Below are 51,090 nucleotides of genomic sequence, written 5' to 3' on the forward strand. Positions count from 1 at the left end.
TTAGTAAAAACAAAGATAACCAAAAGGGCTGACACCTCGTGAGAAGTGTCAGCCCTAAATTATTTTGTTTAATAAAGTTTTACCGGACAGCAATACTTGAAAATAAATGATAGGCCATTTTATTTTACATTCGGAGGCATGTTTCATCGTGCGCGTTTGGATGAAACGCTGGTCGTGAGATGGGTGGGCTTCCGACTTGTTTGTATTGTAGACATTTAGAAGACGGGATAGTCTGATTTTATTTTACGTGCCGCGATACATTCCATCTCAACCAGCCAGTTTGGCCTGCAGATATGCGCGCAAACTAAAATATGTGGAACATTGTTCCCAATCTTATGTGAAATCCATTGTCGCACGGTGTTAAAATCTGACGCGTGACGTATGGTGCAGATCACCATTTGCAGGTCTTTCATCTCGCAGTTGGCCTCGTTGAGCAGGGCTTCGATATTTTGCCATACCCGCTCGCACTGTCCGAGAATGTCGCCTTGGCTCACAATGTTGCCGTCACGGTCTATGCTGGCTGTTCCCGAGATGAACACGTGTCGGCGGTCGCCATAGTCAATGTAAACGCCACGCTCAAAGCTTACGCCGTACTTGACGGTTCGACAGAGATGGTCGGGGGCATAGAGGTGGCGCATTTGGCCTTCGCGTAATCCGTAAATCGCGTAGCTGTCCATCTGGCAGAGGCGCTGGTTGTCTGCCTGCCTGCCACCAATGCCAGTGCTGGAGATGAAGTGTGTGTTGGCGTTCATGCCCTGTGTGTAGAACACCTCGTTGCGTGCTTTCACCACATCATTGTAGTCTTGGTCTATGTCGTTAACGTAAAACCAAGTGCGCACACAGTTGTCGCGCAGCGTGCAACCCTCATTCATGAGTTGCATCACATAGTCGTTGAGCAGCAATTTTGTTTGCGCGGAGCAAGTTTCGGCTTGCGCCGTGTTGTTGGCGCTCCACAGATGGCGGTAGCTGCCGTGCTGCACCTCGTATAGGCCGGAGACGTTGGCCTTGGTGTTGACATTGGTCATGAGGTAGCACCATAGTGCCACCTTGGTGCCATTGGCGGGTGGCTGCTCTATGACAGACAGCTCATAGTCGGTGTATGCCAACTCGTAATTCATCAGCAAGGTTGTCTGGTTGGCCGCGTCGCTGATGAAATAGCGTTTGAACACAGGGTTGGCCTTGGTTTGTTGGCGAACGGTCTCGAAGGCGACGCATAGTTGTCTGAGCTGCTCGGCGTAGCTTAGGTGGGCCGCTTCGTCGTCTATGCATAGTGCGAGTTGGTACTCGTCAACGTCGGTCCCGGTGCTGAATTTGGCCAGTCGGACGTTCACGCTACCGAGAGTTTGATGGGATATGGTGTGTGGCATGTAGTGTTTGGTTTACAGTTTCTTCAATGCCAAGCACTCCGTTTCCACGAGCCAGCCTGGTCTGCACACAGGCGCGAGAACAATGATATAGGGCGTGTCGGGAAACTTCTGCGCGAACATGTCAGACACTATCTTGTAGTCGGCCGTGTCGCGCAGGTAAACGGTCATTTCCGCCACGTCGTCAAAGGTGCATCCTCCTTCTGCCAACAGGGCTTGGATGTTTTCCCACATGCGACGCACCTGTTGGCGAATGTCGCCCACGTGCATAATGTCGCCCTTGTTGTCAATGCTGGCCGTTCCAGAGATGAACACCTTGCGCCGTCCCGCGAAGTCTATGTAGGAACCTCGCTCAAAGCGCACGCCATAGTCGGAGGTGCGGTTCAGGTGGTCGAGCGCGTATAGATGGCGCACGTCGTTGGGCTTGATGCCCTTGATGGCGTAGGCGTTCATCATGCACAGCGCCCGATGGTCGGCGCATCGGCCGCCAATGCCTGTCGATGCGATGAAGTGTGTGTCGTCCGTAAGGTGTTCGGTATCGAACACGGCGTTGCGACCTTTTACCACACCGTCGTAGTGGTTGTCGATGTCGTTGACGTACAACCATGTGCGTAGACAGTTGTCGGCTAATGTGCAGCCTAAGCTTCGTAGACGCTGGGCGTAGGTGGTCATGATGTCAAACGTTTGGTCGAAAGCGTTTTTGCCCGCGGCCATGAGTTGCGCTGACCACAGCTCGGTGTAGCCGTTGTGCGTCACGGCAAACATGTTGTCGTCTATTTTGTGGTTCTCTGTCCCAGCCATCAAGTAGACCCAAAGCCCCAGTTTTGCGCCTTGGAGTGGCGGTTGCTGCACGTAAGACACGGCGCAATCTTGCTCACCGATTATCTTTTGTAGCGTCTCCAGCTGATTGGCCGCGTCGCTGAGATAATAGCGTTTGAACACGGGGTGAGCTTCGCTCAGTTTGCCCAAATGCCCGTGGAAATTGCTCGTGCGTATCTCTTCGCAGCTGTTGGCCATTGCCCGGGCTTGTTCCTCGAATGATTGTTCGGGATTGGTACAGGTGAGCATGGCAAGATATTCGCGCACGCCTTGGCCTCCGTCAAAGGCGAAAAGGCTAACGGATACGTCGTTGATGATTATCTTTAGTTTCTTGGTTTCCATGATGACAGTTGTTTTATGCGTATGCGTGCATGCCTCCGAGAAAATAATTAACGCCAAAAAATGTCATGAGCACACAGAGAAACGCACAGGTGATATAGATATTGAATTGCTTGTCGCGACGGGCTAATGGCAGCGACTGGCGGTGTAATGGAACGGCGTAGGCCATGAGGGTGATGAGCGCCCATGTCTCTTTGGGGTCCCAACTCCAGTATTTCCCCCAACTAACATTGGCCCAGACGGCCCCGAGAAAAATGCCGACGGCCAATAAAAAAACAGAGGGGAACAGCATGACACGGTTGAGGGTGGTGACCTGATCGATGAGTGCGCGTCGACGCCTTGGTGTCTTGTCGCGCATGAGCCACAATGCGAAAGCGCCTTGCATGGCCATGAGTGCCAACAGCGCGTAGGCTGTCATGATGACGCTGACGTGTATGCTGAGTAGGGGAGAGTGGAGCACTGGCATGAGAGGTGTGATTTGGGGGTTCATGGACCCCAAGTGGCTCACGAGAAGGGTGAAGCCCGAGAGTAGGAACCCGAAAGGCAAAAGGTAAGGGAACCGACGGTGTATAGTCAGGGTGATAGCCATGAGCAGGAGGGCCATGAGCAGCATTGTTTCGTACCCATTGCTTAACGGCACGCGCCCACCCACGTACCAACGTAGGGCATAGGTGAGCAGGGCAAACGCGAACGACGCGCCGAAGACCGCTACGCTGGCAACGTGCGCCATGTGCCTCGCGCGCCGCCAACGCCCGATGGAGGTGTTTGCCATCAAGAGAATGAAAGTGAGAATGCCCATGACAAGATTGACGATGAAGAGTATTTTGGTTGCCGGAATCTTGTTATAAATAATCTCTGCTTCCACGCGGGTGTCGCTAAGGCGTGGCGACGTGGGCGCAAGGGGTGTGAAAAGAGTATTGCTTGTGAGCATGAGTATCAATCCGGCTTTCTCGTCAAGCTCTTTGATAGCTTTGCCCATGGCGTCTTTTTTTTGTTCTTCATGCACCATTGGCATGAGCTTGTATTTGCCGTTGGCATCAAAAAGTTCTTCCATCGCGGCGTATTCGCCCGTTATGCCAAGCCGCTGGCGAAGGGGCGCGTGCTTGATTTGGATAAAGCGCTGGCTTTTCCATGCGTCCGGTCGCGCTATCCACCCATAGAGCACCTGCTCGGCCGACAAACCTTTGTAACTGTGACGGCCATATATTTTTTGTAGAAAATCGGTGGCCACGGTGTTGAGGGGTACCACCCTGCTGTTGTAAACCACCTGATAACGTGCCACTATCTTGGCTTTTTCAGCGTTGATGGTGGGCACATCCTCGGCATGGGCGGTGAGCATGGGCGCAGCCAAGACAAAAAGCACGGAGCCGCGGCGCAGTGCGGGCGAGGAAAGAAGACGGCGAAACGACTCCTTGCGAGAGATGAGGGTAAGCGTCATGCTCAATGCCAACAATAGGTAGCCGATATAGGTTATGGCCGTGCCCCAAGGGTCGTGATTGACGCTCAGGGTGGTACCTTTGTGGTCTGGGTCGAACCCATCTTGATAAAAACGATAGCCGTGGTGTCTCAAAATGTTGTTCATCGAGATTTCGGCATTGACTACTTTACTGTCGTTGGGACTTTGGCATGTTACTGTGCTGACAAAATCGGAGGGCGTGTCGGTGCCTGGATAGCATGTTATTTGAAAAGATTTGAGCGTCAACGAGAATGGCAAGGGCAGCATTTGGCCGCTCGCTTGCTCTAAAAACGTGTTCTCGGCGACACCCTCGCGCAGATGTATCTTGCCCTCTTTGCCAGTGAAATATGTGATGGCTGAGCCTATTAGGATGACGACAAATGCTCCGTGAAGCATGAAAATGGGGAGGCGGCGGTTTAGTTTTCGGTTGATGATGTATATTATGGCCAGTGTGGTTAGTATGCCCCACAAGGCGCAAAACCATAGCGTGTGATATATATGCTGTGCCACGAACGCAGTGCCGTGTTGCTGTTCCATATAGGTGGCAAAGGCCATAAGAACAATGAGCGCAACAAACAAAATCGCTATGGCATACTTGATAAACTTCATTTGAATTGTGTTGGGTACTATGCCAACATGGTTGTTGGATAGAAATAAAGAAACGGCAAGCCGGATTGGTGGTTTAAGCCAATCCGGATCTTTGCTCTTACTGAGTGTCGCCGGTGGCGATCCAGTCGTTGATGAGCTGTAGGATATACTTTTCGGTACGTTCCTTGTTGCCCATGTCGGTGTGGTCTTGCTTCCACGAGCGTGAGATGTCAGAGTTTAACACTTGGTACAACAAGCTGTTTTGCTTGTCGCCGGGGATCACTCTTTTCATCCGTGGCACCTTTACTGACTCATGGTTTACTAACGAGGCGTAGCTGTGCCCATCGGTAAGGTCGAGGCCGCCGGCGGGTCTTGAGGCATTGTGGCACGACGAACACACACCATTGAAAATGCCCACCTGAATGGCATTGAACATGCTGGCGTCCACCTTGTCAACGTTTAGACGTATGGTGTCGCGCCCCGTGGCGTTGGAAATGTCCTTTGACACAAACTTCATGACACGTTGTCGCAGGCGATTGAGCACGCAAATCTGTATCACGTCAATGTCCGAGCTTATTCCCGACAGCACCAATGACATGTTGCCATTGGCATCGGTGGTGACCACTTTGGATATTTCGGCATAGGGAGCCGCGCTTGAGTTGGACTTGCTTGAGAAACCAGCCACCGCGACATCATAATCCAATGGCCAGCTTTTCAGGCCGGCTATGTTGCCCTCTATCTTGACCACGCGACCTTGTTCGCTGTCGGGGTCTGTCTCCTCAATGTTACCAGAGTCGCAACTTGCAAGGAGCGCCATGACCAATAGTGGTAAAAATTTATGGATTATATTGTTCATCTCTATCAACACTTAAAAAGCATATTGCATCAAAATCATGGCGGAATGAGTGGCCAATCCGAGATTGTCAAGGTCTCTGTCGGCTTGGGTGTCGTGCCCCCAACGGCCTGTGTATTGATACATTGCGGAGAGTTTGATATTGGTTTTAGGTACAAAATAGTTACAAACCACCCCCGGAGAGTTCAGACTGCCATCCTTGCGGGTGCCATTGCGGTCCATCCAATCGTAGCGAACGCCCAATTGCCACGATCTGTTGAGAAAATAGGCCAATTGCGCGTAGCCTCCCATGTAATTGAAACGGTCGGTTATTTTCATTCGTTTGGTAAAGCCCACGTGCATGTAGTAGCCCTCAGCTGCCACAGACCACGGTCCGCTCAGCAGCGCGAACTCCACTCCGGCACGCAAATCATTGGTCGATTCGTTCTCCGCTTCATTATTATAGTTAACGGAAAGCCCCACTAAATATTTTGTGCCTAAGCCTAAAAGGTTAGGATTGCCTTGGCTCATCGGCATGGCTCCGTTGCCTTGGAAAGTGACGCGCGCGGCGTAGAGCAGTGACGGAAAATGGTTGTCGTCGCTAAAGCCCTTGGTAGCCGTATTGACGTTGCCACCCGTTCCATTGAATAAGCCGAGCTCATAGCCCCACTTGTCTGCTATCAAACCGTGCATCTTGACACCCAAGTCCCAGCCTGTGTTGATGGTGGGGTTGACGGCGTTGAGGCTGTAAGGCAATATCGTGGTGCAGATGAGCGACGACGGCATGGCAGGGAACAAAGTCTCGCCAAGGGTGGTAAGGAATGCCCCGGCGAATGGTGTTTTCTGTTTTCCCACGCGGAAGCGCAGAGCTTTGGAGGCTGCGTAATCTATCCATGCTTGTTGCAACAGCGCGCCTCCCTTGGCTGCCGCATTGACGCAAACGTTATAATCAATTTTGCCAAAGGCCTTGCCGGTGAAGCCGATAATGCCGAATGGTATGGCAAAACCAGAGTTGGCTACGTTGTCTTGGTTATAAGCCTTGTCAAGTCCCTCGTCTGGATAGTAGTTGAATCTAAGTGTTGTCTGGAGCATTAAGTAAGGTTTGAGAATAAATTTCCCATCCTTGGAGGCCAAAGAAAACCCTCTGTTGTCAGCGATAGGGAGCACGCCGTTTTCTCGGTCATAGGTCACTTCACGTTGTTTTTGGACGTTTTCGTCGGTATTTTCGGTCGTGACATTCATCTCAATGGCCGTTTTTTTGTTGTCGTTCAGAACGGCATCCTTGTCTGTTTGCTCTGCAAAAGCCACAGAACTAAGTCCTGCTGCGATGATAGCAGCGTAAGCGCGATATAGCTTCATGTTATATTTAATATTTTATTTTGTTTCTACGGTAAAGTTGATTATAGACTCCAGAGAAATCTAATGAGTTTGGCGCGGTCTTGCTTTGAGAAATGTGCGAATTTCTGTTTGCTGGCCTGTGCCTCACCTCCGTGCCACATGATGGCCTCGGTAAAGTTGCGAGCGCGGCCGTCATGTAGAAAATAGGTGTGGCCGTTGACGAGCAATTGCAGTCCGATACCCCACAAAGGGGTGGTTCGCCACTCGTTGCCTCTTGCCAATCCGCTCACCATGTGGTCGTTGAGGCCTACGCCCATAATTTCCGACCCCATGTCGTGGAGCAGGAAGTCGGAGTAGGGATGCACCGCCTGATGCCCTCCTAACCATGGCAATGACATGCCCCCAAGCAGGGTTACACCACGTTTGTTGGTGTGTAATGTGGTGACATGGCACAAGTGGCAACCTGCCTTGTAGAACAGTTTTTCACCTTCTTTTACATCCGGGTTGTTCACGTCGCGTCGTGCGGGCACTGCCAACGAATGTAGATAAAGGTCTACGGCCTCCATGTCCTTGGTACTTACATCGAGCTTATGATAAGCCATCCCCATCATAGCGCCCTCTCTAATTTGTTTCTGTCCACGGCATATTTCCTCTGGGAAGCGACTGTTGGTCATGCCCATGTCTGATGAATAGCCCAACTCTACCGTGAGGTCGGCGTGGTGCGACTTGTTGCCGCCAACGCCAATTTGACTTACCCCTCGCTCGGAAATGATGTTATATCTGCCGCTAATGCCCCATTCCGGGTAATTGCTTTTAGCTGCCAGCTGCCTGATCTCTTCGCGGTCGAGTGCCATGATGACTCCTTGGCCAACATGACGTAGCGGCACGCGCACCGAGATGAAGAGGTCTTCGGGCTTTATGCTGTCCGCATACCATTTTGTAATGCGATATTTGGGATAACAGAGTGTGTACTTCTCGCCATCCGGAAACTGGTAGGTGGCGGAATCAATGTCAAAGTGAAGCTCTCCCTCTGGTGTCACGCCGTAGATGGTGTTGTCGTGGATGACACGGCCATAATTGGGGAAGAACGCTCCGTTTTTCTTCGTGATGTAGCACAACATGGATGTGAAGCCATATTCGCCAGTGGCTTTGTCACTGCCATTTTTAAAGGCCATCCAATAGGAGGGCTGTGTGCGGCCAGCGTTACGATGGCAGCTTCCGCAGCAATAACCCACGAAAACAGGTCCTCGGCCGCCACCCTCGCCATTGTAATTGCTGCTTGCTACATTGTCATAAAGGCGATCGCCCTCGTTGAAAAGCGTCTCGTAGCGCCCCCTTACCCAGTCTGATGCCTCGTCGTAAGAGTAGGCGGAGCGAGAAAATTCGGTTGATATTCCAGCCGACAAGGCATAGCCATCAGGCACCTCTACGTCTTGCACGTGTAGTTGTTCGCCTTCGTCTTCGCAGGCTGTCAGTGACAATGCGGCAAGAAGAATTAATGAATATTTGTAAAAACACATCATATTGCCATCTTTTTTTCACGTTTTTTTTAACGCTTAAATACGGAGTGCCAAGCGTGGTGCTTGACAACTCCGTCCATGATCAAAGAGTATTTATAAAAAGATTATTTTATTTTGCGAGACTTTCCATTCTTGAAAATTAAAAATTCAATGGTGTGATAACCACGTAACGACTGGGCACTGCTGATATCTTCGGCTCTCTTCTTTTCTTCCGGAGACAGCTGGCTGTTGCCGTTATCGCCTTCTTCTTCCTCGACAAAATCGCCGCTCCAGTTCAGTTTGTTCCAGTCTTCAGATTTCAAAATGTTTTCGATACCATCGATATCCAGTGGCCAAGTGTCCATGTTTGGGTCAAGACCTTTGTCGGCTACCGGTCCAAAGAGGTAAGCCTCGGACGACTCCCATGGCTGGCGCGCTGTTATCCAAGCCTTGCAACAAGCCTCGAAACCTTCGTTCGAGGGGTTGGCTTGGAACGCCAAAATTTTGTGATACAGCTCCTTGTTGTATTTTTTCAGGTCCGCATAGGTTGGCACTATCACCTCGTCCACTACGTGAGAGACGATGGGGTCAAGCCCTTTATGGTCGTTTTTATACTTGTCAAGGAATGATTGCATGTCTTTGGCGAGCACCACGTTCAGGTCTGCGACAGCGTCTGCGGCAGCTTTTGTCTCACTGCTGTTGATGTGGTTGCGGAATGGTTGCGGAATATTGTCGATAGCTTTTATGGCTTTGTCAATGGCTTGGGCCACTTTTTTGTTGAGCGCAGGGTCCTTCTTTTCCACATAGGCATAAAGTGAATTTGCGTGAGCTTTGCTCAACTTGCTGAAACCCTTGTCGTAAACCCCATAGTAACCGTTGCGAATGGATAGGATGTTGTTCATGTAGTCTAAGCGAGAGTGCCAGCTATACCATGACTCAACGGCATAAAGACCCGCTTTCATATTTGCTTTGGTGGGCCATTTTTCGGTATATTTGCGATATGGAGAGCCTATTTTTTCGGAGCTCACCTCGTCGGCTATGTGGTCCATATAGGTTACCAACAAGGCCAAACAGTCATACGCAGAGTTTAGCTTCAGGGCCTCACTCTTGTGCTCTTTGAATATCTCGGCGTATGGTTTGCCACCATTATAGCTTTTGGTCCAATCGTCGTAGAGTGCGTTGGCATCGGCTACCAGCAGCTTGCCAACTACCGCCATGTAGTTACCCCAAGCCTTTTGGTTTTGTTCGTTGTACTCAATGACATCTTCGGCATTGATTTCCTCGATGATTTTCTTTTCTTGCTCTTTGGTAAAAGTGCCATTTTCTGGCGAGTCAGTGTTACAACTACTGAATGCCAAACCTATAGCGAGAGTGCCAAGAATTAATGCATTTTTTTTCATGTCTCATTACGTTTACGTTAATAATATATTTTTTTCGTTATATCTTTTGCAGAGTTGTTTTATGAGGTAAGTTTTAGATTTTTATTTCTTGGCAAAATAAAGGGCGTATGCCACGCCTATGCGAAACTCGTTTTCCGAGTTGTATTTACCCTTACCAAACACAGCGTGCGTACCTATTTGACGTGTGGCATAGTCGGCTTTGATCGCTAAACAAGGCAGTGGTTTCCAGTTAAGGCCACATGCCCACATGCTAACTTGTGTACGTGGGTCGGCCACGGTGCCTATAACCGTGCCCTCCTGTGGGTTGTAATAGTCGTAATGTGCGTATGGATAGATGTTGGGCAATTTGCTACCGGGAAAGAATGACGCTATGTTCACGCCCACCTCAGCACTGTATGTGAGCGCATGCGAACCCATGCCACGCTTGCGTGTGCCATAAGGAGAGCCTGCCGATACCGCAGTGCCATTTATTTCGCCCGTCTGAGACACATGGCCGTGTACCACGTTGGCACGTGCCGTAACATACTTGTTGATGTATTGGGCGTCAAACGAGTAGATGAACACGTTGATAGCGTTCATGTTATTATAGTTCAAAAACTTCTCGGTGTTCTTGCCACTATTAGGATTGAAAAAGGCACTGAACCCTACGCGCAGTCCTGGCACGCCGTTCCAGTCAAGCCGAGCCGTGTAGGCAGGAGCGGTGAAGTTGTCAAACTCGAAAGCCCCTTGCTTGCCCTTTCTCACCCAATTGTACTTGCCGAACCCGTCAGGATTGAGGCCGGCTGTCATCAATAATTGGTAATTAAAAGAGGCTGCTCCCCTGCCGAAACCACCAAAGAACTCCAATCCAGTTTCGTGCCATGTTGATGGCAATAGCGTACACTCTCCTTCGGGGCGTGTCGGCGTGAAAAAAAACAGTGGCTCATGATGGGCATTGGTAAGCCCCAACGGTATGATGAGGTGACCCACGCGCACATTAAAGGCTGGGTGGATCAGTCGGGTAAGGTGAAATTGCTCTAAAGCCACCTCACCACCTTTTTCTATTTCGTTTTCATATTCGCCGTTCTCAGCGCCCGAGCCTGACTCTATCTCATAGGCCATGCCCACGCCACCCGACTCGAACTCTATCTCCGCACCAAGAATCCACTTGTCAGACAGTTTATAATCGCCCGACAGAACAAAGCGCGGTATGGATATTTCGCTATGGTTCAACCGTGCGTTGCCATTGCTCGCGCCCGTGAAACGGTTCAGTCCGTAATCCTTAAACCGTGTCAAAATCTCTCCATATCCGCCTATACGATATTTGTGATAAGCCGTGTCTTGAGCCGTGGGTGGGGTGGCTGCTGTGGTCATGGCACTCATTCCGCATAGCATGATAGCAAGAGCCACTGTTTTTTTTCATTTTTATCTTCATACTACTATTGCTGATATTTGTGCTAATTGCTTTTATTAAATTTATTTAATGTTATTCGGGATGCAAAGTTATGTTTTAAACTTTTTTTACACAATACCTAAAAAATATGAGTTTAAAGATCTGTGGAATACCTGATAATGGTGATGTGGCAAGCCTGTTGGTTAGTCTTCCTCGTGGCTCGCAGCCTTGCTAAAGCTATAAAAAATGCGGACGAAATAGGGGCGGAGCGTTGTCTGTCGTCTGCCATATTATGCTTTTTGATACGTTAAAAGATTGCAATGAAATCCTTGTATCATAGGCTCGTAACCATTGCGTGCGCCGTTGCGTTTACCCGGATGATGCCACATGGCTATTTTATGCTTTTAAAGATACTGCCTATCCAGACAACTAACAATACCTACAAGTTGGTAAATATGTGGCATCATTATTTGTGGGTATTCTTTGCTATTTGTGTCAAAATGAATACCTAATCGCTTGCGAGTTTCATTTTTTTTTTCTTATTTTGCAGTATATATTTATTATAGTGAAAGTAAGTGGGGGATGAAAAATCAAAAAATGTATGAGCCTGATGACAAGTTGATATCCATCATCAGGGACAATTATAATACGTTGCAAAGCCTTGGCTCATTTGGCATCAACTTAGGTTTTGGCGACAAAACGGTCAAAGAGGTGTGCGAGGACCAGCATGTAGATACTTACACCTTTCTTGCCGTCATCAATTTCACTATCAATGGTTATCGCGATTATGACGATGTAGACCGACTATCCATCCCCACGCTAATACATTATCTCAAGGCCAGTCACGCTTATTATCTTGACTTTGAGTTGCCTTACATTCGCAGGGCACTCTGCGAAGCGCTTGACGAGAATGATAACTTGGCCCGTCTCATCTTGAAACTCTTTGACGAGTATGCGCGAAGCATAAGCAACCACATGCAGTATGAGGAAAAAACGCTTTTCCCGTATGTGGAGGAGTTGGAGCGTGGAAGCGCATCGTCCACCTACGATATTGAGACATTTTCCAAACATCACACACAGATAGACCAAAAACTGAGCGAGCTTAAGAACATCATCATCAAATACTTGCCATCTGACGGCTTGCGTAACAACCAGCTCACCGCAGCCCTTTATGAGATATACAACTGCGAGCAGTGGCTCAAAGAGCATGCCAACGTAGAGGATGAAATCTTTATACCCGTTATCAAGCGGATGGAAAAAAAGTTGAAGCAGAATGATGTGAGTGTGAAGATAAGCAATATGATCAAGAGCAACGCTAACACGCAGGAGACGCTTTCAGACCGGGAGAAAGATGTTGTAGTGGCTCTTGTGCAGGGCATGACCAACAAGGAGATAGCTGATCACCTCTACATTTCTATCAATACCGTGATCACCCATCGTCGCAATATTGCTCGCAAACTACAGATACACTCCCCGGCCGGTCTAACCATCTACGCCATTGTGAACAACTTGGTGGATATAAGCAGTGTTAAACTATGACAGATCGTCCACGAATGGCAATAATTGATCCCAACGTGCTCTCGGTGTTGGGACTAAAACAAATACTCCAACAGGTAATCCCTATCATGGAAGTGCATGCTTTTGCCACACTTGACGAGATGCGATCCAACGCCCCTGACAGTTACTTTCATTATTTTGTGGCACAAAGTGTGGTCATATTGAACCGGCAATTTTTTCTTGAACGCAGGCACAAAACCATCGTGCTGACCATGGGGCACGATGCCTCCACTCACCCTGTGGGTTTTCATAGTCTCAATGTCAATGTCTCGGAGGAGCAATTGGTACGCTCATTGCTCCAATTGGAACAGCGTGCCCACGCCCACGGCAAGAATTTCCCGTCTAATGTCAAGGCTGCGCACAGCCATGCGCTCACCGCTCGGGAGAGGGAAGTGTTAGTGTTGATAGTGGAAGGAAATATCAACAAGGAGATAGCTGATCGTCTTAATATAGGGCTGACCACAGTGATCAGCCATCGTAAAAATATCATGGAGAAACTCGGTGCCAAGAGTGTATCGGCTCTCACCATTTATGCCGTGATGAACGGCTATGTGGATATCAACAAGATATGACGCTTGGACACTAATGCGACAGTGGTCTATAGGCCATTCGAATGATGTTTGGATGGTAGGTGTTTCCTAATTTCTTCTTTACTGACTATCACCCTTGTTTGTGTCTTTGGCTATTTTATCGCCAACGTTCTGAGAGGCAAACAGGTTAATATAAATGGTCTGATTGCCTATCGTTTCATTATCATTGAAAAACGACTGCTGAAAATCGCCATTTGCTCACGCTTATAGTCAGCTTATATCATGGTTTTTTCTCCTACTTGTCTCATGATGTATGGTATTTTGAGGCGTTGATTTATCATGTTTCGCCACTGTGCGTCTGTCATCCTTTTCAAATTGTACTATTTGAGCTTTGTGGGCGTGCGCTTAGATGAGAGGATAGCATTAGCGGTGGCTCGCTGGTCTGTATTTATTGGGCGTAGGATAAAATCGGGCGTGTTGAACGAGTAGACTGTCTTGTCATAATATTCTTGCGGATTTTGTTGTGGTAGCAAGAATGGTTTGTCCATGGTGCCATTGGCATTGACATGCGCTATATATAATGTGGTGTAATAGCCGTTGAGTCGCCTTGAGGTGAACACGATCCATCGCGAGTTTGCGCTCCAGTTGTGATAGCTGTCTGTGTCGTCGCTATTTATTTCGGTAAGTGCCCTCGCCTTGCCCGTGCTTAGATTTAACAACCATTGGTCGGCTTCCTTGTGCCAGATGGGGAAGCAGCCGTAATGGCTCATAGTGAAGAGCAAATATTTGCCATCGTAGGATGGGCGTGGATGGTTTGCGCTCAGCCCCATCTTGCGAGCGTTTAGGATGGTGTCCACTTGTCCTATAGTGTGCCCTGTGGTAGGGTTGAAAGCAATTTTGCAAAGGTTGTATTGTATTTTTTTGTAGTTAGCAGGAATGTCCCACGCTTTTGACGATACAAAATAGAGCGTTCGACCATCAGGTGAGAAAACGGGATAGTTTTCGTAGTGGTCTTTGGTCATCACGGCAGCGTTGCGTATAATCTCATTGGTGGCTGGATTAAAGATGATAATATCAGATGCTTGGTCGAACACTTCCACACGTTTTGATGCTACGGCATGAAAGCTCTGATGCGTCTTGTTGGTGGAGTAGGCCACGAATTTTGCCGATGGATGCCAGTAGGGATAGATCATGCTTCCACCAAGTTCCTTGTTTTTGGGTTCGAGCATTTGCCTTTGTCCGTTTTGGCAGATGACCGTCGCGCCATGGTCACCGCGTACGTGAAAGGTGTAGTTGGTAGGGTCGGTACGATTGGATGTGTGGCAGTTGACGCATGCGCCGGGCACCGCTGTGTTCTCAATGATGGCAGTCTGCTCGAATGTTCGCAAGTCGCGCTGGTACAGTCCCATCTTTCCATATACCTCGTACCCGGGTGGTATGAGTCGATAAGTAAGTCCCCACGCCCCCAAATGGTCTGTAGATACATTCACGGCAAAGTCTTTGTACTGTGTCCAATGCCCATTGGCTTTGACAGAAACGGTGAATATGATTTGCCCCCCTTTGTTCTTTTCGGTGAGATTATGCCATTCGTTCAAGTCAAACTTAGTATATTGTGCGTTGCTGTGTATCCGTCCGCCTTTAGAGCCTTTGGCCACAACGTCAAGCACATCGCACGGTTCAGAGAGATTGAATTGGAGCGGCGCAATCTCTGCGGGGATAGTCACACCGGCATAATCGGGAAATATAGGTGGCAGCTTTTCGCTTTTGACGGCATTGACAGGACTGTCGGCACAGCTGGTTACAATAAGGCATTGTGTCATCAAGATGATGAGAAGACCGAGTGTAATATGTGTTTTTTTCATGTTAGTAAATCTCTTTCATGCTTGATTTGGAACGACTTTCTTTGCTGTCCTCCATCATGATATAGTGCCATGCGTTGTGGCTCAGTGGTGGAGAGGTGAGGGCAGGGTCTTGCCTGTTGGTCATATAGGTGCGGATAAACGTTACTGTTTGCTCTACGTTTTGTGTGTCGACAGAATAGGGTATGCCCTCTAACGAGCCATGCTGCTGCAACCACACGCCGATTAGTACCTGCTGAATGGTGTTAGGTATGCGTGCGAAGTTCATGAATTGGCCTAAGGGATAGTACTGCATGAAGCGCTGCACATCTCGCTTTAGCAGTTCGTAGGCTATGAGATATTCGTAGGCCATGACATTGTTGTACTGTTTATTGTCGACCAACAAGATACCCAGCATTTGGTCCATCTCTTTGTCACTGAAGAGGTAATCGTTGTTTTTGATACGCTGGTTTCTCAATCGACCGTATTCGGCATCAGCCTCTACGGCCTTGTCATTGTTGATGAAGCGCATCTGGCTGTTGGCCCATTTTTTATAAAACAACGTTTTTTGGAGCATGCGCAGATATTTAGCCGCCACCTTATAGTTGCCGTTGATAATGTTGCACTGTGCTATACGGGCTGTCAATCGCCCACTCTTGCGTGCGTTTGGAATGGCCTCTTGTGCCTCGAAGCAGTAGCGTTCTGCTTCGTTAATCATTCCAATGCGATAGAAAATCTCACTTGTCTGTATGGGTGATGTCATGTCGCGGCTGAACGGTGGAAAAAGACCATCAACGCTATTCTGGTAGAACTCAAAGAGCCGGTCGGTTAGTTGGTTGGTCATGGACAAAGCCAAGTTGACACAGCTCACACTCAACGGTGTGGTGGCTGGATGCTTCTCAGCCTTGCGAATGATGGCATTCCACTGGTTGGTACGCACTAAATAGTCATACTCTATCTGGTCATACTTCAGTCTGTCAAAACTGTTGACTACGCCTATACCACCTATTATAGCAATGAGGATGGAAAGAAGCATGGCTGGAGAACGCCAAAATGGATTGCTGTGGGTGCAGTGACATAGGTTTTTGCCCATGTTGGGTAGCCATGTACAGCATGATGGAACAAGTGCGAAGGCTCCCATTACCACCAACTGCATGTAGGGAACACCCTGGGGATAGCGAAAATAGTTGATGCTAAGAAACAACTGTTCATACGGATATTCGGTCATAAGCCAACTGCAACAATATACGGTCAGAACTGTGTAGACAAATGCAGCCAGTGCAATGAGCAGCCTGTGTGTCTTACGCCATTCGTAAAACAGCACAAAGACAACGCCTGCCCATATATTGGCTCCAAACAACCAATAAAATGTTGGAATGCCTATTGCCAAATAAACAATTCTGATGGTTAGCGAATGAGGATGTTGAGCTATCGTTGTATAACCTAACATGAACAGCAAAATGGCCACCATTGCAATGACAAACGAGAGCAAGACACTCTCATTTCCCATATACATCCAAAGCAGAAAGGCAGGGATAAACGTGAGCGCATACCAGCAATCATGCCCCTTCATGTGTTTAAACACCATAAAGGTGAGCCGCTGGAGCGTGAAAAACAATGCTCCCATGATGATGGCTCCTATCACATACAAACGATTGAACTGCGTTAAAAACTCGGCAATGTAGTCGGCCAATCCGCCCGGCACAGCCATGCGCTGGGTGAAATAGTCGTTATCAAAGAGGAAAAGCTGGAATTGCTCTTGGTAAACTAAAGCGCTGACGTAAGGCCCTGCCCAAAAAATAGTTACCACAATAGCAAAAAATAGTGATAACAACAGTTGGTAATGTTTGGAAATAAAAGCTTTCATCATTTGTTAATGGGATTATTGCAAGCCTGTCTGCCGAGCTACGAACTTGCCGATAGTCTTGTCTTTGTGATGGTGGATAATGGCGGATGAAAGCTGCTGATAGTCGTTAAAGGCTTGCTCGTAACGTTTTCTTAAATTGGAAATGGCGATCTGAGGCTTGACCGTTTTTTTAGCTTCCATATAGGCAGAATATGCCTCTTTTTGGCGAGTCACCGCCTCTTTCCATCGCTGCATAAGCTCGTTTTGGGGCGTTCCGTGCACGCTGCTGTTGGGACCAATGGTTACATAAGTTTTGCCCGGTTCGGTAATGACAAGCATTTCTTGGGCTTTCATTCTGTCAAGAATGGGTAAACGCACGATACATACGCGTTCGGTGTCGCCCTTAAAAGCAAAATGCCCATTGAGGATGTATGTAGAATCGACATTATTCCAATTGGCATTTGTGAGTGGAACGAGATAGATTTTCTGTCCATCTTTGAGCTTGGGCGAGGTCGCACCATCTATGACAAAGGTGTGATGACCGTTAGAGCATGATAGCACTAATAAGGATAGCAACGAAAAAAGTATTTGTCTCATGCATGTGATGATTTTACTTCTTGGGCAAGAAAGGCGATGTGTGTAAAAATTAAAAAACCGTCGTCTCGCCTTTGAGGTCGAGACGGCGATTGTTGTATATGCGGGTGGAGGAGTTCGCACACTCGAACATTATATCATTCTACACGCTTAAAGTTCCAAAACCATGCTGTTCCCCAGTCTCCGGCATTAGGTTCGCCAGCACATAGACGCAGTTCTTGGTCGGTGGCTTTCAGTATCTGGAACACATATTGGCGTTGATTATTGTAATTAGGCTGTATGCCCATCAATGGCATGGTGCCCTTGAAGGTGAGCGTGCCTATATCCCATCCGCCCTTGAGGTGCTCGCTGGTGGCCGCCACGGAGCCTGTTTCGCCACGGCTTGTTTTCACATTGTTAGCTCCAAGACCCAGTGTGAACCATCCTTTTAGGCCATCTTTGGGCAGATTAGCCTTCTTGGCTTGCTCTTCTATGTCTGTGGCCTTGACTACCCACCATGCTGGACCTGTGCTCTCCATATAACCACCATTGCCCCATAATCCATCGGGAGCTTCGCTGTTCCAAGTGTATTTATGCGACGTGAAGTTGCCTTTGCCATCGCCAAACAGCGTGGTGAGAATAGGGTCAAGGTCAGTAAATGTTGTAACCTTGATAGATTTGGGTGCCGACTTGGCCACTTTCATGTCAAAACCAGTGGTTTGTACATAGTATTTCACTTCTCGAGCAGGTGGTAACACCTGCACGTTGACCCTTGTACCATTGCCTATTAGTTCACCGTTTTCGGCATCATAAACATAGATGTAACGGGTAGGCGTGGTATAAACCACAAGATTGTTATTGCCCTCGGCTTGGGCTTCGATTCGCAATTCTTGTGAGAGTTGCTCAGAAGAAACTGTTGCACTTGGGCTTTCATCGTCTTGGGCTGGCTCGCAAGATGCAAAAAAGAGAGCGAGGCTCAACAGTGGAATGGCATATATTATTTTTTTCATGTGTTTGCTTGGTTTAAGGATGAATAAAATTTAGACGTTCTCTCGCCATGATTCGCATGGCTAAGAGCCACTCACGAGCTATTTCCAGCCTTGGTATTCTGAGTCGTGGCCGGTCCAGCCTTCGTTTTGCATGACGCTGCCTACCTTAACTTGGCTGTCGGGCATCTTTTGGAAACCAGCGGTGGCTTTGAAGCGTGCGGCGTAGCCCCCATTGTGAGCGGTGTTCTTGTCGGGTTCGCCACAATAGTATATTTGCTGGTTGTTTTGCCGTTGCAGGGCTGCTTCGGCTATATGCCAACGGCGGATGTCATTCCAGCGAGTGCCCTCCAAGGCAAGCTCCCAACGGCGTTCTCTCTGCAAGGCTTCCAATGAATAGGATGCGATGGGGTTTAGGCCAGCACGTGCGCGCACCTTATTGATGCCTGCAACATCTTCTTTGAGCTCGCTCTGCATTAGTAACACGTCAGCAAATCTGATCAGCACCAAATCGTGTATATTGTTCAACTGCATGTTGTTGTTGCCTTGAGCCCATCCAGATGGTCCGTACATCAGGTTTTCAAAGCAGCATAAGTATGGTATGTCTTTTTGTGAGAAAGCTTCAACCGAGCCATCATTTTTGGCTGTGACAGGTGACATTTTTTTGTTGTAATAATCGGTTTCTTGCACGAAATCGGCCCAACCGCCTTTGGTATAGTTTGGAAGTTGGTTCACATCTTGAATGGAGGCCTCACGTCGTAAGTCGTTAGGCTCCGCACTTGTCCAGTCTTGCACAAGATTGGGTGCGACCGGGCCAGCGCCCCATCCTTGTCCGAATGGGAATGTCTTGTCGTATGATTGGCCGCCACGCATGCCGAAATGGAGTGCCATTCCATTGGCATATCCAATGGTAGTGGACCAGTCTGCACGCTTGTTAAACTTGATGGCGAACATCGTTTCTGGGTTGATACCGTTGTCATTCTCTACCCATTTCAGGTTTCTCCCTTTGGTATAATAGTAGTCTTCTACCGTAAACCTATTGGTATAAGCCCATAGGTTTCTGAAATCTGGCACCAGAGTGTAGCCTGAATTGTTAACACAGTCGTCTATACAAGCGATGACCTGCTCTTTGGTGAGTGTCTGCCCGTTGGGTAATTGTACCGACGTAAGCGGGTGGTAAGTAGTGCTTGTCAAGTCGGATATGCTCGTTCCGTTACAATAGAAGCCTGTGTAGAAAAGCCAAGCGCGTCCTAACATGGCCTCTGCTGTGTATTTGTCCACATGTCCATTGGTAAGACGCTTGGCTGGCATCGTTGTCGCGGCCGTGTACAAGTCTTGTAATATTTGTCCCCAAAGCACTTTGACATCTCCTTGTGTCTTGGTTTCTCCAGACGGCTCGGTCATCAATGGCACATTGCCATACATGGATGCCAGCTCATAATGATAGAATGCGCGAAGGAAAAGAGCCTCGCCCATGAATTGTGCCTTGTCGGTATCGTTGAGTTTTGTGTTGGGAATTGCGGCAATGAGTGTGTTGGCACGGTTAATGCCTTCATATCGATAAGACCAAAACTCCTTTGTCATGTCTGCGTTATAGTTGGCTATTAGGTCCAAGGCTTGCATGAGTTTGTCGTTCACTCCGCCTCCGCCCAGCTGGTCATCACTGGCAAGGTTGGCATAATAAAGGAAAGATTCTTGTGGATATGCCATTACAGCGTTGAGGTTTTGATATACGCCTGCCAATGCGGCCGTGGCGTCTTTTGTTGTGGCTGGGAAGTTTTCGGTAGACTGTTCGGTGTAGTTGCGCACATCATTGATATCGCAAGATGAGAATGTTCCTGCCGTTAACAATGCCACTCCGATTATATATGATATTCTTTTCATCGTGTTGTTTTTATTAAAATTGAATATTGACGCCAAACAAATAAGTGCGTGGTTGTGGGTAATTGCCCACGTCAACGCCTGTTACCCATGCTTCGCTATTGTTAAGCGCCATGCCATTTTCTGGATCCATGCCTTTGAATTTGGTAATCGTCAATAGATTTTGGGCGGTGAAATATAAACGTAGACGTTGGAAAGGACTGTTTTTCCATAGCTTGTTGAAATCGTATCCGATCGTCAAATTTTGAAACCGGAAGTAGCTTGCGTCTTCTATATATATGTCGGAGACTTGTTGCCAGTTGGGGCCTACGTTCATACGGGCAAGCAACGGATATCTGTTCGAGGTGCCTTCACCCACCCAATAGCTGTACACTTCAGAGGTATAGTTTTCTTGTTCGCCGTCAGTGAACTTTCGATAAGAGCGTGCTACCTGTTGCCCCAAGGAGGCATAGCCTGTTAACGATGCGTCAAAGCCCTTGTAGCCAAGGCTGACGCTCATACCCATGGTAACATTTGGGTTGGGGTCGCCAAGCTCTGTCTTGTCGTCGGCGTTGATGATGCCGTCGCCATTGGTGTCTAAAAATTTGAGGTCGCCGGGTTTGAGACCTTTGCCTTGTAATGAGTTGGCAACGTCTCCATTACAGTTGTTGGCAATGTATCGTTCGAGATCAGCTTGGTTTTGGATCACGCCGCCTGTCTTATACCCATAGAAATAGCCGATGGGATGACCCTCTTCGAAGCGCGCCATATAGCCAGTGTTTTGTGAAAGGTTGTCGTAGCCACCCTCGTTGTATTTGCGAGAACTGTTCACTTGTGTCACTTGGTTGTCGTTCAAGGCAATATTGTAGTTAATGCCATACGTGAAATCGTGCCCAATTCTGTCTTGCCAATTCAAGGATAGCTCTATACCCGTGTTGCGAACGGTGCCGGCATTTTTCCATTGGGTATCAAAACCTGTTGTGGCCGCAACGGGAACATATAGCAATAAGTCTTTGGTTTTCTTGTAATACCAGTCGAAGTTCATGTTTAAACGCTGTTTAAAAAAGCGCGCGTCGAAGCCAATATCTGTCTGTTCGGATGTTTCCCATGTCAGGTCGTTATTGGCAAGACGTGATGGGCTGGCTCCTTGGGTGTAGCTGTCCTTATTGTTGTCAAACGAATAATTGGAGTAATTGTCATACGCAAAAGTGGCCTGATATGCAAAAGGCCCAGAGTTCTTGTTACCGTTCTGTCCCCAACTTGCTCTGATCTTAAAGTAATCTATTACGTTTTGGGCTTGTTGCGCCCAGTTTTCATTAGAAATGACCCATCCAGCGGAGAAAGAGGGGAAGTAACCCCATCGGTGACCGGGTGCAAATACAGACGAGCCATCAGCCCGAAGAATGGCTGTGAGCATGTAAGTTTCCTTTAAATTATAGTTGATACGACCGAAATAAGACAGTCCTCTTGTATCTCCGTAAGGTGTGCCAGATACGGTAGCCTTACCGTCGCGATCGTTAGTCAGCGAAAGGTAGGCATGGGCGAAATCGCCAAAAATACTGTTAGTGGACCTGCCTTCCATTGATTCACCAAAACTTGGCTTTGATTCGCCGTATTCTGTACCTGCCAAAATATCGAAATGATGGTCTTTTAGTAGGTCAAACTTATAGTTGATGGTATGTGTGGTGCTCCATCCCCAGCCAAGTCCAAGTTGTTGAAGCACTTGGTCTGTAGTGCGTTTTTTGCCTGCTGTATTCTCGTTGGCGTTGAAATTGGGCAGGAATGTTCGCCACGACCACGAGCTATGATTGTAGTTGAATTGTCCTCTATAAATCAAATTCTTGATGGGTTGTATCTCGTAATATCCCACGGCGCTGAGTGAGAAGCCCCTACTTTTATTGTTGGCACTTTGCGAGTTTACCATGTCGTAGATAGGATTGATAGTATATGAATTATAGCTATACCATCCTTCTGTCCCCGAAGCTTTGAGGTCTTCGTTGTCATAGTAGTTTCCTTCGCTGTCATAGAGTGGTACCAGAGGGTTGGCGCGCAGCATGTCAGAGATAACGTTGCCATATTGATTACCTATCTGTATACCTTGGTTTTGGCGGTGATTGAAATATATATTTTCTCCAATTTTTAGCACATCCATACCTTTGGCGTTGCGCAAGGCGACGTGTTCTGAGTTTAGACGAATGGTGAAACGTCGATAATCAGACTTGGCAAACTTACCGCCGAAAATACCATCTTGATATTGATAACCAATACCCGTGCTGAAAGTGGAACGTTCTGAGCCTCCTGTTATGTTTAAACTATGGTTCGTTATGATAGCGTTTTTGTTGCGTAGCAATTCCAACCAGTTTGTGCCAGGGTTGCTCCCATCCTTATAAGCGGCCAATAAGTCTGCGTCAATGAACTTTGACCAGTCGTAAAGTTCAACTCCACTGTTGTGGCGTACTAAGTTCTGTACTTCCATATACTCCTTTGCTGTCAGCAGATCAGGCATGCGATACACGTTCTGCCAACCCACATTGGCGTCGTAACTCACCTGAATTTTTCCAGCTTTGCCTTGCTTTGTCGTTATGAGTATAACGACGTTGGCAGCGGCTGATCCGTAGATGGCGGCCGAAGCGGCATCTTTCAATACGTCAATACGCTCGATGTCGGCTGGATTTAGGTTGTTGATATCACCTCCTGACACACCGTCGATAACGTATAATGGCTTGGTGTCTCCGTTGGTGCCTGCGCCACGAATGGCCACTTTAAATCCATCGCCGGGCTGACCAGACGCTGCTTGTATCGTGACACCGGGGCTTTGACTCTGCAATGCGCCCAAAACTTGTGTCGTATTGAGTTTGGCAACATCGTCGCCTTTCACCTCGACAGTGGCTCCTGTTACAAGTTTCTTTTTTTGAACACCGTATCCTACCACCACCACTTCGTCCAAATTTCGATAGTCTTGAACTAACGAGATGTTAAACTCGCTGTTATTTCCCACCGTGATTTCTTGTGTTTTGTAACCTATGTAAGAAATTACGAGCGTGGCACCGGGTTTCACGCTGAGAGAGAATTTGCCGTCGATATCGGTCACGGTGCCATTATTGGTGCCTTTTTCCATAATGGTGGCGCCGATCACAGGCCCTTGATTGTCGCTGATGACACCCTTGATGTTTTTTTGTTGCTGTACGGCCTCATGGGCAATTTGGCTGGATGCGGCGTTTACGGCTGGTGAAAAGCCTATGCCTAACACGATGTATGCGCCGGCATGCAACAATGTTTTTCGGAAGATTGAGTTCATGTTATATTTTATTTTCTTGGTTCTTAGTCATATTATGAGAAAAGAGTGATAGGTTATACTAAACTCATTGAGAATATTATGTGCTATTTATATGATAAATGTATGGGCGTAACGACGAATAGACGGTATAACCTTGTTGTACGTTTGTTTAGGTAATACTTTGTTTCATACGGTCATTTTTTATTAGGTTTTAAATTTCACGTTGATATTTTCGGTTTGATACCCTATTATCATTGTGTTATTGTTTTAGTAGCTACACAAAATTAAGCGTATAGATTGCCATCGTTTTTATTATCATTTCAGTTAGTCGCCATCTTCGTGTCGCTCTTTTGTCATTCTGTTGCATAACGTCAGTTGTGCAGCTTGCCGCGCTCTTTTTATTAACAGACAGGCTGATTAGGAAACAGAATTGGATATGGTAGCGATTATTTTTGAATAACTACATGTTGCAAAGTTATTGCAAAATCAGTGAAATGATTGGTGTTTTTTTGCCTTATGCTTGTACTTTTTTTGAAATGTTAGCTTTTTGATGGATCGAATGGCATGTTTCATTTCAAGTTGTCTGAATATTAGCCTCACGGTTAATCATTTTTTTTTCGTCTTACAAAAATGGTGCGAGGAGATGGGCAAACCATCCCGTGAGCTTTTGCAAGGGAGTGCGCCATTTGTCCCAATTTTCCTCAGTGAGCTTGAAAGATCTTTGTTTCTCACGGTCGAAGAGCTTGTCAAGTTCGCTCGTGGTGCATTGATCCACGATCACGGCGTTCTCTTCGTAATCCCATGATAGGCTGCGAGCGTTGAGGTTTGCCGACCCGACGGTGCAAAATTTGCCGTCTACCATGATGACCTTGGTGTGGTGAAATCCGGGTTTGAACATCCAGATATTGCAACCTTTTTTCATTAGTTTGTGAGCGTTGTAATATCCACAATCTGGTGTGAGCGGCACGTCGCTGCGCACGGAGAGCATGATATCCACTTTGACGCCACGTTTGGCGGCGTGCCTCAACTCGCGTTTGAGTGCTCGGTTGAGCGTGAAGTATGGGTTTATGATGCGTATGCTGTCACGCGCGAACCTAATGGCGTTGGTATAAAACTCCCGTATGATCTTGTTTGATGTGTGTGGCTCTCTATTGATGATACCCACCATTTTGTGTCCCGAGGTGTCGCAGGTGTCTTCTTTCAGCCCCTTAAAATAGCTGTCGTCGCCCAATCCCCTGAAATATTTGGCTCCGTGCACGTTTTGTTTGGCTATTTTGTTCCATGTGTTGAGAAAGATACCTTGCAGCGTGTTCACTTCTGTGCCCTGTATTCTGCAGTGCATGTCGTGCCACTCGCCTACTCGGGGAGTGCCCTTGATGTAGTAGTCGGCCACGTTCATGCCGCCCGTATAGGCCACCTTGCCGTCTATGATTACGATCTTGCGATGGTCTCTCGAGAACACGTGATTAATCCACGGAAATCTTATTGGGTCGAACTCGTATATCTCTATGCCCCTGTCGCGTATAGCTTTGAGGTGTCGTCGTTTCAGTGGACTGTTGTTGCTGGCGTTGCCAAAAGAGTCGAACAGCGCGCGAACTTCCACGCCTTGGATAGCCTTGGCGGCCAGCAGGTTGAACAGTTGGGAAGCGATGGAGTCGTTTCTGAAATTGAAATATTCAAGGTGCACGCTCGATTTGGCCTGCTTGATGGCCTTGAATAGGTCGTCAAACTTCTCCTGCCCATTATTGAGTAACGTCACGCTGTTGTCTCGCGAAAATGTCACGCCGCACTCCTGAAGGTATCTCACTATGAGCGAGTCGCTGGACTGGGCCGCTGCCCGAGAGTTGGAAAGGATTAAAAACGCTACTAATATATAATAGAATGATCTCATTCTGGTTGGTTTAACAATGTTGTGGCATAGCTGTCCACGATACCCAGTAGTTGCATGTCGTCGTTGCATACCAATACAGAGTGTATCTTGTATTGGTGCATAATGTGCTGTATCTCTGCTATCTTGGTGTTTGGCTTCACTATTTTAGGGTGCCTTGTCATGCTGTCGGCCACGGTGTGGTTGAAAAATTCGGCTTGCCATCGCTCCATAGCTCGGCGTATGTCGCCATCGGTGATGATGCCAGTGACCCGTTTTTGGTTGTCAATGGTAACGCCAAGTCCCAATTTGCCTTTCGACACTTGGATGATGGCGTCGCCCAAGTGCATGTCCTCGGGCACGATGGGCATGTCTTCTGTCAGCATCACGTCTTCTGCAGTGGTGAGCAATCTTTTGCCCAACTCGCCGCCGGGATGGAACTGCGCGAAGTCGCGTGGTTTGAAGTCGCGCACTCTCATCAGCGCCACGGCCAGTGCGTCGCCCATAGCCAGTGTGGCGGTGGTGCTCGTGGTGGGCGCCAAGTTGAGAGGGCATGCCTCATGGTCTACCCATACTCTTAGATGCACGGTGGAGTATTTGGCCAGCAGCGAGTTAGGATTTCGGCTTATACCGATAATTGGAACCTTCATGTGCAGCAAGATAGGCACAAATCTCAATAGCTCATCAGTTTGCCCAGAGTAGCTCAAAGCCAGCACCACGTCGTCTGATGTCATTACGCCAAGGTCTCCATGATAAGCGTCGAGCGGATTAATAAAAAAGGCCGGTGTACCCGTGGAGGCCAGTGTGGCGGCTATTTTGGCACCGATGTTGCCACTTTTTCCCACGCCTGTCACGATGACCTTGCCGTGGCAATGGTATATCATGTCCACGGCTCGCGTGAAGTTTTCGTCTATCTGCTTGGTGAGGTCGTTGATGGCTTGCGCCTCGTCTATCAAGCATTGTCGGGCGTATCCTACCGATTGGGAGATACGCTCCTCGGGTGTGTCAGTTTTCATAATAGCGTCTCTATTAAGGTTTCAAGTTTGTCAAGTTCCAGCATGTTGGCTGCGTCAGACAGTCCAGCATCGGGCGTGGGATGCACCTCAAAAAACCATCCGGTGGCTCCGAAGGCCTGTGCGGCCTTTGCCATGGCTGGCACGAACTTGCGGTCTCCGGTGGTTTTGCCCTTTCCTGCCGCTGGTCGCTGTACGCTGTGAGTGCAGTCCATGATGACAGTGGGCACAATTTCTTTCATGTCGGCTATATTTCTGAAGTCTACCACAAGGTTGTTATAGCCGAAACAGTTGCCTCGCTCGGTGAGCCACACCTCCTTGGCACCGCTCTCTTGTGCTTTTTGCGTAGGGTAAACCATGTCCCTGCCCGACAAGAATTGCGCTTTTTTGATGTTCACCACTCGTCCCGTGCGAGCCGCGGCCACTAACAAGTCGGTTTGACGGCACAAGAAAGCGGGTATCTGTATCACGTCGCAAACCTCACCGACAGGTTTTGCTTGCCATGCCTCGTGTATGTCGGTGATGAGGCTCAGCCCATATTTACTTTTCACGTCGGCCAGCATTTGCAATCCCTTGTCTATGCCGGGCCCCCTGAACGAGTGTATGGAGGTGCGGTTAGCCTTGTCGAACGAGGCCTTGAAGATAATGTCCGTGCCCAGTCGGCGGTTTATGTTTACGAGCGTTTCGGCCACTGTGTCCAAGAGGCTCGGCGTCTCGATCACACATGGCCCTGCAATGAATATGGGTGCCGTATGTTTATTTTTCATGCTTATTTCTGTTTTTCTTTGTTGATAATCTTCATTGCTTCTTCCTCGGTAGTGATAGGCGCTGGTTGCTTGGTGGCGTCGCTTATCATGTGTATGTCGCGTTGTGGGAATGGTATCTCTATGCCCTTCTTGTTCAGTGCGTCGTAAATGGCCTCCATGATGTCGCCGTGGGCGAACGCTTGGTTGCGCGAATCGACCCATGAGAATACCTTGTAGTCCACCGAGTTGTCGCCAAAGTTGGCCACCACCGTGTCTATGTACTTGATGTATCCGGGCTTGTTGACGCGTCTTACCGCTTCGGCAATGGTTTTTTTCACTTCCTTGACGCTGCTTCCATAGGCCACGCCCACAACCGCAGTGTCAAGCTCGTTGCCATGATTTTTAGTCAGGTTCTTATAGTTTTTGGCAAAGAGTTGAGAGTTTTGGAATGCGATGACCGAGCCGTCCAAAGCCTCGAGCATGGTCGAAACGTAGGTAATGCTTTTCACGGTGCCCCGCGTTCCGTCGATGGAGATATAGTCGCCCACCTTGATACGTCCGGCCATGAGCGATATGCCATAGTAGATATTTTCAAGGATGTCTTTCAATGCAAAACCTACACCAGTGGACAAACCGGCCGAAATGGCTACAATCCACGTGTTGTTGATATTGAAGATGTTCATTGTTACGAGTGCCCATGCGCCCCATACGAGCACCTGTATCACGTTACGCCACATGGCCATACGACTTGTCACAGAGTCTCGATTAGTCAATCGGCTTTCGCGCATGGCTTGTTCTTGTTCGTTGAGCCAGAAGTTGTATTGCAACAGTGACATGACGGCACGATTGATGTAGGCGAAAACAAAGAACAAGATTACCACCACCGTGACTGCGTACAGGCTCAACGTGAAATTTTTAGACTCGATAAGCCGCATGTTGAATATTTCTCGGGTCATGCTACTCAGGTTGAACACGTCGGCAGCCCAATATATCGACACCAGCACCGATATGGCCGCAGCCGCCGGCAACATCACCTTATAGACCAACATGAATAGCCATTTGCGAGTGATGGGCGTTTCTTCCTTAAAATATTGCCGTTGGGGAGCGTTGCCATAGTTTTTGAGCACCGACGAGACGCATGTCAGTGTCAATATGCATGTCATCTGCATGGTCCACCATATGAGCATCTCCACAGACAGGAGCGTATAGCCTATGAAGGCGGCCACAAGGCTCACGATAAACACTGCGAGCGAGATGTACGAGTATATAATGTCGCTTTTGGGCAACTTGTGGTGGTATTTCTTGGTCACATACCATTGCCATATCATGCAAATCAATAGTATGGGTGGGAAAATGAGGTTTACGAGGTCGTTAGGTATCAATATAATTCGAAACGATATTACTATCAGGCAGATGCCCATGATGGGCGTATAGATGCGAAAACCGTTCTTTAGCTTGCTGGCGTTGAGCCTGATGAGCAGCGATAAGAGTATCACGCCTGAGAGCCACGCGTATTCCACCAAGAGCCTGCATGCCATGATGATAAAGTTTTGGTTCCATACCAATCTCACCACGCCTAATATGATGGCGAATGTGATGACCGTCGCAGCCAAGATGATGTACAGCCGTTTAGCTTGGAAGGTCCTTTTGATATCTATTTTTTCTTTCTCATCTACAAACCATCGCAGCACGAAGTTCAATTTGTTAGTCTTCATTATCCGGGTCAGGGCAAACCCAATGGTGAGGTAATTGAGCACTGCCGCTATGAGGCTTCCCAGCACCAATACCACCAGCAACCCTAAAATGACCTTGATGTCCCAATCAGAGTCAGCGCTCGAGAGGGATTTGTATTTTTGCTCTACCGACGTGCCCGTCTCTCGCATGTGGGTACGCAGGTTACGCAATATTTTCAGATAGTTGTCGCCGGCGTTGTTGAAGATGGTGCCTTGGATGTCTTGGTATCGTTTGTTGGCATAGTTGTCCAAGTGTTTAAGCCGTTCTTCGGTTTCCTCATACATGGTCACGTATTGCTGCATCTGGGTGCGGTTGTCTTTCAGCGTGCGCTTGATGCTGATGGCAAGGGTGAGGCATACGTCGCGATCAAGCTTGGCTTTTTGTGGCAATCCCTGCACATACATGGTGTTAAGGTCGTTTATCAGGCTGTCGTATCGGTTCACCTCAATGTTGGCGTTTTTGATATATTCTCGAAACGGGGCAGCGTTCACCTTGAACTTGTGGTATTGTTCGGTGGCCTCGTGGCAGGCGTAGGTCAGGTCGAAGATGTTGTTGCTCTGTTGCGAGTAGAGCATGATGGCGTTTTGTTGGCTCTGCCTCAGCGCCGCCAGTACGCGCTCGGTCACGGCCTCTTGCTGCTCTTTCATGTCAGACACTTGCCGTTCCAGCTCCATGTGATAGTTTGTAAGCTCCTCTCTGAGAATGGCCAATGTGCTGACGAGGTCTTTCTCTTTCAGCACGGCGTGCGACGAGAGCGCTGTCGTTATCAGCAGTACGGCTGTGAGAACTATCTTTTTAATCATATATCATATTATTTATATGCAAAGATATAAAAACATTATCTGAATAGTGCACTAACGTTTTGAAAAAGTTGTTTAAGGTGGTTACATGCCTTTCGTAAACGTTTTTTTTCAGCGTGATCGCCATTGCGAGACCCTCCGTGCCGCTTCATTGCCCCTAAATGGCAACAGCCGCATCTGGCCATTTGACCTGCGTGGCACTAAACAAAAACCACGGTTCGACATGCGTCGCAGTCAAACCGTGGTGTACGATAAAGGCAAAGTATAATGTGTTATTCTTCCGAGGCGATGCACTCCACCTCCACGCGTGCGTTCTTGGGCAGCGTTTTGATGGCTATAGCCGATCTGGCGGGGAAAGGTTTGCTGAAAAACTCGGCGTACACCTCGTTCATTTCGGCGAAGTCTGCCATGTCTGCCAGGAAGACGGTGGTCTTTACCACTTGACTCATCTTCAAGCCTTCGGCCTCAAGAATGTGCTTCATGTTAGTGAGGCTCTGACGTGTCAGCTCCTTGATGCCTCCCTCGGCGAAATTACCTGTGGCCGGATTTACGGGCAGCTGGCCGCTTACAAATACCAATTTGCCGGCATGGATAGCCTGGCTGTACGGGCCTATGGCGGCCGGTGCCTTGTCTGTGTTGATAGCTTTCATAGTTGTTGTTGATTTTAAATTATAGCTATTGCAAATTTAGTCACTTTTTTCCGATTGTGTGTTTTTTATTTCAAAAAAAATGCTTCGCGGCCACTTTCCCTCGATAATAATGCTTATTTTTGCCATAACAAACACTGACAAGATGATATACATTATCAGAAACGACCGTGAGTACGGTCCTTATACGGAGGATGTTGTGGCCAAATACGTGGAGGATGGCAAATTGCTCATGCACGACAAGGCGCGCGATGCCGTTAGTGGCGAGTGCGGCACGGTGGCTCGTTTTCTTGAGTTGCGGGGCTTTCGCCCTGAAGTGCGCGCCCATGGCACGTTGCGCGAGCAGTTGCGAGCCATAGGCACAGAGTTCATTTTTCCTCGGCAATCCATGATCAATCGGCGTTGGCGCGACGACACGCGGTTACTCATCCTTGCCGTGGTGGGCTTGTCTCTGTCGGTGTTGCTTATGTTTCCCATAGGCGGCTATTTGGTGTTTTATGCCGTGTCGCTCTATTTCGCGGTGATATGGGGTATGTTTTTCTACTATTTCTTTCGCACGAGACAAGTCAAAATAGTTACCACCGCACAGCTGTTTTTTCTCACCCAACTCATCGTTTTTCTCATTTTCTCGGGACTTAACAGCCTCAATTTTTTCTATTTTTTCACCAAGATGCCTTTTCCAGCGAGTATCATTGGGTATGTGTTGGGCGTGGGTGTCACCGAGGAGTTTGTCAAAATGCTGCCCCTCTTGGTGCTTGTGCGTAGAGCCAAGGAACCGATACTTCCGCAGACGTTGGTGTACTATGGGTTAATGTCGGGCATAGCCTTTGGCGTTTTCGAGGGTGTGCAGTATCAGGTCACGGTCAACGCGCAGGCTGATTACACCTCGGCCTTCTTCTTGAACATAGCGCGTCTCACCTCGTTACCATTCTTACATGCGCTTTGGGGTGGTATATGCGGCTATTTCGTGGGCTTTGCCAATCTATACCCTCGCTATAAAAAGAGTCTCTATGTCTTGGCTTTGGCCATCCCTGCCGTGCTTCACGGACTTTACGACACATTTGCGTCGGTGATGTATGTGGTGTCGTTGGGCATAGCCTTTATTAGTGTTTTGGCACTGACCACCTATCTCAACAAGAGCAATTCTTTTCGTGAGCGTCTACGCCAATAGATTGGCGCGAGGATATCGCCATGCCCACGATAGGTGGATGGGTAGAATGTGATAGCGTAGTTGGAGCCATGAAAATATCCGACAAACACTCGCTTGTGCTTAGTGTTTTTGCAAGTGGCATAGTGGTCGGTCGCAAAAACGCGAAAATTGAAGGACCTTTTTAATCGGTTATGTATCAAAATCTTATGCACGTTGGAGCTTTTTTGTACCGAAAAAAGCGTTTCAGAGCCTTGTGATTGCTATTTAATCGCAGGCTGATTAGGCCTTAATGCCAATGCGATTGGAGCTTTAACGTCGCCGCTTTAGGCCTGAAACGCCGTGCCATTAGATACCATACGGCTGGTTACCCAAAAATATCGGCTGTTTCTTGCCTATGTTTTACGTTTTTTTTGCGTGTTTGTTTTCTAAAACGTCTGTTTGAAAAGATAGAAAAATAGCTCAGTTTTTTTTACATATCCTCTTATAGACGCATCTTCCCCAACCTTTTTTTTAAAAACGATAAGTATGTATCACGATTGTTATTTGATTGCAATGGTTGTGTAACGTTTATGAAACAATTAGTGTGTACTTTTGCCATCAAAATACACAATGTCGTGCTTTATGATATCGTTCGGCAAAATGGAGGAGGAAAAGAAGTTGCAGTGGGCGTTTGTTTAGCTCAGCTTTGACGAACTTTAAATAAAACAATCCAAAAATAATAAAGAATATAGATGATGAAAAAAACATTGGTGCTGATTGCGTTAATACAGATAGGCGTGAGTGTTGCAGCCCAAAACGCCATTTTTGAGATAGGTGGCAAGGTGGTGGACAGCAAGGGTCGTGGCATAGAAAATGTGGTGGTGAACGATGGCCTGCATTTTGTACAAACAGACAAGAATGGCGCGTGGCGTTTCTCCACCGACACCACTTATTGCAAATTTGTGAGTATATCTACGCCAGCGGCATACTTCCTGCCAGCGCGCGATGGTTTGGCAGTGTTTTATAAGCCCATGCGCGAAGTGGTGAAAAATGTGGAAAACACTTTCGTGCTGACCAAGCGTAAGAAACCATGCACGTCGTTCAGCTATATCGCCATATCAGACCCACAGGTGCTCAACGAGGAGGAGATGGGCAGGTGGCGCAACGAGACAGTGCGAGATATGCGTCAAGTGGCCGACTCTTTGAAAAGATACAGAGAGGTCATAGGCATGACCCTTGGTGACATGATGTTTGACAACCTGAGCCTGTATGGGGAGTTTGCTCAAACGTGCGACATGGTTGGTATCACCGTGTTTCAGACCATCGGCAACCATGACCATGACAAGAGATACCAAGATTTGCACAATATGCGCCTTGGATCGCCCGTATACGCGGAGCACCTGTATAACAAGTTTTTCGGGCCTACTGACTACTCTTTTAATATAGGCAATGTGCACGTGATAACAATGAAGAACATTAACTATGTGGGCCGACGTCAATACATAGAGGCCGTTACTGACCAACAATTGGCATGGCTGGCCAACGATTTGCAGTATGTGCCCAAGGGAAGTGTGGTTTTTGTAAATATGCACGCTGCCGGATGGAACAAAGAGGGTAGGGATGGCAACTTTCGTGGGGCCAAAGAAGTGGTAAACTTAATGAAAGACTATGACGTGCACTTCTTTTGTGGGCACACGCACTTTTTTCAAAACATAGAGGTCACTCCCCGTTTTTATCAGCACAATATTGGCGCTGCATGCGGCTCATGGTGGGCAGGCGACTACAGCGTGTGTGGCGCACCCAACGGCTACTTGGTGGTAGATGTGAATGGCAACGACGTGAAGTGGCATTTCAAACCCACCAAGGGTGACATATCAAACCAGTTTAGGGTTTACATACCAGGCCAATTCAGAAGTCAGCCAGCCGCGGTGGTGGCCAATGTGTGGGATTACGACCCCCATTGCAAAGTGGAATATTATGAGGATGGCAAATGCAAAGGTGCGATGGAGCAGTTTGTGGATATTGACGAGGCTTACATAGTGCAACAAGCCAAGTTGGGAAAGAAGGCCGATGATCTGACCAGACACTTGTTTCGATTCAAACCTTCGAAGGGAACCAAGGAGGTAAAGATAGTCTTTACCAATAGGTTTGGCGAGCAATACAGCCAAACTTGTAATTTGTAATGCGTGGCGCGAGTGATATACCCACACCCGCAAGTATCTCATCTTGCTCAATTACGATGGTACGCTGGTGGAATTTAAGAAAGACTCCGCAGTTGCATCACCATGCAAGATATCATACATGTGTTGCGAAAGCTGAACGATGACAAGCGAAACAAGGTGGTGGTGAACAGTGGACGAAACCATGCCACATTGGAACGATGGTTCGTCCGTAGACTTTGCGGCAGAGCACGGCGCATTTTATAAAGAGCACGGTGTGTGGCACGAAAACGCTCCAAGATGTGAGCGTATATCATAAATAATAGACATATTGCATGCTTTTCGCGTTCAATGAGAAGGTCATAGATATGACCCTTGAACGCGAAAAGTTAGGCTATTGCCAGACAATGGAATTTGGGAAATACGTGGCAAGGAACAACATCTTGTGTTGTAAAAAGTGATTTGTTTGGTGGCGTTGGACCGAGGAACTAAGATAGCCAATATGTTGCAAAATATGACAGGGCCAAATAGTGGCGCGAAGAGGCCGACATGGTACGAAAAGATGAACTGAGAAACGGTTGGAACGAAAAGTTGCAAACGTTCACGCAAACTTACGGAAATGAGGCTTTAGGCTCGTCGTTGCAGCTGATGGAGACTTATGGTTTTATCGGGGCCAATGACATGAGATATCAAAAGACGGTAAGAGCTGTCATAAAAGCCTTGTTACACAATGTTTTGATGTATCGTTATTAATGTGCCTGACGATTTCGGTCACCCTAAAGCGGCATTTACCATCTGTATGTTTTGGCTCATACGCCCGCTCTTTATGATCCATCCTAACTTCTTATGAACTTATGAAGCCATCTTTTCTCATGATTTGAAAGAAAAAATGTGCCACTTTGTCAGTTGCTTTCCTGTGGCATAACGTTTGTTTAATAATGGTCAAACAACAAATGACATAAAAAGATTAATAACAAATAAAAATTATAATACAATTATGGGAAAGATTATCGGAATAGATTTAGGAACTACAAACAGCTGCGTTGCCGTTTTTGAGGGCAATGAGCCAGTAGTGATAACCAACTCGGAGGGCAAGCGTACTACTCCTTCGGTGATTGGTTTTGTGAAAGATGGCGAGCGCAAGGTGGGCGACCCCGCCAAGCGTCAGGCCGTGACTAACCCCAAGAACACCGTTTACTCCATTAAACGTTTCATGGGTGAGACATACGAGCAGAGTAGGAAAGAGGCTGAGCGGATGCCTTACACCGTTATAAATGACAATGGTTTTCCAAAAGTTCAGATAGAGGGTGCTGCCCATCCATATACGCCGCAGGAAATATCGGCAATGATATTGCAAAAAATGAAGAAAACGGCTGAGGATTATTTGGGACAGGAGGTAACCGACGCTGTGATCACGGTGCCTGCTTATTTCTCTGATTCGCAGCGCCAAGCCACCAAGGAGGCAGGCCAAATAGCAGGCCTTAACGTACAGCGTATCGTGAATGAGCCAACAGCCGCGGCTCTTGCCTATGGCGTGGACAAGGCTAACAAAGATATGAAAATAGCCGTGTTCGACCTCGGTGGCGGTACGTTTGATATCTCTATCCTTGAGTTTGGTGGTGGTGTTTTCGAAGTGTTGTCTACCAATGGTGACACCCATCTTGGTGGTGACGACTTTGACCACGTGATTATTGACTGGTTGGCTGACAACTTTAAGAATGATGAGGGCATTGACCTGCGCAAAGACCCGATGGCTATGCAGCGCTTGAAAGAGGCTGCCGAGAAGGCCAAGATAGAATTGTCGTCAACGACAACGACCGAAATAAACTTGCCCTATATATCTGCTGAGGGAGGCGTGCCAAAACACTTGGTTAAAACATTGACCCGCGCGCAGTTTGAGCAATTGGCTCACGACCTGATCCAGAAGTGCCTCGTGCCATGCCAGCAAGCAATGAAAGACGCTGGACTTCAGACGTCGGAAATAGACGAGGTGATACTTGTGGGTGGTTCAACTCGTATACCCGCCGTGCAAACTCTTGTGAAAAACTATTTCGGCAAAGAGCCATCCAAGGGTGTGAATCCCGATGAGGTTGTGGCCGTGGGTGCGTCTATCCAAGGTGCTATTTTGAACAAGGAGAGTGGAGCAGGAAATATAGTGCTTCTGGATGTGACTCCATTGACGCTCGGTATCGAGACAATGGGTGGTGTGATGACAAAGCTCATCGATGCCAACAGTACCATTCCGTGCAAGAAGAGCGAGACATTCTCCACGGCAGTGGATAATCAGACAGCCGTGACGATCCATGTGCTGCAGGGCGAGCGCCCAATGGCGGCACAGAACAAGAGCATTGGACAGTTCAATCTTGAGGGCATAGCTCCCGCTCGCCGTGGTGTGCCACAGATAGAGGTGACCTTTGACATTGATGCCAATGGCATATTGAATGTCAGCGCCAAGGATAAGGCCACTGGCAAGGAGCAGCAGATACGCATCGAAGCTTCTTCTGGATTGAGCGACGCGGAAATAGAGCGCATGCGCAATGAGGCTAAGGCCAACGAGGAGGCTGATAAGAAGGAGCGCGAGAAAGTGGATAAACTTAATCAGGCAGACTCTTTGATTTTCACCACCGAAAACTTCTTGAAGGATAATGGCGATAAGGTTCCGGCCGATCAGAAGAGTGGTATTGAACAAGCTTTGCAGCAGCTCAAAGATGCTCACAAGGCTGCCGATGTAGCGGCTATCGACACTGCTATCAATAACCTCAACACTGTTATGCAGGCAGCCAGCGCCCAGATGTATCAAGGTGCGCAAGCCGGTCCTCAGCCGGGCGCAGACGCTGGTCAGCAGGCACAGCAGGAGCAGCCAAAGCAGGATGATACCATCCAAGACGCAGACTTTGAGGAAGTGAAGTAAAAGTGCTAATAAACGCTAATTAAAGATAGGTAAATCCCAGTAACATAATAAGTTGCTGGGATTTTTATTTCTTAATAATGATTAAATCTTATCGTTTTTAATCGTTTTTGTGCTTATATTTGTACCATATTTGTGCCGCGACTTAATGGGAGATAAAGTGCGACTTAATTGAAAAGATAAATTGATAATCAAATAGATACAAATAGTATGGCGAGTGCAAAATTTCAAATAGAGCGGAAATGCGAAATTTGCGGTAAATCTTTTATTGCAAAGACGCTTACCTCTAGATATTGCTCTAAGAACTGTTCTCAAGCTGCATACAAACAAAGAAAAAAGGAAGAACTGTTAGATGCATTGAAAAGAGAAAAGGCTGCGAGAGTTCCGAAGAATCAACCTTATCTCTCAATAGCTGATGCAACTGCATTATTTGATATTGGTCGCGACTCCCTTTATCGCTTAATCAGGAATAAGCAAGTTCGTTATTATAACCTCGGACGAAGGATGATACGTATTTGCAAAGCTGATTTACAAGAACGCTTTAATCTACGTCCTTACGATGAAAGAAGAAAAGAAAAACAATCAGAAGTAAAGACTTATCGGCTTGAGCCTGAAGATTGTTATACGATTGGAGAAATAGCCAAGAAGTTTGGCATCCATGATAGTACTGTATATCTGCATATTCGCAAATATTCTATTCCAACAAGGCAGATTGGTAATTACGTCTATGCGCCAAAATCAGAGATAGACAATTTGTATAAACCCTAACCCACGACATACAATGAGAAAGGAACTTGATAATACAAAGGCAACAGTACGATTGCGAAAGAGTGCTTATCGAAAAGAATGGTACATGTATATAGAAAGCTATCCTGTGAGAGTAGCTGGAAAAGATTCTCCGCAAAGAGTGCGTGAGTATCTAAACCGAACAATCACTACTCCTATTTGGGACAAAAGCAGAACAGCTCGTACAACCGAAGCAACCCAAACATTCAAACCTAAACGAGGTTTGAATGGAATTATCTTGTGTAAAAGTGAGATAGACCAAGAGGCCTGTATTTATGCAGATAGTGTTAGAAAACTACGGCAGCGTGAATATGATAATGCAAGCTTGTATAGTGACACAGAAACCGCACAAGCAGAACAGAAAGAACGATTACAACAAAATTTCATTAAGTACTTTGATAAGGTGGCAGATAAGCGACACCGTAATAGTTCCCTTTCAATTCAAACAAACTGGGAGCGAGTACATGTTTTGTTAAAAATGTTTGCTGGAGACACGCTTCTTTTTTCACAAATAGACAACCGATTAGCTGAAGATTTCAAGTTTTTCTTGTTATCTGCTCCTTGTGGTGGAAGTAAAAAAGGGACAATATCACGAAACACAGCTTCTACATATTTTTCTATTTTTAAGGCTGCACTCAAACAAGCATTCATAGACGGATATTTGACCATAGATTTATCTGCAAAAATCAAAGGCATACAGGAACAAGAATCCCGAAGGGAATACTTAACCCTTGATGAACTGAATAAGTTAGCTAATACCCCCTGTGAACGTGATGTACTTAAACGTGCAGCACTATTCTCAGCTCTGACAGGACTGAGACATTGCGATATTCAAAAACTAAAATGGAATGAAATAGCCATCGAAGGAAACCAAACCAAACTTCTCTTTACTCAGAAAAAGACAAAAGGGGTAGAGTATATGCCTATCTCGGAACAGGCGTTTAAGCTTTGCGGAGAGCCAAGACAACCAGAACAACTCGTTTTTGAAGGGTTACCAAATCCTTCTTGGATTTCTCGTCCATTAAGGGCATGGATTGAAAAAGCTGGTATTCAGAAGCACCTCAGCTTTCATTGTTTTAGGCACACATTTGCTACCCTTCAACTTGCAAACGGCACAGACATCTATACTGTAAGCAAGATGCTTGGGCATACAAATGTCAAAACAACTCAAGTATATGCAAAGGTTGTCGATGAAAAGAAAAATAAAGCAGCCAATGCTATTCAAATAGATATTGAAAATGATAAAACTTAATTCGACAGCATAATATGAATACCAAATATTTTGAACATATTGTAGTATATCTGTCCGTTCTTGTTGTTTGTGTCATCATTGCGTTGTTCGCAAGAGTGGTTGCCTTACGTTTAGGGATTGATGAATTTACTGCACAAATAGTCTTTTGGAGTGTTGTTGCCATAGGCATCATCATTTATTCTATATTGTCTATTTTGGTAGAGGGACTATTTACGGCATTAGTCAAGTTTTTCTTTCCAAAGAAACAAGAAGATAAAACAAATGATAATACATCCGACATTGAGGCAGGACAAGTAGTAGACGGTGTTGATAGTCCATCTGTCGCACAACAGCAACAATTAATGGACTTTGACTCAATTCGGCAACAGCAACAAAAGTTAATGGACAAGAAAGTACAAGATAAACGTGCTATAGCTATTAAATATACTCAACAGCAATTCGCACCTTATGTTTCAGATAAAGATTTGCTCAAGCTTTGTGAATATATAGAGTTGTACTCCGCTAAGCTTCCCTTATCACACGTTGAACCAATTAATATCAAAGGTTTAGTTGCCTTAGACCTGTTTCATTTTGGTTGGAATATATGGAATCATTTTAGAGTTGGCAAACAAGATGAAATTTCGCAGTTCCTTAAGCAGGTTTTTGCCACCACATTCAAAGATGTAGAAGTTGGAAGTATAAAAAGTCATCTCCGTGATGACGAGAAGAAAGGCACTATACCCATTGTACAAAGCCTTTCTGACCACCAAATAACAGAATAACACACAAACCTATTGTGTTTTTATAGTGTTTCTTCAGTGTCTTAGGACACAGAGGAAACACTTTTTTCATTTGCACCGTAAAAATCAATAACAAGTATTATGGTACAAAATGAAATCACTTTTGAGAACTTGCCAAAGGCAGTTGCTCACTTAGTCAGCGAAGTTGCTGAAATCAAGAATTTAGTATGTAAAGGACAACCCCCTATTGTTCCTCCCAAACGTATTCCTATTGGAATAGATGATGCGTGTAAACTTATAGGGAAAGCCAAACCCACGGTTTACACCTTAGTACGTAAACGCTTACTACCTTGTTATAAGAATGGTAAGCATCTCTATTTTTTTGAAGATGAGTTGTTGGCATGGATTGAAGGAGGTAAGAAAAAGACTGTTGCCGAAATCAACGAGGAGGCAAAAGCTTTTATTTCTGAGAAACATTCTGATTCTTCCCTTTTATAAATATATGCATTATGGAAAAGGAAAGAACTGAAGGGCGAGCCAAGCAATCTAAGAATGAACGCATAGAACAATTCTTGAAAGAACATTATGCTTTTCGTTTTAATACAGTTAAAAGTAGAACAGAGTTTCGAGAACAAGATCCTAATACTTCATTCCGTCCTCTTACTAAATATGATATTAATTCTATGCGGCGGCTGGTAGATGGGACTTTGGGAATATATACTCCAGCAGATAATATTCGAGCAATATTGGAGAGCGACTTTTGCAATAAAGTTAACCCGATTCGTGAGTATTTGTTGAATCTTCCAAAGCCTAAAGGTGAAGATGAATCTGAAATCATAAGGTTGGCAAATTGTGTTGTGGTGAGAAATCCTGATAAATGGAAACACTACTTTGTAAAATGGTTGGTTGCTGTCGTAGCCAATGCTATGGATGATTTACAGTGTCGTAATCATACATGTTTAGTTCTTACAGGTGAACAAGGAAAATTCAAAACAACTTTCCTTGATTTACTCTGTCCAGAAGAACTGAAGAGTTATCTTTTCACAGGAAAGATTGACCCACAAGGAAAAGATGTACAAACACTGATTGCGGAATACCTTTTTATCAATATTGACGACCAGCTAAAAGCACTCAATAAAAGGGATGAGAATGAATTGAAGAATCTGATAACGACACCAAGAGTAAAATATCGTAGACCATACGACACTTACATCGAGGAGTATCCTCACTTAGCAAGCTTTATGGCATCAGTTAATGGTAATGATTTTCTAACAGATCCGACAGGAAGTCGTCGCTTTCTACCTTTTGAAGTTGAACATATTGATATTGATGCAGCTAAAGAGGTTAATATCAATAAGGTGTACTCCGAAGCAGTTGAATTGTGGAGAGTTGACTATCATTATTGGTTCAATGAAGAGGAAATAGCTGAACTGCATCAAGAGAGCGAAGGTTTTCAAGTGCAGACTGTTGAGTATGAAATGCTTCTTAAAGGCATGGAAAAACCAGCAGCAACCGAAGAGAGTTATATGACCACTTCTGAAATCCTAAACTATTTGCGTGGATATACAACGCTTAACCTAAGTGAAAGGAGAATGGGAGAAGCCTTGAAAAAGGCTGGCTTCTTGCGGAAATCCAAAAGGATAGGTGGCAATCCAATGTATGTCTACCATATACGCAAGATTGTTCCCAATCCCTTTATTCAAAGTTACAATACTAATTATTAATACTACTTTACTACAAAGAGAGATAAAGCATTGAAAGAAAAAAGATTAGACCGTAGTAAACTATTAGATAGGGTGTTACTACCTCATTACTACCAGTCTACCATATACACATGCAATGATTACTACAAAGATAGTTAGTACTACATGTTTTTCTTTCATTGTCAATGACTTACAAGAATATCACATTGTAGTAAGTAATAAACTTAAAAGTTACAAGTATGACAATAGATGAAATTAAAGCAATATCAATTAAAGATTACTTAGGTAGTATGTCTATATACCCTATAAAGAATTATGGCTATTACGGAATGTATAAAAGTCCATTCCGAAATGAACATACTCCAAGTTTCAAAGTTGATTATAACCAAAATCTATGGTATGACTTTGCACTTGATGAAGGTGGGAGTCTTATAGATTTAGTTATGAAATTACATAATTGCAGTTTAGTACAAGCTATAGAGTTGTTTAATGGCAAACAAAATAACCTGCCGAAATTATCCATAGCTAATAGTAAAACAAATTCTCCAAGCCAATCATGTATAGAGATTATCAGCTCTACCAACTTATGTCATCCGAATCTCATGGAATATTTCACACATAGAGGAATCAATCTGAACATTGCGAAAAAATATTGTAGGGAAATCCATTATAGAATTGGTGATAGGAGTTTTTACGCAATAGGATTTCCAAACAATTCTTATGGGTATGCGTTGCGCAATCCATACTTCAAAGGGTGTTTGTCTCCTTCCAATTTGTCGTATATTCCCAGTCCTTCAGAACAAATCAATCTTTTTGAAGGTTTTATGTATTATCTTAGTCTGCTTACGATGAGTCCAGAGGAAGAGAAGAAAGCTGCACTGATACTTAACTCGATTAATAATATCAAAAAGTCAAGATTTTTTCTTTCAAAGCACAAGCTCATCTATTCATATTTAGATAATGATGAAGGAGGAAAGCGAACTTTAGAACAACTCAAAAGAGACGGTTTTGATGTTCAAGACTGCTCTTCCGTCTTCCAGAATTATAAAGACCTAAATGAGTACTTATGTGCTGAATTCAAGCATTCAGAGAAAGCAGAAAATAAGAAAAACAAAGGGATTAAGCTATGATTGTAGAATTTGCTTTGTATAATCTGTTTGTCGGGAAGCAAGTTTATGTTTTGGGCATACCAAAACTACTTGCTCCACCTCCTAACAGCCGTTGCAGAGGATTATCCCGCAGGTCTCCATCAAATCAAATAAAAGAAACAAGTATGATAAAAACAGAATATAAAAAAGGTGGTCGTCCAACCAAGGGCGCAGCCGAAAAGAAGAAATACCGTATCACGGTGAAACTGAATACGCAGGATTACTATACGCTCAAAGGCAAAGCCAAAAGCGCAGGAGTAACCATGAGTGAGTTTGTAAGAAAAGTTCTTGCAAAAGGAAATGTCATTGAACGACTGACCATAGAGCAAGCAGACTTCATCCGCAAGCTGTGTGGCATGGCAAATAATCTCAATCAGTTGGCACATCGTGCCAATGCGGAAGGGTTTCATGCCGTTGCTCCTTTCCATAAAGACATTGTTATCAAGATTGACGAAATCCTAAATCTGATACGAAGATGATTGCAAAGATAATGAAAGGTTCGGGCTTCAAGGGTGTAATCAATTACATCCTTGACCCGAAGAAAGGAACGGAGCTTATAGATAGTTCCGGAGTGCGGACAGACAGTATTAGTCATATTGCCCAAAGTTTCATCGCCCAAACAGAACTTAATCCACGAGTGGGTAAGGTTGTAGGGCATATTTCCCTAAGTTTCTCTGTACAGGATTCTTCCAAATTAAGTAACAAGTTCATGGCACAAATGGCTCGTGAGTATATGGAGAAGATGGGGATAAAAGATACACAGTACATTATCGGTCGCCACTTTGACAAAGAGCACCCTCATGTGCATATAGCTTTTAACCGAATAGATAACAACGGCAAGACCATTTCTGATCGTAACGACAGATTCAGAAGTGAGAAGATTTGCAAGGAACTGACCGCTAAATATAGCTTGTACTTCGCTGGTGGTAAGGAGAATGTCAAGGAACATCGCTTAAAAGAACCTGACAAGACCAAGTATGAAATCTATCAGACGTTGAAAGCAGAGATTGCTCAGTGCAGGAATTGGAAAGACCTTCTTGCTCACTTGAAAAAGCAAGATATTGATGTCCGCTTTAAGTTCAAAAGCAACTCACAGGAGGTGCAGGGTATCATCTTTGAAAAGAACGGTTATCGTTTCAACGGTTCAAAGGTGGATAGGGGTTTCAGTTATTCCAAGATAGACTTTGCCCTGCAACAAAATAACAGGGAACACGAACAGCAGATGCAAGGAACGATAAATCTTATATCCAATGTTGCAAGTGTTACGAGCGAAATAGCCAACGAGCTCATCGAAGGAGGATTGGATTTATTTCAAACTCATGGTACTGTCCCTGCGGAGGTTTACAACACACTTGATAAAAAGAAGAAAAAGAAAAAACGTAAAATACATTTATAACTATGGCTGATAATAATACATTTGTCCTCTTTGAGGAAATCAAAAACAAACTGGAGACAATTTACAGGGAGCTAAAGGAGTTGAAAGAAAAGGAGAACGGTTCTGTTTCCCTCCCTGTTCAATCTACACCAGCACAAAGTGATGAGCAGAAAGAACAGGAATTGCTCAATCAGTATGAACAGCGTACAAAAGACGTGATTAACAAGTATATTGGAGTACAAGTACGCATCAAGGATGAGGAGGCTAAGTCCATGGACAAATTGGTGGCAAGCGTCTTGACCATGTTGCACGAATGGCAGGAACAGAAAGAACATCCACAACCGCAGGAACTGCTTCACAGGCATAGCTTTGACATCAAGTCGTCAAGAGTCTTTACTACTGTGGTGGCTGTGTCTATCATCTGTTTTATTTCTTTGGTCGGTAACTACTTCTTGTGGCAAAGCAAACAGCAATACAAAGACGATGCCTTGAAATTCCGTATCATCAGAGTATGGAGAGGATGTGGTCCAAAGGAAATCCTATGGCTCAATGATGTGTTCGATATTCATCGCAATACTGCAACAATTAAAAGGATCAAAAAACATACAGATGATTATAATGTGGGACTGAAAGCAAAAGCAGATAGTCTAATGCAGAATAATCTACAAAATAAGAAAGGCAAATAGAATTGTAGATATAAGACTTTTGAAGGAGGAGAAAATATCTCCTCTTTTTTATTTCTTATGCAAGAAAATTTACTATATTTGCAAACAATCATATAATATTTATGGAAAGTCCAACTAATAGAATTAAAGAGGTGCTTATCGAGAAAGGGATTAAGCAAACATGGCTTGCAGAGAAACTCGGTAAGAGTTTCACTATCGTAAACTCCTACGTTTGCAATCGTCGACAGCCAAGCCTAGAATTGCTATTTCAGATAGCAGAGATTTTGCAGGTTAATCCAAAGGAATTGATTAACACCCCAGATGAGTAATAAGAAGTTTTTCGGTTTACATCAAGAATAAAGTTCTGACATAATAAAAAAGAATCATGGCAAAACAAAATACAGCTGATATTGGATTTGAAAAGGAAATATGGAAAGCAGCAGATTTGCTTCGTGGCAATCTTGATGCTTCCGAATACAAATCGGTAGTATTGGGATTGATTTTTCTAAAATACATCTCCGATAAGTTTGAAACCAAATATCAAGAATTAGTCAATAATAATGAAGGATTCGAGGAAGACCGCGATGAATATATGGCGGATAATATTTTCTTTGTCCCACAAGAAGCACGTTGGAGTGTAGTAGCAAAAGCAGCCCATACACCAGAAATAGGTACGATAATCGACAATGCCATGCGTCTTATTGAAAAGGAGAATCTCCGTTTGAAAGGTATTCTGCCCAAAAATTTCGCCCGACCAGAATTAGACAAAAGGCGTTTGGGCGATGTGGTAGATTTATTTACCAATATTCAAATGAAAGAACATGGAGATTCCAAAGATATATTGGGACGCACATATGAATATTGTCTTTCTAAATTTGCAGAAGCAGAAGGGAAATTAGCAGGAGAATTTTATACACCTGCTTGTATTGTTCAAACACTTGTCGAAGTACTGAAACCTTATCACGGACGAGTATATGACCCTGCATGCGGATCTGGTGGTATGTTCGTACAGTCTGCCAAATTCATAGAAAGGCATCAAGGCAACATCAAAGATATTTCTGTATATGGTCAAGACAGCAATCCAACGACATGGAAGATGGCTCAGATGAATCTTGCCATTCGAGGCATTGAGGCTGATCTGGGTAAGTTTAATGCAGATACATTCTTTGACGACCAGCATCCAACGTTGAAAGCCGATTTTATTTTGGCTAATCCACCATTCAACCTTAGCGATTGGGGAGCAGACAAGTTGCAAGACGACGTGCGTTGGAAATTTGGCATTCCACCATCTGGCAATGCCAACTTTGCATGGTTGCAACACATGATACATCATTTATCCCCCCAAGGGAAAATAGGTATGGTATTGGCAAATGGTTCTTTATCTTCACAGACAGGAGGTGAAGGAACTATTCGTGAGAATATCATCAAGGCCGATTTGATAGAAGGTATTGTTGCACTACCCTCACAGTTATTTTATACAACAGGTATTCCTGTTTCTCTATGGTTCCTCAATCGTGAGAAGAAGCAGAAAGATAAAATTCTGTTTGTAGATGCAAGAAACATGGGAACAATGGTTACCCGCAAACTTCGTGAGCTCCAAGAGGCAGACATTAAAAAAATTGCAGACACTTTTGATAAATATAATGATGGTAAACTTGAGAATGAAAAAGGCTTCTGTGCAGTTGTAGCCCTTGACGATGTAGCAAAACAAGATCATATTCTTACGCCAGGACGCTATGTTGGCATAGCAGAACAGGAAGACGATGGTATTCCTTTTCAAGAGAAGATGGATAAACTCACAACCGAATTGTCCGATTTATTTGCTCAATCTCATGATTTGGAGGACGAGATACGAAAACAGTTGGCAAGCATAGGCTTCACAATCAAGTAAATGACTGCATGTTCTTCCATATTATCAATTCATTAATATAGAAGAATATGAAAGAAAAATTGATTTTAGAAATTAGCAATGCAATGGCAGGTATATTAAGTGTAGAACAAATGGCACAGCTCAATGGTGTACTACTGCAAGTAATCAGTAACTACACTATTTCGGCAGACGATGAGCAGATGCAAGAGAATAATGCATCTAACGAACGTCTGTTAGAGATATTCTTGTCAGCTAAACAAGTTGAAGGTTGCACCACACCTACCATAAAATATTATGGTTCGACCATCAATCAGCTTTTCAAGAAAATGCCTAAAAAAGTTACGAACTATACAACAGAGGATATTCGTGCTTATTTGGCTGTATTTCAACAGAAACACAAATCGAGTAAAGTTACAATAGACAATATCCGTCGTATCTTTTCATCTTTCTTTTCATGGTTAGAGGATGAGGATTACATCATTAAAAGTCCTGTACGTAGAATACACAAGGTTAAGACAGGAACACAGATTAAGGAAGTCCTTACTGACGAAAATTTGGAACAACTGCGCGATAACTGTACAAGGGTACGAGATTTAGCCATGATAGACCTCTTGGCTTCTACTGGTATGCGTGTTGGAGAACTTGTAAAGCTCAATCGTGAGGATATAAACTTCAATGAGCGTGAGTGTATCGTTTTCGGTAAAGGCAACAAGGAACGTATCGTGTATTTCAATGCTCGTGCAAAGATACATCTACAGCAATACCTCGCAGAGCGGAAAGACAGAAACAAAGCATTGTTCGTGTCTCTCGCCAAACCACACAATCGACTGCAAATATCAGGGGTTGAGACAAGATTAAGAAAGATTGGGAAGCTTTCAAAGATTGTCCGTGTCCATCCACACAAGTTCCGTCGGACACTTGCGACTATGGCTATAGATAAAGGTATGCCCGTGGAGCAAGTGCAAAAACTCCTTGGGCATGTTAAAATTGACACAACCATGCACTATGCAATGGTTAATCAAACAAACGTCAAACTCTCTCACCGCAAATTCATCAGTTAAATCAAAATGCAAACAGCATATCACACATATAGCTCATATCAATCGCTATTTCATAAAAATAGGCGGATAAATGATAATTTAGAGCAACAGGCTCAGGCGTTGTTCAACGAAATGTTTCCCCATGTTACTGAAGGAGAAAATATGATAGGGGATCTAATTATGCCTAAACGCGGAAAAGGACTCCTTTCCAAGAATGCAATAAAAGGAGATATACCAGTAGTCGCTGGGGGTATAGAACCTGCAACATACCATAACCAAGCCAATACGACTGCTCCTGTTTTGACAATAGCAGCATCAGGAGCTAATGCTGGGTATATAAATTTATGGCATATTCCTGTTTGGGCCTCAGATTCTTCTTACATTGATGATTCGATAACTCCAAATGTATATTTTTGGTATATCATGCTAAAGAAAAGACAAAAGGAAATATTTGATGCACAAGTAGGTTCTGCGCAGCCACATATTTATCCTAAACATATAGCAGAACTGCCCATGAATGTTGTCTTTGTTGAAAAAATAGCAGAATATAATGAGATTGTAACACCTATATTCGAGAAAAAAGGACAACTTTTTCTCGAAAGTAAGCGCTTAACATCACTTCGTGATACGCTTCTTCCCAAACTGATGTCTGGCGAGCTGAAAATTAATGATATAAACAACTAAATTCCCATTTATAAAATAATATGAAATTATTTTCAGAAAGATACAATTACATAAAGGTAGCAGATGTGATTATAAGAGAAAAAATCACACCTGAGATTCAAAATGCAATCTGTTCATGCTATGATAAATTGAAAGAGGTCTTCATAGAAGCCGGGACATGCTATAGTGATACGCCCTATATTGAGATGGAGAAATATCTGTGGACCTATTTTCTTAATCAACGTGAGGGAAACTTTTATGAAGGAAGAAGGTATCATATTGTTGCAACGCAATTTGTAGAGGATGAGAATAACCCTTGGTATAGAAAGTTGGACTTAATAGAATTCACCGCCAAATATTTGCATACTCTTGATACAAAATACGATAGGCGTATGTTTGTTTTCCATTCGTTTGTTGAGCAACTAAACTTCGAATTTAAACGATTAAATTTTGCATATAGGGTTGTTAATACAGAAATAGTCGAAATTACTTCGGATGAAGAACTTGCAGCCGTAGAATCTTCTATGAAGGATTCTCCACACAATATAAGAATGCATTTGAGCAAAGCTTTGGAATTGTATGCTCAACGACCTACTGGGGATTATCGAAATTCTATTAAAGAATCTATTTCTGCCGTTGAAGCGTATTGCCGTGAGGTTACAGGAGAGAAGACATTAGGCGAGGCTCTTAATAAAATTAATGGTAAAGGGTTGGTCATACCTCAAATTTTGAAAGTTGCATTTGAAAAGTTGTATGCATATACGAATCAACCTAATACAGGAATCCGACACGCTTTGATGGATGAGACGGGCACTTATACTCCAGCTTCAGAAGAAGCATTGTTTATGTTGGTGTCATGCAGTTCTTTTATTAATTATCTAAATAAAAAACTGAAATAATTTCATATGGAAGAATACGATAGAATGGAAATACAGCATATTTGCTCTAATATATGTAGTGGCGGAACTCCTAAAAGTACCGTTGAAGAATATTATGGTGGGATTATTCCTTGGCTAAACACCAAAGAGATTAACTTTAATCGTATCTATAAAACAGAAAAGACAATAACAGACGAAGGGTTAAATAATTCATCTGCCAAATGGATTCCTGCAAAATCTGTAATTGTCGCAATGTATGGAGCAACAGCGGGGAAAACCGCTATTACTCAAATTCCTTTGACAACTAACCAAGCATGCTGTAATCTTACTATTGATTCTACAAAAGCGGATTATAGGTTTGTTTTTTATGCTTTATGTAATGATTACGCTTATCTGGCATCGCTTGCAAATGGTGGAGCACAGCAAAATCTGAATGCACAGCAAATAAGAGAATTTGAGATGCCTTATCCTTCTCTTGAAGAGCAGGAATGTATTGCTGACATCCTTTCTTCTATAGACAATAAAATCGATCTGAACCGCCGGATAAATGATAATTTAGAGCAACAGGCTCAGGCATTGTTCAATTATTATTTTATAGATACCCCAGAACTTTTAGGTGAGTTCTCTGTCGGGTCGTTGGCAGATGCCGCTAATTATGTGAATGGACTTGCGATGCAGAAGTATCGTCCAATTAATGGCGAGAAGGGGTTACCAGTATTAAAAATAAAAGAATTGGGACAGGGCAGAATAGATTCTTCGTCCGATTTTTGTTCAAATGAAATTGATTCGTATTACAAGGTATATGATGGTGATGTTATATTCTCATGGTCAGGTACTCTTATGGTGAAAATATGGTGTGGGGGAAAATGTGGACTTAACCAACATCTTTTCAAGGTTAGTTCAAAAACAACACCTAAATGGTTTTACTATTTTTGGACAAAACATCATTTAGATAATTTTATTAGAATTGCAAAGGATAAGGCTGTCACTATGGGGCATATTAAACGAGGAGAACTGGAAAAAGCAGAAGTTCTGTTCCCCAATAATAGTGTAATGAAGAAATTAGATACTTTAATGGCTCCATTTCTAGACCAGATTATTGAAAAAGAGTGCGAAATTAGAAAACTAGCTCTATTGCGTGATACACTCCTTCCCAAGTTAATATCTGGTGAGCTGGTAATTAATGATATAAACAACTAAATTCCCATTTATGGAAGAGAAGAAAGAACAACATAAGAAATCAATTCGCTTCTTCAACGACCGTGAAGTACGTGCCGTATGGGATGAAGAAAATAATTGTTGGTGGTTTTCTGCGACAGACATTGTGCGTGCCATTAATGATGAGCCAGACTACACCAAAGCAGGTAACTATTGGCGTTGGCTAAAACGTAAGTTAAAACAAGAAGGCATTGAACCCGTGAGTACTACTCACAGGTTTAAATTTGAAGCACCAGATGGCAAGATGCGTATTGCAGATGTCCTTGATAGTGAAGGAGTGACTTTATTAGCAAAGCACTATCCTAACAATCGAGCAAATGAGTTCCTTGATTGGTTTACATATAGTGATAATACATTAGATGGTCAAAGTCGAAAGAAAGCATATCTGTTATATGAAAGTGGTTTGCTGAAAAGTCTTGAGCCAGGCAGCATACAATGTTTACAACAGATTCATGCTTATCTCTTTGGAGGATTGTATGACTTTGCTGGACAAACCCGCACGAAGAATATCTCAAAAGGAGGTTTTACCTTTGCTAATTGTATGCACTTCCCCGAAACTCTGCAAACAATAGAACGAATGCCCGAAACTACCTTTGATGAGATTATGGATAAGTATGTAGAGATGAACGTAGCCCATCCTTTTATGGAGGGTAATGGTCGTAGCACTCGCATTTGGCTGGACCTAATGCTGAAGCGTTCTCTCAAAAGATGTGTGGATTGGAGTCAGATAGATAAAAATGATTATCTCAATGCCATGCGTGAGAGTGTATCTGACAGCACGCACATCAAATCTTTGGTATTGCCAGCTCTCACCACAAAGATTGACGACAGAGAAATGTTTATGAAGGGCATTGATTATTCATATTATTACGAACAAAACGATTAACGCTCATTATGGAAGAATGGAAAGAATATAGATTAGGAGAAGTTGTTAATATCTTAGACTATAAAAGAATTCCTTTATCTTCAGCAGAAAGGAAAACACGAGAAGGGGGATTTCCTTATTATGGTGCACAAGGTATTATTGATTATATTGATGATTATATCTTCGATGGAACATATTTACTTATAGCAGAAGATGGAGAAAATCTCAAATCCAAAAAGCAAGATATAGCTCAATTAGCTCATGGAAAATATTGGGTTAATAATCATGCTCATATAGTAGAGAGTAATGGAATATGTGACATTAGATACTTGTGTTCATTAGTGTCCCGTTAAAATAGGGACCAGTTAAATATTAATCAAATAACCCCGGAAAGAGGGGACAATCGAGTTCTTTGACATTATTGAAATCAG

Annotated in this window: 43 protein-coding genes and 1 pseudogene; 24 read left to right on the forward strand and 20 right to left on the reverse strand. The window is 44.9% G+C overall.

The window, feature by feature from the left end; translation table 11 throughout:
- Window positions 1–215: 215 nt before the first annotated feature.
- The 9 genes from C7379_RS10255 to C7379_RS13100 form a co-directional block, all read right to left on the reverse strand.
- Entirely contained in the window at window positions 216–1,367 is a 1,152-nt protein-coding gene (locus tag C7379_RS10255; RefSeq protein WP_116617230.1) for a Rid family hydrolase, read from the reverse strand.
- Between the two features lie 12 nt (window positions 1,368–1,379).
- Window positions 1,380–2,525, reverse strand: coding sequence for a Rid family hydrolase (locus C7379_RS10260; RefSeq protein ID WP_116617231.1), 1,146 nt, complete (start codon window positions 2,523–2,525; stop codon window positions 1,380–1,382).
- A 13-nt stretch (window positions 2,526–2,538) separates the two neighbouring features.
- Complete coding sequence (ccsA, locus tag C7379_RS10265) at window positions 2,539–4,587, reverse strand: cytochrome c biogenesis protein CcsA (RefSeq protein ID WP_207773424.1); 2,049 nt, start codon at window positions 4,585–4,587, stop codon at window positions 2,539–2,541.
- A gap of 97 nt (window positions 4,588–4,684) precedes the next feature.
- Window positions 4,685–5,422: a hypothetical protein gene (locus tag C7379_RS10270; protein WP_116617261.1), complete on the reverse strand. Its 738-nt coding sequence runs from the start codon at window positions 5,420–5,422 to the stop codon at window positions 4,685–4,687.
- A 12-nt stretch (window positions 5,423–5,434) separates the two neighbouring features.
- The gene (locus C7379_RS10275; RefSeq protein ID WP_336469926.1) at window positions 5,435–6,640 is read right to left on the reverse strand and encodes a porin; all 1,206 of its coding nucleotides are present in this window, start codon (window positions 6,638–6,640) and stop codon (window positions 5,435–5,437) included.
- A 158-nt stretch (window positions 6,641–6,798) separates the two neighbouring features.
- The gene (locus tag C7379_RS10280) at window positions 6,799–8,259 is read right to left on the reverse strand and encodes a di-heme oxidoredictase family protein (RefSeq protein ID WP_375712918.1); all 1,461 of its coding nucleotides are present in this window, start codon (window positions 8,257–8,259) and stop codon (window positions 6,799–6,801) included.
- 101 nt (window positions 8,260–8,360) lie between these two features.
- Window positions 8,361–9,635: an imelysin family protein gene (locus tag C7379_RS10285; RefSeq protein WP_116617234.1), complete on the reverse strand. Its 1,275-nt coding sequence runs from the start codon at window positions 9,633–9,635 to the stop codon at window positions 8,361–8,363.
- Window positions 9,636–9,716: 81 nt separating this feature from the next.
- Complete coding sequence (locus C7379_RS10290) at window positions 9,717–11,024, reverse strand: hypothetical protein (protein WP_243406779.1); 1,308 nt, start codon at window positions 11,022–11,024, stop codon at window positions 9,717–9,719.
- A 137-nt stretch (window positions 11,025–11,161) separates the two neighbouring features.
- Complete coding sequence (locus tag C7379_RS13100; RefSeq protein ID WP_262500769.1) at window positions 11,162–11,296, reverse strand: hypothetical protein; 135 nt, start codon at window positions 11,294–11,296, stop codon at window positions 11,162–11,164.
- Between the two features lie 293 nt (window positions 11,297–11,589).
- Between C7379_RS13100 and C7379_RS10295 the strand changes: the two genes are divergently transcribed.
- Together C7379_RS10295 and C7379_RS10300 are read left to right on the forward strand one after the other, a co-directional pair.
- Complete coding sequence (locus C7379_RS10295) at window positions 11,590–12,546, forward strand: LuxR C-terminal-related transcriptional regulator (RefSeq protein WP_116617236.1); 957 nt, start codon at window positions 11,590–11,592, stop codon at window positions 12,544–12,546.
- A complete protein-coding gene (locus C7379_RS10300; RefSeq protein WP_116617237.1) occupies window positions 12,543–13,136 on the forward strand; it encodes a helix-turn-helix transcriptional regulator in 594 nt (197 codons plus the stop codon). The genes C7379_RS10295 and C7379_RS10300 overlap by 4 nt, the downstream gene beginning before the upstream one ends.
- 338 nt (window positions 13,137–13,474) lie before the next feature.
- On the opposite strand, the gene C7379_RS10305 is transcribed toward C7379_RS10300, so the two are convergent.
- From C7379_RS10305 to C7379_RS10360, 11 genes are all read right to left on the reverse strand, one after another.
- Entirely contained in the window at window positions 13,475–14,956 is a 1,482-nt protein-coding gene (locus C7379_RS10305; RefSeq protein ID WP_165815063.1) for a TolB family protein, read from the reverse strand.
- Between the two features lies 1 nt (window position 14,957).
- Window positions 14,958–16,802 (reverse strand): DUF6057 family protein, encoded by a 1,845-nt coding sequence (locus C7379_RS10310; protein ID WP_243406780.1) that lies wholly within the window; start codon window positions 16,800–16,802, stop codon window positions 14,958–14,960.
- 12 nt (window positions 16,803–16,814) lie between these two features.
- Window positions 16,815–17,375 (reverse strand): DUF4369 domain-containing protein, encoded by a 561-nt coding sequence (locus tag C7379_RS10315; protein ID WP_116617238.1) that lies wholly within the window; start codon window positions 17,373–17,375, stop codon window positions 16,815–16,817.
- A 134-nt stretch (window positions 17,376–17,509) separates the two neighbouring features.
- Window positions 17,510–18,361: a hypothetical protein gene (locus C7379_RS10320; protein WP_116617239.1), complete on the reverse strand. Its 852-nt coding sequence runs from the start codon at window positions 18,359–18,361 to the stop codon at window positions 17,510–17,512.
- Between the two features lie 78 nt (window positions 18,362–18,439).
- Window positions 18,440–20,221 carry a RagB/SusD family nutrient uptake outer membrane protein gene (locus tag C7379_RS10325; RefSeq protein WP_116617240.1) on the reverse strand — a complete coding sequence of 594 codons (1,782 nt, stop codon included), beginning with the start codon at window positions 20,219–20,221 and terminating at the stop codon, window positions 18,440–18,442.
- A 13-nt stretch (window positions 20,222–20,234) separates the two neighbouring features.
- On the reverse strand, window positions 20,235–23,495 hold the full coding sequence (locus C7379_RS10330; RefSeq protein ID WP_116617241.1) for a SusC/RagA family TonB-linked outer membrane protein: 3,261 nt from the start codon (window positions 23,493–23,495) through the stop codon (window positions 20,235–20,237).
- 601 nt (window positions 23,496–24,096) lie between these two features.
- Window positions 24,097–25,365 carry a phospholipase D-like domain-containing protein gene (locus C7379_RS10335; protein WP_116617242.1) on the reverse strand — a complete coding sequence of 423 codons (1,269 nt, stop codon included), beginning with the start codon at window positions 25,363–25,365 and terminating at the stop codon, window positions 24,097–24,099.
- Window positions 25,362–26,357: a KpsF/GutQ family sugar-phosphate isomerase gene (locus C7379_RS10340; protein WP_116617243.1), complete on the reverse strand. Its 996-nt coding sequence runs from the start codon at window positions 26,355–26,357 to the stop codon at window positions 25,362–25,364. Before C7379_RS10340 ends, C7379_RS10335 begins: the two co-directional genes overlap by 4 nt.
- Window positions 26,354–27,121: a 3-deoxy-8-phosphooctulonate synthase gene (gene kdsA / locus C7379_RS10345; RefSeq protein WP_116617244.1), complete on the reverse strand. Its 768-nt coding sequence runs from the start codon at window positions 27,119–27,121 to the stop codon at window positions 26,354–26,356. The genes C7379_RS10340 and kdsA overlap by 4 nt, the downstream gene beginning before the upstream one ends.
- Window positions 27,122–27,123: 2 nt before the next feature.
- Window positions 27,124–29,637, reverse strand: coding sequence for a mechanosensitive ion channel family protein (locus C7379_RS10350; protein ID WP_116617245.1), 2,514 nt, complete (start codon window positions 29,635–29,637; stop codon window positions 27,124–27,126).
- A 269-nt stretch (window positions 29,638–29,906) separates the two neighbouring features.
- Entirely contained in the window at window positions 29,907–30,284 is a 378-nt protein-coding gene (locus C7379_RS10360; protein WP_116617247.1) for a RidA family protein, read from the reverse strand.
- 142 nt (window positions 30,285–30,426) lie between these two features.
- Between C7379_RS10360 and C7379_RS10365 the strand changes: the two genes are divergently transcribed.
- From C7379_RS10365 to C7379_RS10465, 22 genes and pseudogenes are all read left to right on the forward strand, one after another.
- Complete coding sequence (locus C7379_RS10365) at window positions 30,427–31,452, forward strand: PrsW family intramembrane metalloprotease (RefSeq protein ID WP_116617265.1); 1,026 nt, start codon at window positions 30,427–30,429, stop codon at window positions 31,450–31,452.
- 710 nt (window positions 31,453–32,162) lie between these two features.
- On the forward strand, window positions 32,163–33,593 hold the full coding sequence (locus C7379_RS10370; RefSeq protein ID WP_243406781.1) for a calcineurin-like phosphoesterase C-terminal domain-containing protein: 1,431 nt from the start codon (window positions 32,163–32,165) through the stop codon (window positions 33,591–33,593).
- Window positions 33,594–33,695: 102 nt separating this feature from the next.
- The gene (locus C7379_RS12765) at window positions 33,696–33,836 is read left to right on the forward strand and encodes a hypothetical protein (protein WP_165815064.1); all 141 of its coding nucleotides are present in this window, start codon (window positions 33,696–33,698) and stop codon (window positions 33,834–33,836) included.
- Window positions 33,837–33,969: 133 nt separating this feature from the next.
- A pseudogene (locus tag C7379_RS13015) lies at window positions 33,970–34,401 on the forward strand (glycoside hydrolase family 15 protein); the annotation flags it as partial.
- A gap of 165 nt (window positions 34,402–34,566) precedes the next feature.
- Window positions 34,567–36,480: a molecular chaperone DnaK gene (gene dnaK, locus C7379_RS10380; RefSeq protein ID WP_116617249.1), complete on the forward strand. Its 1,914-nt coding sequence runs from the start codon at window positions 34,567–34,569 to the stop codon at window positions 36,478–36,480.
- A gap of 207 nt (window positions 36,481–36,687) precedes the next feature.
- Window positions 36,688–37,245, forward strand: a complete 558-nt coding sequence (locus C7379_RS10385) for a helix-turn-helix domain-containing protein (RefSeq protein WP_021902972.1) — start codon at window positions 36,688–36,690, stop codon at window positions 37,243–37,245.
- Between the two features lie 13 nt (window positions 37,246–37,258).
- Entirely contained in the window at window positions 37,259–38,515 is a 1,257-nt protein-coding gene (locus C7379_RS10390) for a site-specific integrase (protein ID WP_116617250.1), read from the forward strand.
- 14 nt (window positions 38,516–38,529) lie between these two features.
- On the forward strand, window positions 38,530–39,276 hold the full coding sequence (locus C7379_RS10395; RefSeq protein ID WP_116617251.1) for a mobilization protein: 747 nt from the start codon (window positions 38,530–38,532) through the stop codon (window positions 39,274–39,276).
- A 99-nt stretch (window positions 39,277–39,375) separates the two neighbouring features.
- Window positions 39,376–39,732, forward strand: a complete 357-nt coding sequence (locus C7379_RS10400) for a helix-turn-helix domain-containing protein (protein WP_066266679.1) — start codon at window positions 39,376–39,378, stop codon at window positions 39,730–39,732.
- A gap of 11 nt (window positions 39,733–39,743) precedes the next feature.
- The gene (locus C7379_RS10405; RefSeq protein ID WP_116617252.1) at window positions 39,744–40,958 is read left to right on the forward strand and encodes a virulence-associated E family protein; all 1,215 of its coding nucleotides are present in this window, start codon (window positions 39,744–39,746) and stop codon (window positions 40,956–40,958) included.
- A gap of 218 nt (window positions 40,959–41,176) precedes the next feature.
- On the forward strand, window positions 41,177–42,067 hold the full coding sequence (locus C7379_RS10410) for a toprim domain-containing protein (RefSeq protein ID WP_116617253.1): 891 nt from the start codon (window positions 41,177–41,179) through the stop codon (window positions 42,065–42,067).
- 143 nt (window positions 42,068–42,210) lie between these two features.
- Window positions 42,211–42,564: a plasmid mobilization protein gene (locus C7379_RS10415; protein ID WP_116617254.1), complete on the forward strand. Its 354-nt coding sequence runs from the start codon at window positions 42,211–42,213 to the stop codon at window positions 42,562–42,564.
- Window positions 42,561–43,481, forward strand: a complete 921-nt coding sequence (locus tag C7379_RS10420) for a relaxase/mobilization nuclease domain-containing protein (RefSeq protein WP_116617255.1) — start codon at window positions 42,561–42,563, stop codon at window positions 43,479–43,481. Before C7379_RS10415 ends, C7379_RS10420 begins: the two co-directional genes overlap by 4 nt.
- Before the next feature lie 2 nt (window positions 43,482–43,483).
- Window positions 43,484–44,146 (forward strand): hypothetical protein, encoded by a 663-nt coding sequence (locus C7379_RS10425; RefSeq protein WP_021902981.1) that lies wholly within the window; start codon window positions 43,484–43,486, stop codon window positions 44,144–44,146.
- Window positions 44,147–44,247: 101 nt separating this feature from the next.
- On the forward strand, window positions 44,248–44,454 hold the full coding sequence (locus C7379_RS10430) for a helix-turn-helix domain-containing protein (protein WP_004362600.1): 207 nt from the start codon (window positions 44,248–44,250) through the stop codon (window positions 44,452–44,454).
- Window positions 44,455–44,510: 56 nt separating this feature from the next.
- Window positions 44,511–46,016, forward strand: coding sequence for a type I restriction-modification system subunit M (locus C7379_RS10435; protein ID WP_036861330.1), 1,506 nt, complete (start codon window positions 44,511–44,513; stop codon window positions 46,014–46,016).
- 47 nt (window positions 46,017–46,063) lie between these two features.
- The gene (xerA, locus tag C7379_RS10440; protein WP_036861327.1) at window positions 46,064–47,056 is read left to right on the forward strand and encodes a site-specific tyrosine recombinase/integron integrase; all 993 of its coding nucleotides are present in this window, start codon (window positions 46,064–46,066) and stop codon (window positions 47,054–47,056) included.
- Between the two features lie 6 nt (window positions 47,057–47,062).
- Window positions 47,063–47,719: a restriction endonuclease subunit S gene (locus C7379_RS13020; protein WP_116617256.1), complete on the forward strand. Its 657-nt coding sequence runs from the start codon at window positions 47,063–47,065 to the stop codon at window positions 47,717–47,719.
- 20 nt (window positions 47,720–47,739) lie between these two features.
- Window positions 47,740–48,597, forward strand: coding sequence for an AbiJ-NTD4 domain-containing protein (locus C7379_RS10450; protein WP_116617257.1), 858 nt, complete (start codon window positions 47,740–47,742; stop codon window positions 48,595–48,597).
- Between the two features lie 6 nt (window positions 48,598–48,603).
- Window positions 48,604–49,776, forward strand: coding sequence for a restriction endonuclease subunit S (locus C7379_RS13025; protein ID WP_116617258.1), 1,173 nt, complete (start codon window positions 48,604–48,606; stop codon window positions 49,774–49,776).
- A 10-nt stretch (window positions 49,777–49,786) separates the two neighbouring features.
- Window positions 49,787–50,680 carry a protein adenylyltransferase Fic gene (fic, locus tag C7379_RS10460; RefSeq protein ID WP_116617259.1) on the forward strand — a complete coding sequence of 298 codons (894 nt, stop codon included), beginning with the start codon at window positions 49,787–49,789 and terminating at the stop codon, window positions 50,678–50,680.
- Between the two features lie 8 nt (window positions 50,681–50,688).
- Window positions 50,689–51,012: a restriction endonuclease subunit S gene (locus tag C7379_RS10465; RefSeq protein ID WP_116617260.1), complete on the forward strand. Its 324-nt coding sequence runs from the start codon at window positions 50,689–50,691 to the stop codon at window positions 51,010–51,012.
- Window positions 51,013–51,090 lie beyond the last annotated feature (78 nt).

Source organism: Hallella colorans (assembly GCF_003096815.1).
Taxonomy (GTDB): Bacteria; Bacteroidota; Bacteroidia; order Bacteroidales; family Bacteroidaceae; genus Prevotella; species Prevotella colorans.

Excerpts from the sequence above, each read along its gene's own strand:
- fic (WP_116617259.1), top strand. The coding sequence starts at position 49,787 with ATGGAAGAGAAGAAAGAACAACATAAGAAATCAATTCGCTTCTTCAAC.
- C7379_RS10285 (WP_116617234.1), bottom strand. The coding sequence starts at position 9,635 with ATGAAAAAAAATGCATTAATTCTTGGCACTCTCGCTATAGGTTTGGCA.
- C7379_RS10260 (WP_116617231.1), bottom strand. The coding sequence starts at position 2,525 with ATGGAAACCAAGAAACTAAAGATAATCATCAACGACGTATCCGTTAGC.
- kdsA (WP_116617244.1), bottom strand. The coding sequence starts at position 27,121 with ATGAAAAATAAACATACGGCACCCATATTCATTGCAGGGCCATGTGTG.
- C7379_RS10385 (WP_021902972.1), top strand. The coding sequence starts at position 36,688 with ATGGCGAGTGCAAAATTTCAAATAGAGCGGAAATGCGAAATTTGCGGT.
- C7379_RS10405 (WP_116617252.1), top strand. The coding sequence starts at position 39,744 with ATGGAAAAGGAAAGAACTGAAGGGCGAGCCAAGCAATCTAAGAATGAA.
- C7379_RS10275 (WP_336469926.1), bottom strand. The coding sequence starts at position 6,640 with ATGAATGTCACGACCGAAAATACCGACGAAAACGTCCAAAAACAACGT.
- C7379_RS12765 (WP_165815064.1), top strand. The coding sequence starts at position 33,696 with ATGCAAGATATCATACATGTGTTGCGAAAGCTGAACGATGACAAGCGA.
- dnaK (WP_116617249.1), top strand. The coding sequence starts at position 34,567 with ATGGGAAAGATTATCGGAATAGATTTAGGAACTACAAACAGCTGCGTT.
- C7379_RS10430 (WP_004362600.1), top strand. The coding sequence starts at position 44,248 with ATGGAAAGTCCAACTAATAGAATTAAAGAGGTGCTTATCGAGAAAGGG.
- C7379_RS10255 (WP_116617230.1), bottom strand. The coding sequence starts at position 1,367 with ATGCCACACACCATATCCCATCAAACTCTCGGTAGCGTGAACGTCCGA.
- C7379_RS10400 (WP_066266679.1), top strand. The coding sequence starts at position 39,376 with ATGGTACAAAATGAAATCACTTTTGAGAACTTGCCAAAGGCAGTTGCT.
- C7379_RS10450 (WP_116617257.1), top strand. The coding sequence starts at position 47,740 with ATGAAATTATTTTCAGAAAGATACAATTACATAAAGGTAGCAGATGTG.
- C7379_RS10425 (WP_021902981.1), top strand. The coding sequence starts at position 43,484 with ATGGCTGATAATAATACATTTGTCCTCTTTGAGGAAATCAAAAACAAA.
- C7379_RS10465 (WP_116617260.1), top strand. The coding sequence starts at position 50,689 with ATGGAAGAATGGAAAGAATATAGATTAGGAGAAGTTGTTAATATCTTA.
- C7379_RS10300 (WP_116617237.1), top strand. The coding sequence starts at position 12,543 with ATGACAGATCGTCCACGAATGGCAATAATTGATCCCAACGTGCTCTCG.
- C7379_RS10420 (WP_116617255.1), top strand. The coding sequence starts at position 42,561 with ATGATTGCAAAGATAATGAAAGGTTCGGGCTTCAAGGGTGTAATCAAT.
- C7379_RS10335 (WP_116617242.1), bottom strand. The coding sequence starts at position 25,365 with ATGAGATCATTCTATTATATATTAGTAGCGTTTTTAATCCTTTCCAAC.
- C7379_RS10310 (WP_243406780.1), bottom strand. The coding sequence starts at position 16,802 with ATGATGAAAGCTTTTATTTCCAAACATTACCAACTGTTGTTATCACTA.
- C7379_RS10280 (WP_375712918.1), bottom strand. The coding sequence starts at position 8,259 with ATGATGTGTTTTTACAAATATTCATTAATTCTTCTTGCCGCATTGTCA.
- C7379_RS10320 (WP_116617239.1), bottom strand. The coding sequence starts at position 18,361 with ATGAAAAAAATAATATATGCCATTCCACTGTTGAGCCTCGCTCTCTTT.
- C7379_RS10270 (WP_116617261.1), bottom strand. The coding sequence starts at position 5,422 with ATGAACAATATAATCCATAAATTTTTACCACTATTGGTCATGGCGCTC.
- C7379_RS13025 (WP_116617258.1), top strand. The coding sequence starts at position 48,604 with ATGGAAGAATACGATAGAATGGAAATACAGCATATTTGCTCTAATATA.
- C7379_RS10370 (WP_243406781.1), top strand. The coding sequence starts at position 32,163 with ATGATGAAAAAAACATTGGTGCTGATTGCGTTAATACAGATAGGCGTG.
- C7379_RS10350 (WP_116617245.1), bottom strand. The coding sequence starts at position 29,637 with ATGATTAAAAAGATAGTTCTCACAGCCGTACTGCTGATAACGACAGCG.
- C7379_RS10415 (WP_116617254.1), top strand. The coding sequence starts at position 42,211 with ATGATAAAAACAGAATATAAAAAAGGTGGTCGTCCAACCAAGGGCGCA.
- C7379_RS10435 (WP_036861330.1), top strand. The coding sequence starts at position 44,511 with ATGGCAAAACAAAATACAGCTGATATTGGATTTGAAAAGGAAATATGG.
- C7379_RS13100 (WP_262500769.1), bottom strand. The coding sequence starts at position 11,296 with ATGGCAGACGACAGACAACGCTCCGCCCCTATTTCGTCCGCATTTTTT.
- C7379_RS10305 (WP_165815063.1), bottom strand. The coding sequence starts at position 14,956 with ATGAAAAAAACACATATTACACTCGGTCTTCTCATCATCTTGATGACA.
- C7379_RS10365 (WP_116617265.1), top strand. The coding sequence starts at position 30,427 with ATGATATACATTATCAGAAACGACCGTGAGTACGGTCCTTATACGGAG.
- xerA (WP_036861327.1), top strand. The coding sequence starts at position 46,064 with ATGAAAGAAAAATTGATTTTAGAAATTAGCAATGCAATGGCAGGTATA.
- C7379_RS10325 (WP_116617240.1), bottom strand. The coding sequence starts at position 20,221 with ATGAAAAGAATATCATATATAATCGGAGTGGCATTGTTAACGGCAGGA.
- ccsA (WP_207773424.1), bottom strand. The coding sequence starts at position 4,587 with ATGAAGTTTATCAAGTATGCCATAGCGATTTTGTTTGTTGCGCTCATT.
- C7379_RS10360 (WP_116617247.1), bottom strand. The coding sequence starts at position 30,284 with ATGAAAGCTATCAACACAGACAAGGCACCGGCCGCCATAGGCCCGTAC.
- C7379_RS10330 (WP_116617241.1), bottom strand. The coding sequence starts at position 23,495 with ATGAACTCAATCTTCCGAAAAACATTGTTGCATGCCGGCGCATACATC.
- C7379_RS10395 (WP_116617251.1), top strand. The coding sequence starts at position 38,530 with ATGAATACCAAATATTTTGAACATATTGTAGTATATCTGTCCGTTCTT.
- C7379_RS10390 (WP_116617250.1), top strand. The coding sequence starts at position 37,259 with ATGAGAAAGGAACTTGATAATACAAAGGCAACAGTACGATTGCGAAAG.
- C7379_RS13020 (WP_116617256.1), top strand. The coding sequence starts at position 47,063 with ATGCAAACAGCATATCACACATATAGCTCATATCAATCGCTATTTCAT.
- C7379_RS10315 (WP_116617238.1), bottom strand. The coding sequence starts at position 17,375 with ATGAGACAAATACTTTTTTCGTTGCTATCCTTATTAGTGCTATCATGC.
- C7379_RS10295 (WP_116617236.1), top strand. The coding sequence starts at position 11,590 with ATGAAAAATCAAAAAATGTATGAGCCTGATGACAAGTTGATATCCATC.
- C7379_RS10340 (WP_116617243.1), bottom strand. The coding sequence starts at position 26,357 with ATGAAAACTGACACACCCGAGGAGCGTATCTCCCAATCGGTAGGATAC.
- C7379_RS10410 (WP_116617253.1), top strand. The coding sequence starts at position 41,177 with ATGACAATAGATGAAATTAAAGCAATATCAATTAAAGATTACTTAGGT.